A 57671-nucleotide genomic window follows, 5' to 3' on the forward strand; every position below is an offset into this window, starting at 1 on the left:
TTTCACCGCCCATTTCGGCCAGTGAAGCATCATTCGGATCCTGAATACGAACATTCGTCACTTCATTACGGAATACTGCAGCACCAAGAGATAAACGATTATCAGCAAAATTCCATTTGGTTCCTAACTCATAGGCGCGGGTCTTTTCTGGTTTGAGTTGATCCGCATTACTCGGTGAGCGGCGTCCGTTAGGATCAATTGAGCCTGCTTCACGTCCTTGCCCCAAGAATGAGTTACCAGGTGTACTTGATGTTGAGTAATTAGCATAGATACTACCGTTTTCTACTGGCTTGAAGACAATGCCCAGTTGGTAGTTCCATAAATTATCAATACGAGACACGCTTGCCGCTGAAGCGCCCGTATAAGTTGAGTCATAATGATCAAAACGAATACCACCATTCAGTAACCACTGTGGAGATAATTGCATAGTATCAAACACATAGGCAGAGGCTGTTTTTGTTCTGTACTTAGCAGGTTCTGGCAGGGTGTAGTCAAATAACCACGGGTCATTAGGTGATGGATTGCTTAGGCTGGTACAGAGAAAAGCATCAATCGCATCTTGGCCACAATTAACATACGCATTGTTAAAGGTAACGGCTGTGCGTTTTACTTCAGATTTTTCATGAGATAGCTCTATACCGGTGGTATAGCTATGCTCAATGAAACTGGTGTCAAACTTCCCACTCAGTTCAGTCGCATTTTGTACAGTTTCTGTTTTGCTGTAGTTAGCATTACCCCGACGCCAGACTAAACCATTAGCCACATTACCTTTACTGTCGTCAGGCAGTGTCCAGAGATAATCTTGTTTGGATTTTGCAAAACGGAATGTATTTTTAATGGTCGTGTCTGAATTTAAATCATGCTCGACAATACCTGTGAGCTGATCGGTGGTTTCATCGCGAAAGTCGCGATGTGTCATACCATACCAATTCTTTCGGTCTCCACCGGTTGTTGGATGCAGCGTGACAGATCCTGAAGTAGGTAATGTGCTAGGGACATTATATGGAACACCACCATCAGGAATGTCATTGGTTTCCAGGTGGTACCAAGCCAATGTCACTCTTGTTGGTGTATCTAGGCCCAATGTGACAGAAGGTGCAATGCCCCAACGTTTATTTTCTGGTCCATCCCGACCTGGGATATCTTCTTTTAAACCCATCGCATTCAAGCGGACAGCTACACCATTATCAAAAAACTGGTTCACATCAATAGTACTGCGGAAATGATTATCCGTACCTAAACCGATTTCTGCACGCTTGAAGTTTTCTGCCTTTGGCAGCTTGGTCGAAATATTGATACTCCCACCTGCTCCTGCACGGCCATTAAATGCCGAATCAGCGCCTTTTATCACTTCTACTTGTTCTACATTAAACATCTCACGCGAACCCGCGGCGATATCACGCAAGCCATCAACCGAAATACTGTTTTGACTATCAATACCACGAATAAAGGGTCTGTCACCTAATGGATTGCCCCCTTCGCCAGCGCCAAAAGTAATACCTGGCACTGTTCTTAATGCTTCCTCAAGTGTGGTCACCCCTTTCTCACTGATAACAGCTTTTGGAATAACATTGACCGTTTTAGGCGTATCCAATAACGGCGCAGTGAATTTATTGGAGGAAGAATATTCAGTATTGAATTGGTCTGTTTTCTCACCCAGGACGTTAATACTATCTAGCTCAACTCCATTATCAGTAACACTGTTATCAGCCATAACGACAGGTGTCAGAGGTAGTGATAATAAAAAAGCAGTGATGGTCGGATGAACAGATTTATTCAATCTAGGACGTCGTGAAGGATATTTGTTTTTCATAATGCTCGTCTTTAGTTAAAGATAAACCAAACGCGTTGTCAGGCCAGAAGAGACAAAACTCTACCTTTAACTAAATCCAAATGCAATAGATTATCAATTACATTTAAGAAATTATCTTGTTTATAGTAAATAAACCACAGCTTGATTAAACAATGAGATTGATTTGAACTGCTTGCCAGATGAGTAGAAATTTAATGTTTTTTGAGTCAGCAGCACATTTTAGCTGCTCGATAGGTCATCAGTCCGAAAGACAGACAGTGCTTATGCTTTAACTGCCTGTCTTTCCAACTTTCATTCTAGTTAAGAAGCAGCGATCATCATTTTTTCGATCAAGACCGAACCACAACGGGTATTACCACGTATATCCACATCGCTTCCCACATCGACAATCCCCATAAACATGTCTTGCAAGTTACTGGCGATGGTAAATTCATCAACCGGGTACTGAATTTCACCATTCTCAACCCAGAAGCCTGCGGCACCCTGCGAATAGTCGCCATTTACGATGTTAACGCCCATGCCCATGGTTTCAGTGACGATAATGCCTTTATCCATTTTTTTTATCAGTGCGGCTAAATCAGCATCAGTGCTGCTATCAATAGTCAGATTATGGACACCGCCAGCGTTGCCTGTGGTTTGCAGGCCCAAACGTCTAGCGGCATAACTATCCAATACATAACCCTGCAACACACCATCAAGAATAATGTCACGATTTTGTGTGGCAACACCTTCTCCATCAAAGCTGGCACTGCCTAAGGCTTTGAGAATATGGGGTTGTTCATGTACATGAATAAATTCTGGGAAGATTTGCTCACCTTTTTTGTCCAGCAAAAAAGACGCTTTACGGTATAGCGCACCGCCACGGATGGCCGAAATCAGCTGGCCAAACAAAGAAGGGGCCATCTGCGCATTAAAGATCACTGGATAGCTTCCAGTTTTTACTTCACCCACACCAAGTCGTGACAGAGTGCGTTCCGCGGCTTTTAGACCGATGGACTCAGCACTGGCAAGATCATTGGCATCGCGTTTGATGTCATACCAGTAGTCGCGCTGCATACCGCGCCGGTCCTCAGCAATAAGCGTTGCAGACAAGCTATGACGACTGCTTTGTGTCGCACCGAGAAAGCCATGACTATTTGCATATACTCGTTGCCCGCTGTGACTGGAAACAGTAGCACCTTCAGAATTTGAAATCCGGCTATCACTATCAAGGCCAGCCTGTTCACACAATGTCGCTAAGTCAATGGCTTTATCCACATCAATCGACCAAGGATGATAAAGCGATAACTCCGGAAACTCTGTGGCCATTAAATTTGCATCCGCAAGTCCTGCCGCATCATCAGCCTGGGTATGCTTGGCAATATTACAAGCCGCTTTGACGGCTTCTGCAATGGCTGCCTCACTCAAGTCAGAGGTACTTGATGAAGCTTTGCTGTGTCTGAAATACACGGTGATGCCTAAACCAGTATCGTTATTGTGTTCAAGGGTTTCGACTTCACGTTGACGAACAGTGACCGATAACCCTTCACTGTGGCTGATGCCCACTTCAGCAGAACTTGCCCCCTGTTTTTTGGCTTCAGCTAATGCCAATTCAGCGGCACGTTCTAATTCAGCAGTGTTTGTCATTTGACTCATTAGTGTTCAAATCCTCGACTTATTTTGTCTTTTGCTAATGGCATAAGATGCCTTATCGGTCTATGTTTTGTGATGGCTATTGGAGCAAACCGGACAGCTTGGATCAGGCTTGAGTTTTATCTCTCGCCAACTCATAGACAGACCATCCAGCAATAGTAGCCGTCCGGTCAATGGTGTCCCAATTTTTGCCAGTAACTTTAGTGTTTCAGCAGCCTGCGTGCCACCAATCATAGCGAGCATGGGTGCAAACACACCACTTTCTGAGCAGGTTTCCTGTAATTCGCCTTTGTCTTCATACAAGCAGCGATAGCATGGTGAATCAGCCTGACGTGGGTCATAGACTGTCACTTGTCCGTCAAAACGAATAGCTGCACCTGATACAAGGGGAATCTTATTTTCCCTGCTGACTTCATTTAAGAAAAAGCGTGTCTCAAAATTATCGGTACAATCTACGATCACATCTACATCACTCGATGCCGCCAGCATAGCCGGTTTATCCAGTCGTTTATCGATCATATCGATCCGGATATCCGGATTTAGTGCATGTAATTGTTCTGCCGCCGACTCGACCTTCTTTCGGCCAATATTTTGATGAGTATGAACAATCTGCCGTTGTAAATTGGCTAATTCCACCACATCATCATCCACCAGGGTTAAATGACCAACTCCGGATGCAGCCAAATACATAGAAACAGGCGCACCCAAGCCACCTAAACCAATGATCATCACATGGCTATCAAGCAGACGCTGCTGACCTTCAATGTCCATCTGGGACAATAAAATATGTCGGCTGTAGCGTAATAATTGTTCGTCATTCATCACTGATTAAACTCAATAAACTAGTGCGGCATTATAACGTGAGTTGCCCCATCACCGCCCGGTCGTTTCCGCCAAAATCCTGGTGTGCTGAGATATGAGAAAAGCCAGCCTCTGAAAAAAGGTGTTGCACAGCCTGAGACTGATCATAACCATGCTCCACCAGCAACCAGCCATTTGGCCGCAAACAATCAGCTGCCTGTTTGGTAATAAGTCGTATATCGTCCAGTCCATCCGGGCCTGAAATGAGCGCAGAAAGTGGTTCAAAACGCACATCACCCTGCTGTAAATGCGGATCATCTGCTTCGATATAGGGCGGGTTTGAAATCACCATATCAAATTGATTTTCCTGACAGGCAGTCAGCCAGGAAGCCTGGATAAAATGCACATTATTTAACTTGTGCTTGCGCGCATTTGCTTGAGCTAATTGCACTGCAGGCAGATGAAAGTCTGTTGCAATCATGGTGATATCCGGCCGCTCAGCAGCGATTGATAAGGCAATTGCTCCGCTGCCAGTTCCCAGATCAATAATTTGCATGCCGGCTTCTACTTTCGCCAAAGCCAGTGCAACTAACAATTCAGTATCCGGCCTTGGAATCAAGGTCGAATCATTCACGGCTAGATCGAGCGACCAAAATCCCCTTGAGCCAGTAATATGTGCAATCGGCTCACCTGTTTGTCGTCGCTCAATAAACTGCTTGAAGTCTTGCCATTGTTGTTCTGTAAGATCTGTTTCTGCGTCGAGTAACAGCCGGGTGGGCGAACAATTTAAAAGATGGCATAACAGATACTGCACATCAACATCTGGACTGCTTGAATGGATTAAACAAGTACGGCCGTAGGCCTGTGCTTCACGTATAGAGGGCAACATTAAATAAACACAAACACCAAAGCTAATATTGCAATGACACCAATGCCGATACTGATATTACGTTGCATCGTCAGTTGTGCATGCAACTGAGTCCACTGTTCTTGATGGCTGTTATCAAACTCTTGCTTCATTGTGGTCACTTGATTACGGATAAGCGGTAGGATTTTTTCATTCACTAAACGCTCAAGACTTTTCGCAACCAGTGGATTTAAATCATGATTAAGCTGCCTTAACACTGACTCACGTACGATATTTTGCTGTTTATCCAGCCACTTCCCAGTATGCTGCTCCAGAGCGCGATCAATGCTCGAACTTAAGTCCATCTCTCTCAGCGCTTGCTGTAAAACCGGTTCAGCCGTTATCGTCACCAACTCATTCAATTGCACAGACAATGATTGTTTCAGATCGGAGAACTGTTGTTCTGTCAGTTCTTTTACCAACTGAGTTACGTCATCGCGGCCAAAATGAGTCGAAGCTTCGACCGGAGTAGATGATATCTGCTGGAAACGCTGCTCAATCTCATTGAACAGCTCTTCCTTAAACGAGACCAGAATACTATCTAGATCTACCTGCTCTGGCTCAGGGGCAGTAATTGACATATCAGGTAATTCAATAGCGCTGAGCTCAATATCATCTAATATGGCTGCCACTTGGTCTGCCTCAGGTGGTTTACTCAGAACGGCAGAAGCACCAGCATCAAAGGCCTTTTTCTGATCAGCTTCAGTTTCATTGCCGGTACAAATAACAACTGGAATTCGTCCCCATTTTGGGTGTTGCTTTAGCTGAGCAGTAGCGGTGAGTCCGTCCATTGCTGCCATCATGACATCCATAAAAATGAGGTCAGGCAGTTTGTCCGTAGTTTGCAGCCATTGCATGGCTTCTTCAGCACTACCCAGTTCAACACTGTTAAAACTGTGGTCACGCAATAACTTACTCAACGTCATTCTGGCAACGCGAGAATCATCCACCACCAATGCCGTAAATTTAGACATGTTTATCCTCTGCTGATATTAACCGGCGCGAAACGCATCCATTTTAATCGACTCCACTTTTTTTCCTATCATAATGACTTCACCCCGATAACGTTGTTGCATATCGCTGGCAAATTCAAAAAAGTAATAACGCTGTAACTGTATTCGTCCTTGACCGTTACGTTTAAAACGGATTTTACGCCAGAAAACCGTATCATTTAAAAATGCGACACCTGTATTCGCACAATACGATTTTGCGGCAATCGTCGCCCGTTCAGCCACGCCACGACTGTCCCACCAGAACCAGGCGAGGCTGCCGAGAATAATCAGCAGTAAACCGCTATCGTTCATCCCAGATCACCCCATAATGTTTGGGCAACAGCTAAAGCTGCCACCGCGGCTGTTTCTGTACGAAGAATACGCGGCCCAAACTGTACGGCCTGATATCCGATGGCTTTTGCCATCTCAATTTCAGCATCTGATAAGCCACCCTCTGGCCCGATTAACATGGTCAGGGACGTCGGCTTGGTCAATTCAGAAAACCCTTTTTGTGCTAATGGATCCAGCACTAAGTTCAGCTCATCGTTGTAATCAGAAAGCGCTGTTGAATAAGTTTGAACGGCAGTTAGCTCAGGCAGGAAACTACGCCCGGACTGCTCGCAGGCACTGACCATGACACCTGTCCAGTGATTAAACCGCTTATCAGCACGGTCGCCACTTAACTGCACATTACAACGTTCGGTAATCACCGGAACAATCTTTGTAACACCAAGCTCCACCGCTTTTTGAATGGCAAAATCCATACGTTCACCACGAGAAATGCCTTGTAACAGAGTAATGTCCAGTGGTGACTCTTTCTGCGTCGTTATAGGCTCGCCAAGGCGAACGCGCGATTGTCGCTTTTCAACAAGCGTCAATTCAGCTTCATATTCCATACCCTGACCATTAAACAAGCGGATATTTGCTCCCAGTTTAAGACGCAGTACCTGAATGGCATGGCGATGCACATCATCAGGCAAGACAAATTCTGATTCAGAAGATGGCAATGTTTCAGTATAAAATCGGGGCATTCGCATGGTGTTGAAGTCAAAAAGCTACTAAAGTGACTAGCAGTTTACAGATTGTCACCGATAGATTGAATCAAATTCCTTTTTTCGCTGTTATACTCAAGATATGAATATAGACCGGCAACAAATTCAGCAACTTGTCAGGGACGTGGCCTCCACGACTCTTTTGCCCTATACCAATAATGTCAGCCGTGACTATAAAAAAGATGGCAGCATCGTCACTGCCGCCGATAGCGCAGTACAAAGTTCATTAACCAAACAACTTGCTGAGTTGTATCCAGATATCGCTTTGCTAGGCGAAGAAATGTCTGCTGAACAGCAGCAACAGCTATTTGATTCCGGCAAACCTATCTGGTGTCTTGATCCTGTCGATGGTACCAGCAACTTTGCTTCAGGCTTGCCTTTTTACTCTATTTCACTGGCCTTGATTGAGCAGGGTGAAGTGACCTTTGCCATGGTATTAGATCCATCCCGTAATGAGAGTTTTACGGCTATTCGGGGTCAGGGTGCTTGGCTAAATGATGAACCTCTTCGTCTGACCTCTCCCAATCTTAGCCTCGACAATACTATTGCCTTTGTTGACTTTAAGCGTTTGCCACCAGACTTAGCCTCTAAAATCGTCGCGGATCGTCCTTTTGCCTCACAGCGGAATCTGGGTTCTATTGCGCTCGAGCTATGCTGGTTAGCGGCTGGTCGTGGGCATATTTATCTGCACGGTAGTCAGCAGATTTGGGACTATGCCGCCGGCGACTTAATTTTAGAAGAAGCAGGTGGTTTTGCTTCTACTCTGTATGGCGACCCGTCATTCCATTACACATTACAGCCACGTTCTTCATGTGCTGCCATTGATGAGCAATTATTTCAGGTTTGGCAAAGCTATTTACTGGATGCGGTGAATGGTTAGAAAAGTACTGGAATTTATCACGCCAGACTGGACCATGCCCGACCATATTCAGGCATACACAACAACCAGAAAGGGCGGCATCAGCCCCTCCCCATACGATAGTCTTAATCTTGCCAATCACGTTAATGATACGGCTGAGAATGTGGAAAAAAATCGTAAAACACTTGCCACAGCCTTAAAATTGCCAACTTCACCACTATGGCTGCAACAGACGCACAGCACTGAGGTGGTCAACAGTCAGGATTGGTACGAAGGTATCGAAGCAGATGCTATTTACTGCAATCAAATTAATCATGTCTGTGCGATTATGACGGCTGACTGTCTGCCGTTATTATTAAGCAATGAATCTGGTACTGAAGTCGCCGCTATACATGCTGGCTGGCGAGGTCTGGCCGATGGCATTATAGAAAAAACCATAGCGCAATTTGATGATGCCGCAGAACATATTTATGCCTGGTTGGGGCCAGCTATTGGGCCGGAAAAGTTTGAAGTTGGCCGAGATGTTTATGAGACATTTCTCAGTCACGATCCGATGGCTGAAGTGGCTTTTCAAGCAACCGATGACAGCCACTTCTTAGCCGATATCTATCAGCTCGCCCGCCTGAGATTGAGACAGCATGGTATTTCACGTCTGTCCGGTGGTCATTATTGCACGATGACCGATGCATCCCGCTTTTTCTCTTATCGACGTGATGGAGAGACTGGTCGTATGGTTTCGCTTATCTGGATCAGCAATAAATAAGGTATCATTACCGGCTTAATTCAGCCTTGTTGGATCATTATGGAATTACTCATCTGGATCATTGTTTTTAGTCTGGTAGGCGGACTATTAAGCGTTATTGTAGCCTCATCCTTTTTATTATTGCCTGAAAAACATCGCACGCTGGCCGTACCACATTTGGTTAGCTTCGCAATAGGCGCGATGCTGGGCGCGTCTTTTTTGGGTTTAATTCCACATGCCATTGAACACGAGTACGCCATCGATGCGCATGCTATCGGTTTAACATTGCTTATTGGCTTACTCACTTTCTTTGCTCTGGAGAAAATGGTGTTATGGCGGCACTGTCATAGCCATCATGGTCATGAACATATCCCGGAATTAGACAGACCTGATCACCATGGTGGCCACCACCATAACCACAAACATAAATCTGCTGGTCCATTAATTCTGATTGGCGATACGATTCATAACTTTGTGGATGGTATTTTGATTACTGCTGCCTTTTTAACTGATGTTCATCTTGGTATTGTCACTGCATTAGCTATTGCAGCCCATGAAATTCCACAAGAATTAGGTGACTTTGTCATCTTATTACACAGTGGTTTTAGCCGAAAAAAAGCACTCTATTACAATATTTTGTCGAGTCTAGGCACATTAGCTGGTGCGCTAATTGGTTATTTCGCCCTATCCGGCATGCAGCATTTCTTGCCTTATGTCTTGTTAGTTGCAGCATCCAGCTTCATTTACGTGGCTGTTGCTGATTTAATTCCTGGCCTGCACGAGAAAGTCAAACCTATTGAATCTTTTCAACAAATCAGTTTGATTGCCTTGGGCGTCGTATTTATCTATATCGCTCACAGCACGCTGCATTAAATCATGGCGGGAAGGAACCCTAATAAAAAGATTTTAATTGTCGGTCCATCGTGGGTGGGTGACATGGTGATGGCGCAATCACTTTTCATTGCGTTGAAAAAAAACAATCCAGCAGTCACCATCGATGTCCTCGCTATGGATTGGACACGCCCCCTGCTGCAGCGCATGCCAGAAGTTAATGAGGCCATCAGCATGCCGATATCACATGGCATTTTTGGCTGGAAAATGCGTAAACAATTAGGCATCTCGCTACGCGATAAACACTATGACCAAGCGATTGTCCTGCCTAATTCGTGGAAGTCGGCATTAATTCCCTGGTTTGCAAAAATACCGCTCAGAACTGGATGGCTTGGTGAATATCGTTACGGCTTACTAAATGATGCCCGCAAACTCGACAAGCAAGCTTTACCTATGATGGTCGAGCGTTTTGTTGCTCTGGCTCATCCGGCATCACAATCCCGAACTAAACCGCCTTATGAAGCACCATTAATGATTGCTGAGCCGGCCAATGAAGCAATTAATCCTAAACGTCCGTCGAGCGAGCAAAAACGACTTATTCTCTGCCCTGGTGCAGAGTTTGGGCCAGCCAAACAATGGCCAACCTCTCATTACGCCGCGTTAGCTGATTTTTTCCTGACATCTGGATGGCAAGTATTGATTCTTGGTTCCAAAGCAGATGTCAGCACTGCTGAAGAAATCGTCAATCTTTGCCAGAATTCCTCGGACAATTTAATCAGCCTTGCTGGTCAGACACAATTAGAAGAAGCCATCGATTTATTAGGTACAGCCGATCAAGTAGTATCCAATGATTCAGGCTTAATGCATATTGCTGCGGCGTTACAGGTGCCATTAGTCGCTGTTTACGGCCCAACCTCACCGGCGTTTACACCACCTTTAGCCAGCAATGCTCATATCATACAAATTGATATGGACTGTAGCCCGTGCTTCAAACGTAGCTGCCCTCTGGGCCATCATAATTGTATGAAACAACTTTCTGTTGAAAGTGTTATCAGCCAAATAAAAGCAACAAGATGAAACCGTTAAACTCGCTTTTTTTAGATTTATCCCTTAGCAATACTCGCCTATTTACGGCGTTTTTTAGTCTATTATTTTCCATACTGGCATTCACTAATGATCAATTAATCAATAGTGATGGCGTTTTGTATATGAACATGGCAAAGGCCTATATAGATGGAGGACTTACTGCTACAGCCTCAATGTATGACTGGCCGTTTTTTTCCATTTTGATTGCAGAGTTTCATCAGTTTACAGGCCTCAAACTCGAATTTAGCGGACAGATTATCAACAGCCTTCTTTTTGTTGTTTTTACTGACGCACTGGTTCTTATTGCTAACAAATTATTAACGAACCTAAGATATGTTTTTATTGCAGCCCTGCTAATTCTGTGCTTTTCCACTTTAAATGACTATCGCAGCTATATTATTAGAGATATTGGTTATTGGGCATTTATCTCTATTTCCATCTACCGAACCCTTATCTTTTTAGAAAAACCTAGCTGGATAAATGGGATTTACTGGCAATTATCCAGCTTATTAGCCCTGTTATTCCGTGTTGAAGCTATTGTTATTATTCTGGCAACGCCTCTCTTCATCGTGTTCCAACTAGGATTTAGAGACGGATTAAAATCAGCTATTAAACTCTGTTCATTGTTTCTTCTTGGTGGCGTATTGGCTGCAGTCGTATTTACTCAACAACAAGGCTTAATGAACGCCTTCGGTAAACTGTTAAGCGTGACGCAGTTTCTTGACTACTCAGCTATCACAAATGAATTCCATAACAAGACAACTGTTCTAGGTAATGAATTATTGAACCAGTATTCAGAAAGATACAGCGGAATGATTTTGGCTTCAGGCCTGGTTTATATGTTATTGGCAAAAATCATTACCGGCTTATCGCCCCTTAATCTTATTTTATTTACATTTGCTAAACTCCAGCATAAGAAAGGATCATCTAACGATAATACTCGTCATTTCTTGCTTTTCTTTATTGGCATCAATCTCATTATTTTACTTGCGTTCCTATTCAAACATTACTTCATGAGTACTCGTTATGCTGTCATGTTAATAACTGCTCTGATGCTACTCATGCTACCTGCAATGTGTCGGCTGATTGATGATTACTGGCAAGCAAAAAATAAAATCGCAGTCATATTAATTCCGTTCTTGCTTGTCGCCAGCCTTATAGATACTTTCACTAGTAGTGTAAAAAAAGGCTATATAAAAGAAACAGCAATATGGGCGAGCCAACATTTGCCAGAAAATAGTCAAGTTCTTACCAACGATATTTTTATTGATTTTTATTTCAATGAAAATAAACCTAAGACGCCGCTAAAACTGAATCGAGAACTTGAGGTTTCACCTGATTTTGATTACTTGATCGTAGTAGAAAAAAAATCTCATCAAGATGATGAAAAGACATACAGTCACTGGGCTCTTAAACCTGTACATCAAAATCAAAACACCAGAGGTGACAGAGCTATCATCTACAAACTTATTACTCCACCAGAAATGGAAGAATAATTGCTAGTGAAACGAAATGTGTTACTACTGTGCCATGGATATGAAGCACCTTTTTTAAGTGTGGCTAATCAATATGCTGCCTTATTCAAGAATACCGATTTCCGGGTTATTACTGTGTTTATTAAAGGGCAACACAATTCCGAAGTCGTTGAGCAGTCTGGCGCTGATGAAGTGATTTTCTTAAATGCAACGTCTAAGCAAATGAGAGGGCTTAAACGACAGCTAATCAAAAAAGTCCGTCAGCTTCATCAACAATATCAATTTGAGTTTGTAATCGCTCACCGTTATAAATCCATCTATATCGCCAGCCATATTAAACATTTATTTGTTATCGGGGTGGCGCATATAGACGGCGTTTTTAGCCCTTTCATGAGAAAATTATTTGCTTTTTTACACCAAAAAAACTTATTGCTTTTAGGCGTATCAAAAGCCATTCGAGATGATATAAGAAAAAGTCTTTTTTTATTTGATGATAAAAAAGTACAACATCTTTATAACTCCCTAGACTTTGATTCGATTAGAGAAAAACAACTACCTCGAGATGAAGCTCGACGGGCCTTATCCCTTCCTGATGATCACTATTTATTTGTGAATGTCGGTCGTTTACATGAAGATAAAGATCAAACAACATTAATTAAAGCCTTTGCTCATGTTCACATGGAGTTGCCAAATACAAAGCTTGTACTGGCGGGAAAAGGGCGGCTGGAACAACGACTCAAATCATTAGTGAATGAACTGAATCTGACTGAAAAAGTTATTTTTCTTGGTATGGTTCCTGAGTTCTATAAATATTTGCACGCTTTTGATACTTTTGTACTTAGTTCAATTCGAGAAGGTTTACCGGTTTCTTTACTTGAAGCCTTCGCAGCGGAACAAATTTGTATTGCGTCTGAGTGTAATGGAAACGCTGAAGCAATTTCTGAGGCTGGCTACTCTTTTCCCGTGGGTGATGATAAAAAGCTGGCAGAACACTTGAAGACAACTTTTCATCTCAATAACGCTGAACGAACTAATATAATTCTCAAAGTGAATAAAAAAATTAGCGAGCACTTTACAGAATCTGCAGTCCGTCAATTTTTCTGGTCAATGCCTGAACTTAAAAAGCATTTGAAGAAATAAGTATTTAATAGTGTGATAATTTATGTCTGTGATTATGGTGAGAGAAGCAATCAGAGCGCTAGAATGTCAGGATTAAAACAAGCACAAACATTATCGGACTCAGATTATTTTGAACAGTTATGGCAACTGGATACAGAATGGTTCGAGCCCCCAAACCATAGACGTGGTGGCTGGAGTGGCGTAGTTAAGTATGTACTGGAAACAACAGATGGCGCTATTAATGTGTTTATCAAACGCCAGGAAAACCATCGCACTAAAACATGGCGTCATCCATTAAAAGGCATTCATACCTTTCAAAAAGAATATAACAATATCCTCAGACTCACGGCGAATCATATCCCGACACTTGAACCTGTCTATTTTTCATGTGATGCGTCAAGGGCGATTTTGGTAACAAAAGAACTTATTGGTTACCAATCTCTCGAAAACATTTCTCCCCTAAACTTATCAAATGCATCACGAAAACAGTTACTTAAAGCAATAGCTCATGTATTAGTGAATATGCATCAAGCGCATTTCCAACATAATTCACTTTACCCCAAACATATTTTTGCTAAGCCAGTCGCCAATGGCTGGGATATAAAAATAATCGATTTGGAGAAAATGAAACGCACTCTATTGGTCAGACAATCAATGCTGAGAGATCTGGGCACGCTGGAACGTCATGCTAATCAAGACTGGTCGATGAAAGACCGCGTTTTCTTTTTACAGCAATACTTCAATGAGCAACCATTATCTAAAAAGACTAGACAACTTTTGCATAAGATTGCTAAGCCCAAAAAAGCAAAACGTCATTAGTCGTGTTGACCGACTGCATGCGATATACTTACACGCTGTTTAACTCAAAGACATATATCACATCATGATCGTTTTAGGTTTGTCTGGCGCGGTAAATCACGACGCCTCTGCTGCTTTATATATCGATGGAAAGCTTGTAGCTGCTGCTGAAGAGGAGCGTTTTCTGCGTGACAAGCACGCCAAAGGAAAAATGCCTTATGAAGCCACTAAATTCTGTTTAGAACAGGCTGGTATTCGTCCCGATCAGATTGATATTGTGGCTTTCCCTTACGCTGAGATTGGCCTGAAATCACCAGCACGCTGGCATTATGCAAAACGTCACTGGTATGCCCCTGACCGCGCGCTGACTGCATTGTTTAGTGGCAACCGCCGATACTGGCGTAATCACCGCAATGTGATGAAGTTATTAGATGATCTGGGTATCGGTGCGAAGCGCGTTAAATTTGTCCCTGTTGAACATCATTTAGCGCATGCCAGTAGTGCCTACCATTTGAGTGGTTTTAAAGAAAAAACAGCCATTATCGGTATTGATGGTAAAGGCGAATATGCCACTACCTTTTTTGGTTATGGTGAAAATGGCAAGATTCATAAGATAAAAGAATTCTATGATCCGGACTCGCTTGGCGGTGTCTATGGTGCATTAACAGAATATCTTGGCTTTGAAATGCTGGATGGCGAATTCAAAGTAATGGGTATGGCCCCTTACGGTAATCCGAAACGTTTCGACTTTTCACGTTTAATTGACTACAAAGACGGTGACTTCAAGGTTAATACGAAACTGGTCAATGTCGTAGGCACTCGCCGTTTCAAAAAGAATGGCAAAGGTTACTTTTTCAGCCCCGAGTTAATCGAATGGCTTGGCCCAATGCGTGAAGGTGATGAAAAAGATGAACCATATATCGATTACGCGGCAAGCATCCAGGATCTCTTAGAAAAAACAGCCTTAAAACTGATTGATTTTTATCTGGGTGACATTATTAAAGAGACTGGAAAAATAGCTTATGCCGGTGGTGTTGCTCTTAATGTGAAACTCAATCAACGTATTATCGCTATGCCCGGTGTAAAAGAACTGTTTGTGCAACCAGCGGCAAGTGATGCGGGTACAGCTATTGGTGCTGCCAGCTATGCATCACAATTAGCGGGTGTACCCGTAGAAAAAATGGAGCATGTCTACTTAGGCCCAGCCTATACAACAGAACAATGTATTGAGGCATGCGAACAATACGAGCAGCCAGTTAAATGGCAAAAAATGAGTAATGTCACGGCTGAAACGGCTAAAATACTGGCGGATGGTAATCCGGTTTCCTGGTTCCAGGGACATATGGAGTTTGGACCTCGCGCTCTAGGTAATCGAAGTATTCTGGGTTCACCCAGTCATTCAGGCGTAGCTGACAGAATTAATGCTCAAATTAAATATCGTGAACGTTGGCGTCCCTTCTGTCCTAGTATGCTGGATACAATTGCGCCAGAAATATTACAGACAGATCACCCTAGCCCATATATGACATTTACATTTGATGTGGCTGAAAGCTGGAAATCACGTATTCCTGAAGTGGTGCATGAGGATGGTACGGCTCGAGCTCAAATCGTCACTGAAGCAACCAACCCTCGTTACTACTCACTGCTGCAGGAAATGGAAAAACTCACGGGCAACGGTGTGGTTTTAAACACCTCGTTGAATCGTCGTGGTGAGCCGATGGTATGTAGCCCCACTGATGCATTAAATATGTTTTTCGGTTCTGATCTACAGTATTTAGTGATGGAAGATATACTCATCACTAAGTAAGACCTCAGATTGCTTTAGCTATAACTGACGAATCAGGGTGTTTTTTTGATAAAAGCACCCTAAACTTTTCCCATTTCCGTTCAATCTTCTTTTTGCCGAAAAATCGAATATAGCTACTTATCGGAATGATATCTGAGTTGCCGATATTATCGATAATCAAACACCTCAATCCATCATTTTTTTGCTGCAAAACCATATTTTTCGGTTTGAGTGTCATGGTAATAATGTTCTGTTCTAACAAGTCTTGTTTCAATCTAATCAGAGATTGGCTAATGGGTTCGACTAATGCAGGTGTCGACGCCAGATTATCCAGATAAAACTCTAATGTTTTTGAAACCTGACCATCCTCGTCACGAATCAAATCAAACACCGCACCAGGACCCATATTGGTGTCTTCATTACCATAAAATCGTGGCAAACTTAGCCAGTCGATATTTCGCTGCTGTAAAAAACGATAATAAGCCTGTTCACGGCGAGTTTCTTCTTCACCACGTAAAACGACGACTTTAACGCATTTTGATTCATCATCAGGATGCACATGCACTTCTCTGTGCAGTCCCTTACCAACTAATGTTGTACTGGATAACTCAAGCATCACTGTATCCATTAGGGTTTTGACTCTGCCAACGCCATGCATCGCTGACCATATCATCAAGTGATTTCTCAGCAGTCCAGCCAAGTAATGATTTTGCTAACGCAGGATCAGCATAATTGATGGCAACATCACCCGCCCGGCGTTCAACAATTTGATACTTCACTTGTTTATTTGAGGCTTGCTCAAAAGCTGCAATCACTTCAAGTACGCTGTAACCTTGACCAGTACCAAGATTGACCGCTTTACAACATGACGCTGTTGCTTCAGATTCCAGCCAGTTAAGTGCTTCAAGATGCCCCCGAGCTAAATCCATCACATGAATGTAATCACGTACGCCTGTACCATCGATTGTGTCATAGTCACCTCCAAACACAGACAAGCACTCTCGTTTACCAATCGCAGTTTGTGTCACATAGGGCATTAAATTGTTAGGAATGGCACTGGGGTCTTCACCGATTAAGCCCGACTCATGCGCCCCTGCCGGATTAAAGTAGCGTAGCAATACAACACTTAATGTGTCTGGCGAGGCTTTCACCATATCTGCCAGAATCTCTTCTATCATCAACTTGGTGCGCCCATACGGATTAGTCGCTGATGTTGGAAATGTTTCATTGACAGGCATGGAAGCTGGATCACCATAGACCGTGGCTGAAGAACTAAACACAAAATTTTTCACGGAGAACTGTTGCATGGCCTCCAGTAAAACGAAGGTGGCATCAAGATTATTCTGGTAATACATCAAAGGAAATGCGCATGACTCGCCAACCGCTTTCAGGCCTGCCAGATGGATAACGGCATCAATGGCATGAGTATTAAAAATACCTTGCAATGCGGTTTTATCTCGGCAATCAGCCTTATAAAAGGCCAGTTTTTTACCGGTAATCTGACTGACGCGATCCAGTGCAATGGCTGAACTATTGCTAAGATTATCGACAACAACGACATCAAAACCAGCTTCTAATAACACCACACAGATATGTGAGCCAATGTAGCCCGCACCACCGGTAACTAATACCGTTTTTGTCATTATTTTTTCCTTTTCTGTTTTGCCCGTGAGGTAATCACTGCAGCAGCCTGCCGCGGCATACTATATAAATCTTCGATCGCGGCATAATGAAGAGCTTGCTTCGACCAATACTGTAACTTGTCTTTATCTAACATTTCCGCCAGATCTAAAGCCGTTTTTTCTGCATTCTCGGCACCCTTAATAACCCGTCCCGCATCTGCCTTAGTCACATGTTTGGTATAACCACACACATCAGATACTAAGCTTGGTAATCCTGCCACCATAGCTTCCAGAATCACCGTACCTGTATTTTCTTTTCTTGCTGGATGAATTAACAGATCAGCCGCCAGCAAAAAACGGGGAATATCAGAACGCCCCCCAAGAAATGTCACTTGCTGGGCAATAGAGGCTTGCTGTGCCTGGCGTTGTAAATAACGATTATCACCGTCACCTATGATCATGAGCTTGGTTTTATTCTTGAGCTTATCGGGTAATCTGGCTAATGCAGCAATTGCCCGATCAACGCCTTTAGTTTTGAAGCCGGTACCCACCATCAATACCAACCATTCATCTTGAGCAATATTAAACTCAGCGCGGACTTGCTGACGAATGTGTTCAGCATTGGCAGGACGTTGTCTATCACGATCAATACCTGGCGGTAAGCTGATTAAACGATTTTTAGGCGTCTGATAATGTTGTTCGAACAAGGCCTGTTGCACATCAGAAATCATCATCGACACGGTATTCGACTGCCTGCCAAAAACGGCTTCTTCACAAGCTTTATAAAATTTTACACGTCCGGAAAACTGTAAAAGCGCATACAGAGGATGTGACTTAATACGATCGATATAACAAGGGTCTGCCGCGTAATAAACATCCAGCCCCGGCATTTTATTAAAGCCAATGACCAGGTCGTAATTCTGCTGATGTAATTGTGGCAAAAGCTGATCAATATAGGATTGTAACTTGGCGTGGTTGCTCCAGCCCTTGGTTTCAATAATGTGCACATTAAACTGCTCCGGCACATCCCCTTGCCATTCCATCACATATACGTCGACTGTATCATCCGCTTGCAGGCAGCATTGCATGATATTCATAAAATCACGGGCAAGTCCGCCAAAAGGGAAAAACTTATACAAACAGACCGCGTATTTCATAAACGTGTATTTTGTCCCTGCAGCATGACTCTGAAAAAGGCTTCCAATTCAGGATTCTTCCAGTTTTTCAGGAAGCGTTTTTTATCTTGCAAGTGTGCCATGATCGCTTGTTTTTTATTGCTATATTCTCGCATAGCATCTAAATCAATAAGCCTGATTTTACCTTGCTTATCTAATAACAAGTTCTGCGCTTTCATATCACCATGGCCAACTTGCATCGTTTTCAGATCTGAAAAAATAGTTTGAATCTGACTCACTTCTGACTCAGTTGGCATGCGTTGCTGGTAAACATCTAACAACTCCTCGGCCTCATGGTATTCGCTAATAAAATAAGCTGTTTGCCTCAATGGACCAATGCGTTTTTCAATAAAGGCGAGAGGTTCGGTTGTCGGGATACCAGAAAAAATCAGTAAATTAGCATTGCACCATGATGCCGCGGCCCGACTTGGTCGCCAGCAGCGACTGAGTGCATGACCCAGATTCTTAATATTATAACGTTTGATAACGACCTCACGACCTGCCAGCTTTGTACGTACAACTGTCGCCGTATTGCCTGCTTTTAATACCTGAGCACCAGCAAATAATGCCTCAATATCACGGACGGACTGAAGTTGACTCTGTTGCCAAAAATCCCGTTTCGCTGCGACCTGCCAATGAATATTCTTTTGATAATACGTCATCGTACATGGACGAAAACATTTCTTAAGAAATTGTGTTTTACGTTGCTGCCATGTTTTTTCTAGCAGCAAAGCAAACTGTTGCTGCTCATCGGCCGAATAATGCCAATCACGACCTTCATAATAGGCTTTAAGCAAAGGCATCAAATGACTACGCTGTTGTAATGAAAACTGAGCAAATAGTCTGGCCAAGTTTGTCAGGCTAGTATCTTTATCAAGTGCTTTGCCGTCACTTGACTGTTTCACAGAGCCCAGGTCGATAAGCACAATCTCATCACCGCTAAGTAATAAATTATCGAGATGAATATCATCCTGATAAATGCCGCTCAGGTGCAGAGTAAGCATTAACTCTGATAGCAATGCCAAACGCTCAGTAACCGCCGAATCAAGGTGAAACGTCTGACTGTTTTCAATAAAGTCATACACCAGTGCTGAACCATGTGGCTCAGACACCGAGAGCAATAATTTGGGTGTTTTTACTGTCACAGGCTTGACCACATCAATACCTTGTAACTCTCGCTCAAAGTCTTTTTGGGCTTTTGCCTGATTGGCAAATAATTTAATCACGACATTTTTGCCGAAGCTATCTATGGCTTTCATGACCAAGCGTCGCTCTGGCAAGTCACGCAGAATTTGCACACACTGATAGCTGTTTTGTTCTAATTGCAGCTCAAACGGTAATTGCGGTCGGCTATCAGTGCTGATAATGGCATTAATATCTGACATATTATTCAGCATATAATTTATCTGCCCGCAGTTTAACCTGCTGCCATAGGTCAGCATATTGAGACAGTGCCTGGCGCAAAGGTAGCTGGGTATAGGCCTTGATAAAGCGGAACAAATCTCGCTGGGTCAGCAGCACTTCATAGGCAGAAAAATATAAGCTGCCTAAATCTTTTATTTGCCAGCGTAATGGCACTTTTTTCCGGACTTGAGCACGGTGAAGATCAATTAAATATATCGGCATTGAGGGCTGATAAACATTGGTCTCAGCAAACGACTTATCCAGCAAAAAATGACAAAGATAAAAATCCCGATGATTCATACCATTTTTATGCATGGTCCCAGCGATATGGGCTAGTTTCTGGATTAAATCGTATTTGCTTTTGAATGATGGTGGTGTCTGTCGCCACTGCTGCCCCAAATATTCTAGACTCATGGTATCGGTCAAATCATCAGTAATCACAAAAGAATGACGTTTCGCTGGATTCCATCCTTTTTCACCATAGCCGGCTAAGGTCATGGTATCCAGATGGTGAGACTGTAAAAACTGCACCGCCTGCCATTCATTTCGGGCACTGATAATCGGTAAGCGTAGAGACAACAGGTTTTTGAAAATTTCTTCCCAACCTACACCTTGATGATATTTCAGAAAGTAGCTGTGCTGCTCGACCTCGAAACGTAATGTTCGCCGCCCTTCTTTGTCACGAAAGATTTCACCTGGCATGGTCTGCAACCAAGGAAAAATAGCTTTATTCCGCCAAGCGAGGGCTAAGTCTTCACGTAAATACAGTGTGTGTGTTTTCATTCAGTTTTATGATGTGATTCAGTCAAACTCAGTCTTGCCTCAAAACCGCCAGTCAGTCTGAATTTTGTTAAACTGTCGATGTCGAAAAGTGAGATGTTATCATCACTACACCAGTTTAAGGGGAAGCCGTGTCATTTAAAGCCACTATCGTACGTCATCAGGCGATGATCGAAAGTCTGTTTGCACTTGAACCACAAGTCACAGCACTTGCTGCCCGAATTTCAGATTGTGTAAAACAAGGCAATAAAATTCTATTCTTTGGCAACGGCGGCAGTGCCTCTGATGCGCAACATCTGGCAGCAGAATTTGTGGTGCGTTATCACAAAGACCGTCGTCCCTATGGTGCCATCGCTTTAACAACAGACACCTCTATTCTGACGGCTCACAGCAATGATTATCAGTTTGATACTGTCTTTGATCGCCAGATTCTCGCTTTGGGCCGCTCAGGTGATATTGCTATTGGATTATCGACATCCGGTAATAGTGGCAACGTTATTAATGGCATCAAGACGGCTAAGGAAATGGGCATCTGGACCTGCGCTTTCACCGGTGAAGGTGGTGGTCAGCTAGCTGAGATTGCTGATGAGTGTGTGGCCGTTCCTGTCAAAGAAACCGCTCGGGTACAGGAAGGACATATTCTGATTGGTCACTGGTTGTGTGAAACCCTCGACGAGACAGACTAAATTTATTCATGACTCAAACTACTCTTCACACCGATATCGTCATTATCGGCGCAGGCATTGCTGGCTTATGGCTACATCATCGTCTCAATGATATGGGTATTCATGCATTACTCATAGAAAATGGACAAATTGGCCAGGGACAAACGCTTAGCTCTCAAGGCATTATCCATGGCGGCAGTAAATATGCGCTGAATGGTGTGTTATCCAAAGCCGCACAAGTGATTAGCACCATGCCTGCCCGCTGGAAAAACGCCTTAAATGGTGAAGGTGATATTGATCTTCGCAACGTCAAAAAGCTGGCTGACCACCAATTACTTTGGTCTAAAGACAAACTGTCATCAAAAATGGTGTCATTTTTTGCCAGCAAAGCCTTAAGCAGCCGCATGCAGCGTGTAGATAAACAAGAGGCACCAGCATTATTTCAGGATGCAGGCTTTAAAGGCACGCTGTATCAGCTTGATGAGCCTGTATTAGATATTCCAAGTCTGCTGACAAAAATCACTGAAAAATGGCATTCGCGTATGTTGTCTGTACCTAACAATAGCCAATACCATTGGCAACGTTCAGGACAACAGCTGGAGTCGGTTCAGATTGGCGATATCACTATCCATGCCCAACAATTTGTGCTGACAGCAGGAGAAGGTAATGAAGCCTTACTGCAATCACTGTCGATTAAACAGCCCAGCATGCAGCGTAGACCGCTACAAATGGTTTTATGCAAGAGCCAAAACCCCAATCAACCTCTGCCGACCATCTATGCCCATAGCCTGGGTAGTGGTTCCAAACCTATTGCGACAATTTCCAGCCATAAAACACAGCAAGGCGATACTGTCTGGTATATCGGCGGCAATATCGCTGAAGAAGGCGTTGCTAAGTCGCAAGACAACTTGATCACTGAAGCCAAGCAACTGCTTAAAAATATTTTGCCATGGTTTGAATTGCCAGCTCTGGATTGGGCGACACATGCGGTGAACCGAGCGGAACCCAAGCAATCCAGTCTGACCCGACCGGATAATGCTTTTATTGATTCACAACAGAATCTTCATATTTGCTGGCCCACCAAATTAGCTCTGGCACCGGATTTAGCCGATCAGGTACTTAGAGCAATTAATGTCGGCTTCATAGAAAAACAGACTTACGATAATCCTGAATTTCCTCATCCTGAGCTCGCTAAACCGTTATGGGACAGAGTTTTCTGATGGCCTATTTAGAACAAAAAAATCCAATTGCGGAGACGGGTATACAGGTTTCACCACTTGGTCTTGGTACCGTTAAAATCGGTCGCGATAAAGCGGTGAAATACCCTGATGGCTTTCAAATTCCTGAAGATGATCAAGTGATTACATTGCTTGAGCAAGCCTGGGAATCTGGTATTAATCTGATTGATACCGCACCAGCTTATGGTCGCAGTGAGCAACGTCTTGGACAATTATTAAAAAAAGTCCGGCGCGAATGGATTATTGCCACAAAAGCAGGCGAGTATTTTGATGCCGTAAGCGGTGAATCCCATTATGACTTTACGCCAGAATCACTGATTAAAAGCATCGAACACAGCTTAAAAACCCTGCAACGAGATGAACTAGATATTGTGTTGATTCACTCTGATGGCAATGATGAACATATCATTCGTCATCTTGGTGCATTGGAAGTCTTAGCAGACTTAAAACAACGTGGTTGGATTCGTGCCAGTGGTATGTCCACCAAAACCGTGACAGGTGGCATGTTGGCGTTGGAACAGTCTGATATCGCCATGGTGATGCATAATCTGCAATATCAGGAAGAACAAGCCGTGATTGAACAGGCGGCCAAACTTAATAAAGGCATTTTCATAAAAAAAGCACTGGGTAGCGGCCATCTGGCAAAACAAGCTGGTACTGACACGGTTCAGGACAATTTCGACTTTATCTTTAATGAGCCTGCAGTGAGTAGTGTCATTATCGGCACAATTAACCCAACTCATCTACATGACAATATCAATAAAGCGGTTAAAGCTTTAGCTCAATAAATTCGTGTTAAAAGTTAGTTTCGCTGATTAATTTTATTCACAATCGCCGTCGTTGAGCAGTTTTCCACCAGTCCCATAACCTTCACTTCACCGCCATAAGCTTCAACGATTTCCCAGCCGACCACGCCTTTTTTATCATAATCACCACCTTTCACAAGGATATCAGGCTGGATCAGTCGTAATAACTCCTCTGGCGTGTCACCTGGAAAACAGGTCACCCAGTCCACATCAGCCAATCCAGCCAAAACAGTTAAGCGTCTGTCTGCGGTATTAATTGGACGACCTTCACCTTTTAATTTTGTAACCGACTCATCGGTATTAATGGCAACAATCAGACGATCACCCAGAGCTCTGGCTTGTTGCAGATAAGTCACATGTCCAGCATGCAAAATATCAAAACAGCCGTTGGTAAACACCACTTTCTCACCACGTTTTTTAGCTTGTTCTACTGCCATTTTTAACTGCTCAACAGTGACCGCACCACCAATACAGTGATCGGTGTTGTTGATACCCTGATGACGTTCATATTCCTGACGCAGTTCAGGCTCACTGACTGTAGAGGTGCCTAATTTAGTCACCACAATACTGGCAGCCACATTGGCTAAAGTGACTGCTTGTTCCAGGCTGACACCAGCTGCTAATGCCGTCGCTAATGTTGAAATAACGGTATCACCAGCGCCTGTCACATCAGCTACTTCTTTGGCGATAGCAGGTAAGTGAAATTCAGGCTTATCCGCTTGCACTAGCGTCATCCCATGTTCACTACGAGTAATAAGAATCGCTTTAATATTCAGCGATTTAATCAGTGTTTGAGCTTTACTGATAAGATCTTGTTCTGATTCCACGGCGCCAACAACCGCTTCGAATTCACTCATATTCGGGGTAATCAAATCAGCGCCACGATATTTAGTGAAATCTTCACCTTTCGGGTCGACTAAAATCAGGCTTTGTTTATCCCTGGCTTTTTCAATCCAGTATTGTGGGTGAGCTAAGGTGCCTTTGTTATAGTCTGACAGGACAATCACTTTCGCGTTGTCTGTGACGTGCTCAGCTAAGTGCTCCATATCCTGGGCGACTTGCTCTGTGAAGCGCTTTTCAAAGTCGAGACGAATAAGTTGTTGATGACTGCTGATGACTCGTGATTTGATAATTGTGCAGGTATTGGCGGCTTGGTGAAACAGACAATTCACACCCACAGCATGAAGCTTTTGTTTGAGGACATTGGCAGCTCCATCAGCACCGGTGATGCCGGTAATATTGCATTGTGCGCCCAGTGAAGCAATATTCATCGCAACGTTGGCTGCACCACCTGGTACATCTTCCAAGCGATCCACATTCACTACTGGCACGGGTGCTTCAGGTGAAATTCGGCTTGCTTTGCCATAGTAAAAACGATCAAGCATCAAGTCACCAATAACAGCAATGCGGGCTTGATGGAATTCAGGAAAATCAAATTTCATAATGCGGTTTTATCACGCCAGAAAAGAAGTCAGAGGCGTTATTGTGCTTGTAAAACGGCAGCGAGTCTATTCCAGACTTGGTCTGGTTGCATCTCTGCCATACACACTGGCATGCCTGATTTTGCTTCAGGCAAAGGACAACGTCGTTTATAACAAGGTGAACACGACATTCCCGTGATCAAATGCTGTTGATTCTGACCCGCCGTACCAATCAGATGAGTATCTGTTGAACCATATAAGGTAATGGCGGGTTTATCCATCATCGCGGCCATATGCGCAAGCCCTGTATCACTGCACAGAGCAGCTTTGGCACCTTGCATAATAGCCACAATATTATCCAGCGGTAACCTAGGTAAGGTATAGGCATGGTCACTCACAGCTGCAATCTGCAAGGCACGTTGATACTCCTCATCATTGCCGGAGGGAATCACCACAGAATATCCAGCCTCGACCGCTTTTAAGGTGAGCGCCTGCCAATGCTGAATTGGCCATAACTTGGTTAACCAACTCGCGTTATGAACCAGCATCACATAATTTTTTGGTAACTCAAAAGCCAATTGCGGCAGCTGACAATGTGCTAAATCCACACCATATTCTGCTTCAGAGTCAGGCAATGGGTAATCAAGCGCTTTTGCCATAATCTGGCGCATACGCTCAACCGCATGTTGGTTTGGATTCACATTGATTTTATGACGATAGGCCAGATAAGCCGGTTTTTCGCGACAACTGTATTTATCCAGGCCAGACACTGGCCCTTTTCTTAGCAGGCTGACCAAAGCACTTTTCAGGTTATTTTGCATATCAATGACAACGTCATAGTCATCAAGATTTAATGCTTTATAAAAGTGACCGATCTCACCATTGAAAAAATGACCAAACCAGTTTTGCCGCCAGCGTCGATGTGAGGTCGTAATCACACGTTTCACACGTGGATGCCATTGAGGCACAGCCGCAAAAGCACTATCCACTACCCAGTCAAATTCAATATCAGGAAAGATCTTAGCGGCATCAGTGAGCGCCGGCAGAGCATGCATCAGGTCGCCCATTGAAGTCAGTTTAATTATCAGAACTCGCATCAGCTGTTTAATTAAAATCCAGCATTAAGGGATGCTCACGGTGATACTTGAGAATAGTTAAAAATGCATCCGGGTTTTTAATTTGGGTCAGCTCACCTTCACGTGGAAAGAGTTGATCCTGTAATCGGGATAGCCAGAAACGCAGTGCCGCTGCACGACAAACCATATTCCAGTTCGCTTGCTCAGATTCTGTTAAAGCACGCTTTTTGAGGTAGTGGGTCATAAGAGACTGATAACGGTCCATTTCAGGTAAACCATCTTCACCAACACACCAGTCATTGACGACAACAGCCAGGTCATAAAGTAAATATTCATCACTGGCAAAGTAAAAGTCGATAATACCGCTGAGTTTGTTACCTTCAAATAACGCATTATCACGGAACAAGTCTGAATGCGTCACACCTTCAGGTAGTCCTAACGTCGCATAACCTTGCTGATATGCGAGTTCATTTTTCAATATGCTCGCTCTTTCATCATCCAACTGAGGTAATAGCTGCTGCGCTATTTGTTGACGCCAGTCAGGACCGCGCTCAGAAGGCCGTCTTGATTGAAACGACTGCCCAACTATATGCATATCAGCCAGCACAGCTCCGATTTGCGCACATTGTTCTGTGGTAGCGGTGGTGTTAACCCCTTTGCCAGGTAATCGTACGACCAAGGCCGCTGGCTTGCCACATAGCTTCTTTAGGTACTGGCCTTGGCTATCTGCTTCAGGATGCGCAGAAGGGATGTCATTCATGTAGAAAAACGTCATCACATCAAGAAAATAAGCTAACTCGCCAAAAGTGTGATGCTCAAATAAAGTGAGCACGTACTCACCTTTACTTGTGCTGACAAAATAATTGGTATTTTCGATGCCATCACTAATGCCCTGATAGGACACCAATTCTCCGACCGAATAATCACTTAGAAACGCGACTAAATCGTCGCGCTCGACTTCAGTATAAACTGACATTAAAAGAACTCAGATAAATAAACGACTTACCACTCCAACAGAATCCAGTTTGGTACGACTTCAGACTGCAGATCAAAGCTTTTTGTCTCCAGAGAACCATCACCATCAGAGTCCATCAAGTAATAAGGTTTGCCAACAGATGGCGTGACTTTAATCATATAAAGCTGACCGTTCATCCGGTACTCTTCAACCATACGATCATCTTCTTGAATAATATTGATATCGGGCTCCATGCTTTCACCACTGTGTAATGGCTCAGGAATCACCGGTGGTTTTTCCATCACTGATTTTTCATCATCAGCCCAAACTTGGGTTGTCATTACCAGGGTAACTGCGCATACAATAGCGAATTTGTTAAACATGTGGATGCTCCGTGTCATTTGGCACTAAAGATAGCATTTCCGCTGCTTGGAGAAAAGCAGTCTGTTCCCTATTATCCAATTGGTCGTTATAACTTATGAGTCAATCTGCCCCTTTCGTTCTGGTCGACGGTTCTTCTTACCTGTATCGCGCATTTCATGCCATGTTCAAAGCCGATCTTCGTAACTCCGCTGGAGAACCAACTGGCGCAGTCAGAGGTGTGACTGCCATGTTACGTCGCTTATTGGCTGATTACCCTAATAGTCCGATTGCTGTCATTTTTGATGCGAAAGGTAAAACCTTCCGTGATGAGTTATTCGCTGAATATAAAGCGCAGCGCCCTCCTATGCCGGATGACCTACGTTCTCAAATACAACCAGTGCACGACATTATTAAAGCCATGGGTTTACCACTGCTGGTCATTGATGGTGTCGAAGCGGACGACGTAATAGGAACCTTTGCGCGTCAGGCGACTGAAAAAGGTCTCGATGTCGTTATCAGCACTGGTGATAAAGATATGGCGCAGTTGGTTAACCAGCATGTCACGCTGGTCAACACCATGACAGAAACTGTGTTGGATATCGAGGGAGTGAAAGAAAAGTTTGGTTTACCGCCTGAACTGATTATCGATTTTCTCGCTTTGATGGGCGATAAGGTGGATAACATTCCTGGTGTACCCGGTGTTGGTGAAAAGACCGCCTTAAGTCTGTTACAAAACTTGGGCAGCTTGAAAGATATTTACGCCAATCTGGAAGCCGTGCGTGAACTTGATTTTCGTGGCGCCAAAAAGATGCCGGAGAAACTGGCTGAAAACAAAGAGATGGCTGATCTGAGTTACCAGTTAGCGACCATTAAATGCGATGTTGAGCTGGATATCCACCTTGAAGAGATTAAAAACCAACCGCAGGATACCGACGCACTGCTTAAGTTGTTTAAGGAACTCGAATTCCGCAGTTGGATAAGCGAATTACAATCTTCAGATACCCCATCAACAGCGAATAATGATTCAGCTACAGAAACTGATAACACCACGACAGAACAACATTACGACACTATCCTGGATCAGCAACAGTGGCAGGTCTGGTTAGAAAAACTCCAAAAAGCGGAGCTGTTTGCCTTTGATACCGAAACCACCAGCCTCGACTATCTTGAAGCCAGAATTGTCGGTGTATCGTTTGCAGTAAAAGCCGGTGAAGCTGCCTATTTACCGTTAAAACATGACTATCCAGGCGCACCAGTTCAGCTGGACTTTGACAGTGTCATGCAGGATCTCAAACCATTGCTTGAAAGCCCCAAGCATCTCAAGGTCGGCCAAAACCTGAAATATGATCGCCATGTATTACTCAATCATGGCATCGATCTGCAAGGGATCGCTCATGACACCATGCTCGAATCCTATGTGCTTGATAGCACGGCAACCCGACATGATATGGACTCATTAGCTCAAAAATATCTGGGCCGAGATACGATTCATTTTGAAGATATTGCCGGCAAAGGTAAAAAACAACTGACATTCAATGAGATAGGTATAGAACAAGCCTCGCCTTATGCCGCAGAAGATGCTGATATCACTTTGCAGCTGCACCAGACTTTATGGCCAAAAATTGAAAATATCCCTTCTCTAGCTAAAGTGTATCGAGAATTGGAAATGCCGCTATTACCGGTACTAAATACGCTGGAACGTAATGGCGTCAATATCGATATCTGGATGCTGCAGCAGCAAAGCGACAATATGGCCCGACAAATTGCGGATCTCGAAGAGCAGGCTTATGCCGTTGCCGGTCAAAAATTTAATCTAGGTTCACCAAAACAATTGCAGGAAATTCTGTATGAGAAACAGCAATTACCGGTGAAAAAGAAAACACCGAAAGGCCAGCCATCAACGGCTGAAGAAGTCTTACAGGAATTAGCGGATGAAGGTTATGAACTGCCTCAAATCATTATGCAGTACCGTGGACTGAGTAAACTTAAATCCACTTATACCGATAAACTGCCACTTCAGGTCAATAAGACCAGTGGGCGAGTACACACTTCGTATCATCAGGCTGTGACAGCTACAGGACGTTTGTCCTCCTCTGATCCTAATCTACAGAATATTCCTATCCGCAGTGAAAATGGCCGTCGTATTCGTGAAGCCTTTGTTGCGTCGGATGGTTACGTCTTATTAGCAGCCGATTACTCACAAATTGAACTGCGCATCATGGCTCATCTGTCCGGCGATAAAAGCTTACTGAATGCCTTTGCCAATGGTGAAGACATTCACCGCCATACCGCCTCAGAGATATTTGGTGTGGCATTAGAAGACGTCACTAGTGATCAACGTCGCAGCGCCAAAGCCATTAACTTTGGCCTGATTTATGGCATGTCTGCACATGGACTGTCCCGACAACTGGGGATCGAACGTCATCAGGCAGCAGACTATATGAATGTGTATTTCGAACGTTATCCAGGCGTTCGTCAGTATATGGACAACACCCGTCAGCAAGCGAAAGAACAAGGCTATGTCGAGACCATCTTCGGTCGCCGGCTCTACCTACCAGAAATCAATTCCAGCAACGGTATGCGCCGTCAGTATGCCGAACGTACCGCGATTAATGCGCCTATGCAAGGCAGTGCAGCTGACATCATCAAACGCGCCATGATTGATATCCATACCTGGTTAGCTGATGCCGATAATGGCATCAAAATGATCATGCAAGTACACGATGAGTTGGTATTTGAAGTGCCGAAAGAGCAGCTGGATATGGCAAAAAACACCATTGAAGACTTTATGGTGAAAGCGGCTGAGTTAAATGTTCCACTGGAAGTGGGTATTGGGGTTGGTGATAATTGGGAGCAAGCACATTAAAGCTTTGCGTATTTCGGACTAAAGCCCGAGTTCATTTATTTTGCTTGCCCAAAATAAACGAACCAAACAAAAAGGCAGCCAACTGCTTGCCCTTCGGGTTCCCTGCGCTTCTCATCGTGACTGGGCACTAGCGAACTCGCTAACGCTCAAACATGCGCAAGTGCTATTCCAGTCACGCTTGCGATGCTCGGCTTCGCAAAGGGCGTTGAGAATTTATTAACTTACAGCTACCGCTCTATTCTTCCGCGTATGTGCTGACGAGTAGCACAGGTTTATCTGGATTAGGGTTGGCCAGTGTCTGAGCGAAGCGAGTTTTGGCCAACGCCCAGATAAAACGAGCAACTCAGTGGAGCCGTAGGCCAGCACAGTTGCGCGCCCTTGGGTTGTTAGGGATTTGGGCGAACAAATCCCTAACTCGCCATTATGGCGAAATTAAAAGGAGCTTGGGCTTCGACTTCAAGACAATAACAAGACTGATAAAAATTTAGGAATCTGAGCGTTTTTTCGCTCGCGGATGAGCCGAATCATACACCTTAGCAAGATGCTGAAAATCCACATGAGTATAAATCTGGGTTGTACTAATATCAGCATGGCCCAGCAATTCCTGCACCGCACGTAAATCACCACTGGCTTCAAGCATATGTGAAGCAAATGCATGTCGAAGTCTGTGAGGGTGAACCCGATCGGAAATTCCCTGTTTTTTACCCCAGTAACTCAGTCTTTTTTGGATAGAGCGCACACCCAAACGTCGACCTTGTTGCGTGATAAAAACCGCTGGCTGGTCAAAAAAGCCGAGTTGATCGCGTTTATCCAGCCAATCTTGTAATGCAGATAATGCTTTGCCACCAAAAGGACAGACCCGATCTTTATTACCTTTACCGGTCACATGCACCAGATGATCGCCAAAATCGATATCACGTAAGTCGAGTGCAGCCAATTCTGCCAGTCGTAAGCCCGATGAATAAAACAATTCCATCATGGCACGATCTCTTGCAGCAACAAAGGTATCCGGACGAGTGTTATCCAGTAAGGCATTCATCTGATCAACATCCAGTGTCGATGGCAATCTTTTTTCAGTTTTTGGTGCTTGAACTGCTTTTGCCGGATTACTATCAGCCACACCAAATTTGATAAGAAATTGATAAAAGGAACGTGTGGAGGACAACATGCGTTGGATAGTGCGCCCGGACAGTCCCTTGCGATGTAAAAAAGCAATAAACTGTCTGATATGACTGGATTTAAGCACCGTCCAGTCTGGGATATTTTGTTGCTCTAAGAATTCTGCAAGCTGAAGTAAATCGCGGCGATAATTGTTGACCGTATGTTCTGACAACCGCCGCTGTTGTGACAAAGTGTCAAGAAAGTCATCAACGGGATGAATTATCTCACTGCGCATGCTGCTCGTGAGTATATTGTCTGATCACACGCATCACCACTTCACCTAAAAAGCTTAAATAATCGGTAGCCATATCCGCGTGAAAACGGTTAGCATCAACACTACCAATAGCTAATAATCCGGCACATGGCTGATGTCCTAAAGGCAGGCAGGCAACAGAGTTAATCTCTTCCGCGCGAGCATCAAACAATAAACTCTTTTGCGCTTTGGTCAGTCGACCGCAAACAGGTTCTTGCTTGGTAAATAAGTTGTCAAAAATGCGTAGTTTTTTATCATCCGCATGAAGCTGAGACACATTAGCCTCAACTTGAGGCAATTCAAGTTTGTGCTCACCCTGATAAAACAGTCTTAATGCCACATCATCAGCAGCAAATTCATGTTTCAGTTCTGTCTGTATTAAATTGATTAGATCAGCCAGATCCACAGCATCCATGGCTCTTAAACATAAATTATGTACGCGCTTTTCTAATGCTGCATTACTGTGGGCATTATCAATTAGCGCGTGTAATTGCTCATTAAGCTGTTGATTTTTTTCTTGTAAGCGTTGAGTTTGTCTTTGGGCAAGCGAAATGGTGCCTTCCGGAGAACTATTGAGGTTCAGGAACTCTAGTAGCTGAGGCTGTTCCAGAAACAGATCCGGGTGTTCTTCTAAATAATGTTCAATCTGTTCCAGTGTTAAATCTGTTGTAGTGTCGACCACGCAATTTCTCCGTCAAATACATGCTCTGCAGGGCCGGTCATCCATACAGAGGCATTTTCATCTGGCCAGCTAATCTGTAACTGCCCTCCAGGTAAAGAAACAGTCACATCTCTGGCTAATAAACCTCGGCGAATACCTGTTACGACTGCGGCACACGCCCCTGTACCACAGGCTGTCGTTTCACCTGAACCTCGTTCAAAAACACGTAACCGAATCGTTTCTGAATTCACTAATTGCATGAAGCCAACATTCACACGTTCCGGAAAACGTTCATGTGACTCCATAACAGGACCTATTTTTTCTACGGCGGCAGTGTCGACATCGGCAACCAGCATCACCGCATGAGGATTGCCCATTGAAACACTGGCAATTTCGACTTTATCATGACCTGGCACATCAATTAGATACGTTATTGCTTCAGACTCCGCAATAAAAGGCACTTTTTCTGGTGCAAACGCGGGTTTGCCCATATCAACGCGGACATTACCATCAGCTTGTATTGTCGGGTAAATAACACCAGACGCCGTTTCCACAGCAATCGTCTCTTTTTTTGTTAAACCATGATCACGGACATAACGAGCAAAACAGCGTGCACCATTCCCACATTGTGAGACTTCACCGCCATCAGCATTAAAAATTCGATAACGAAAATCCACATCCGGTGATGAGGCTTTTTCAACCAGCAAAAGTTGATCACAACCGATACCAAAATGCCTATCCGCCATAAAACGGATTTGCTCAGTGCTCAGTTGTACATTTTGCTGTATGGCATCAATCACAATGAAGTCATTGCCTAAGCCATGCATTTTGCTGAATTTCAACATCATTTATGCCTGTATAACATGCTCACCAGCGAACAGATCATTGATCGTTTCACGTTCTCTGACGAGATGAATTTTATCGCCATCAACCATCACTTCAGCCGCTCTTGAACGCGAGTTGTAGTTCGAACTCATGGCAAAACCATAAGCCCCTGCTGAGCGAATAGCCAATAAATCGCCTTGTTCAATAGCAAGGTCACGGTCTTTGCCTAAAAAATCACCCGTTTCACAGATAGGACCTACTATGTCATAGCTGACCACTTCTGTATCAGAATGTTGTTTTACTGCTTGAATATTTTGCCATGACTGATAAAGCGCAGGGCGTAACAAATCATTCATTGCAGCATCCACAATCGCAAAACACTTCGCTTCTGTTGGCTTAATGAACTCTACTTTTGTTAATAAAATACCTGCATTGCCGGCAATCGCGCGTCCGGGCTCCAAAAGAATTTCAAGGTCACGGTCTTTTAATAACGGTGCCAGCGCTTGTGCATATTCTGCTGGGGTTGGCGGTGTTTCATCACGGTAGTGAATCCCCAAGCCACCACCGATATCGAGATGTTTAATCTGAATACCGTCTTCAGCAAGTTCATCTATCAAGGCCAGTACACGCTCTAAAGCATCCACAAAAGGAGAAACAGAGGTTAGTTGAGAACCGATATGGCAATCTACTGCGACCACATCCAAATGCGGCATGGATTGAGTAGAGCGATACACCTCACGTGCATCTTCAATAGCGATACCAAACTTATTCTCTTTTAGTCCTGTCGAGATATATGGGTGTGTTTGCGCATCCACATCTGGATTTACGCGAATGGAAACTGGCGCTTTTTTACCTAATCTGCCGGCAACAGTATTAATACGATCTAATTCTGGGATCGACTCCACATTGAAACAGCGTATGCCGTGTTGCAGGGCATATTCAATTTCCTGTTCGGTTTTGCCTACACCAGAAAAAACGGTTTTAGCCGGATCGCCACCAGCGGCGATAACTCTAGCTAATTCGCCCATGGAAACGATATCAAAGCCCGAGCCTTGTTTTGCCAGCACATTTAACACAGCAAGGTTAGAGTTTGCTTTTACCGCATAACAAACAAGGTGTGGGTAAGCAGAAAAAGCATCATCAAATGCTTTCCAGTGGTTTTCTATAGCTGAGCGCGAATATACATAAACAGGCGTACCGTATTGCTCTGCAATTTTATCAACCGGCACGGTTTCTGCGTGTAAAGTGCCCGCCTGATAATCAAAATAATTCATTGTTACCTTACCCTGCCGCGATTAAATTAGTCTGGCCTTCCGGCAAGTAAAGATCACCTTTTTGTCCACAGCCAGTGACGGCCATCAGTACACAAACCAGCAATGCCAGTCTGGTCCAGCAAGAAATTGCTCGCATTTTATTTCCTCAAAAAATTTATTCGGCAGTATATAACGTCGCAGACTTATTCGTCTTGAATCTGAAAACTAGAATTTCTTGTTTAAGTTACATACTATTAGGGTTCCTAGATCAGCTTATGTTAAGGAATCACAAATAGTCATGGCAAATATGGCAGCCCCCATGAGACTCAGTGGCCTCGCTCGACGACTGGTTAATGAAGGTCTTTTAACTGAAGAGCAAGCACTACATGCCCAGTCCGCAGCCAAAGAAGCCAAACAGCCTTTCGTTACGTATCTGGTTAATCACAAAATTCTCGCCAGTGCCGATATTGCGGCGATAGCGTCTCAGGAATTTGGTGTACCGCTATTCGACATCGACTCGATGAATCTCGATCTTGCGGCAACATCATTAATTCAAGAAAAATTAATTCGTCAGCATAATGCTTTGCCATTATTCCAGCGCGGCAAACGTTTATACGTCGCTGTTTCAGATCCCACTAACTTACAAGCTCTGGACGAATTCCAGTTCAATACGGCCATGAATACCTTCCCGGTTCTGGTCGATGAACAAAAGCTCTCTAATATTATCGAAAAGGCACTGGATAAAACCAACGAAAAACTAGATAACTTTGATGACGAAGAGCTCGACGATATCGATCTTGGTCCAGACGAAGATGATAACAAAAACGATCAGCTCAACGACAAAAACATTGATGACACACCGGTCGTTCGTTTTATAAATGGTATTTTAACCAATGCTATTAAGTCGGGCGCATCCGATATTCACTTTGAGCCTTATGAACAAAAATACCGGGTCCGGGTTCGCATTGATGGCATGCTTCACGAAATGAAAACGGCCCCTGTAGCTCTTGGTGGCCGCATCGCAGCACGGTTAAAAGTGTTATCACGCTTAAATATCGCAGAACGTCGCGTGCCACAGGATGGCCGGATGCGACTAAAAATGTCGAAGAATAGAGCCATTGATTTTCGTGTGAACACTTGCCCAACCTTGTTTGGTGAAAAAATCGTTTTACGTATCTTGGATCCAACCAGTGCTCAATTGGGGATTGATGCGTTGGGTTATGAAGAAAATCAAAAGAAAACGTTTCTGGAAGTCATGCATAAACCCTACGGCATGGTATTGGTTACAGGTCCGACCGGTAGTGGTAAAACCGTCTCGCTTTATACTGCATTAAATATCCTCAATACTGGTGATCGAAATATCTCTACAGCAGAAGATCCGGCTGAAATCAGTTTACCCGGCATAAACCAGGTCAATGTTCACCCAGCTATAGGTCTGACGTTCTCCGAAGCCCTACGTGCATTTTTACGTCAGGATCCGGATGTCATCATGGTCGGTGAGATTCGTGATCTGGAAACCGCTGAAATTGCCATCAAAGCTGCACAAACCGGACATATGGTGTTTTCTACCTTACATACCAATGACGCACCACAATCATTAACACGTTTGATGAATATGGGTGTGCCGGCATTTAATATTGCTTCTGCCGTCTCCCTTATCATTGCGCAACGTCTTGCCAGAAGACTCTGCTCAAAATGTAAAGCACCTGATACCCTGCCAAACGAAGCATTGTTGACGGAAGGTTTCACACAGGCACAAATTGATGCAGGCGTCACAGTTTATAAAGCGGTGGGATGTGATAGTTGTACGGAAGGATATAAAGGTCGCGTCGGTATTTATCAGGTGATGCCGGTATCCAATGCAATGGGGCGCATCATCATGGAAGGTGGTAATGCGATCCAATTAGCAGATCAGGCGGAAAAAGAAGGTATTGATGATCTTCGTAAGTCCGGGCTCAAAAAAGTCGCGGCAGGCTTAACCAGTCTCGAAGAAGTCAACCGAGTAATCAAGGAGTAAGATGTGGCTCAAGCACAAACGGCTAAGGCAAAAAAAGTCAAAGTACCCGATATCTTTCTCTGGCAGGGAACAGATAAACAGGGCCGGAAAGTCAAAGGCCAAATCAGTGCAGAGAACCTGAATCAGGCCAAAGTCGATTTACGACGCCAAGGGATAACGCCGTTAAAAGTCCGCAAAAAACCCAAAGACCTGTTTGCCCCAAGAAAACCAAAAATCAAACCTTCTGATATCGCAGTCTTCAGCCGCATGCTTGCGACTATGATGTCTTCTGGCGTGCCATTAATGCAGTCAATGCAGATTATTGGTGAGGGCCATGAAAATAGTAGTATGCAAGAAATGATTCTGGCGATTAAAGCTGATGTTGAGTCAGGTACCAGTCTTGCTGAATCCCTATCTAAATTTCCTCATCATTTTGATGATTTATACGTTAATCTGATTAATGCTGGTGAGCAGTCAGGTGCCTTAGAAATCTTATTACATGAAATTGCCGCCTATCAGGAAAAAACAGAGGCCTTAAAAGCCAAAATTAAAAAAGCCCTTGTTTACCCAACAGCAATTATCGTCGTCGCTTTTATTGTGACGGCAATTCTGATGATTTTTGTTATTCCTCAATTTGAATCTTTATTCAAAGGCTTTGGTGCAGATTTGCCCGGCTTGACAAAATTAGTCATTCGAATATCTGAGGTGTTTCAGGAAAAATGGTGGCTAATCTTTGGCATTGTTATTGGTGCCGTATACGGAGCTATGGAAGCGCGTAAGCGTTCACGTAAAGTCCAGCATTTCCTAGACAGGATGTTGCTTAAAATTCCGGTGGTTGGTGAAATCATGAGAAAAGCCGCAATTGCTCGGTTTGCCAGAACATTTTCAACAATGTTTAAAGCCGGTGTCCCCATGGTAGAAGCGATGACATCCGTTGCTGGGGCAACGGGTAACGTCGTTTTTGGTGAAGCTACCCTGATTATGCGCGATGACGTTGCTACCGGCACACAGCTCAATAAAGCCATGATTGATGTCGAATTATTCCCCAATATGGTTGTACAGATGGTGGCTATTGGTGAAGAATCTGGTTCACTTGATGCCATGCTGGCAAAAGTTGCCGAGTTTTTTGAAAGTGAAGTAGATGATGCTGTCGATAATATGACGGCATTATTGGAGCCCCTCATCATGGTTTTCCTTGGTGGTATCGTCGGCACACTGGTTATTGCTATGTATTTGCCAATTTTCAAACTTGGCGCAGCAATTTAAATATGTCACTCATCGATTACCTGGCGGCATCGCCAGTCGCTTGGATAATTGTTGCTGGCCTTCTCGGCCTACTGCTTGGTAGCTTTTTAAATGTAGTGATTTATCGTCTTCCTATTATGATGCAACGCGAATGGGCGGAACAATGTGCAGAACTTACTGGTGAAGCCAGTCAATCACAAACCACTTTTTCACTGTCAAAACCTCGCTCAGCCTGCCCTCATTGTGGTCATGCCATCACCGCCCTGGAAAATATTCCGGTCATAAGTTACCTGTTTCTTGGTGGTAAATGTAAAAACTGCCGTACACCGATTTCAATTCGTTATCCACTTATCGAAGCGATATCTGCATGTATGTCAGCCATTATCGCCTGGCAATTTGGCTTTGACTGGAGCGCTATCGGTGCACTTATACTTAGCTGGGCATTGATAGCATTAACTTTTATTGATGTTGATCACCAATTATTACCAGACAAAATCACTCTTCCACTTATCTGGCTCGGCTTAGCTTTCAACTTAGCAGGTACCTACACCGATTTGCATAGTAGTGTCATTGGAGCTATTGCCGGCTATTTATCGTTGTGGAGCATTTATCACCTCTTTAAACTGGTCACAGGTAAAGAAGGGATGGGTTATGGTGATTTCAAGCTTCTCGCAGCATTAGGAGCCTGGATGGGCTGGCAAGCGTTACCCATGATTGTTTTATTATCATCTTTTGTCGGGGCAGCTATTGGTGTCACTCTCGTTCTACTGAAAAACCATCAACGAGAGATTCCTATCCCGTTTGGTCCTTATCTTGCAATTGCAGGCTGGATAGCACTTGTATGGGGAGATACCATTAACGGTGCTTACCTTCATTGGTCTGGACTTGTTTAATGGTATTTAAGGTCGGACTCACTGGTGGTATCGCTAGTGGCAAATCAACTGTGACCTCATTGTTTTATGATAAATATCAAATTGACATTATCGACGCTGATCGCATTGCACATGCCCTTTTAAGCCAAGGTTCACCATGCTATACAAAGGTCGTAAATATTTTTGGTGAGTTGGCTTTGTTAAAGAACGGTGATATTAACCGACGCTATCTTCGCGAACGCATATTTCATGAGCCAAATGCCAAACAGCAACTTGAAGCAATATTACATCCTGTAATCCATCAACAATTATTAAGTAAAGCAGAGAGCGCTTCATCACCTTACTGTATTTTATCTGTACCGCTATTGATTGAAGTGGGTATGCATAAAGAAGTAGATCGTGTCTGTGTTATTGATGTCAGTGAACATACACAGCTGGAAAGGTTAACAAGCCGTGATAAAGTCTCTACAGAAACAGCGCTTGCAATGATTAATAGCCAATGTGATCGACAAGTTCGCTTGCAATACGCAGATGATATTATCAATAATAACCATTCTGTAGATTCTTTAGCACATCAAGTTGCTCAATTGCATGAACTCTACTTAAACTTTGCTGACAAATGACATTAAGTTGCTTGCCAGCAAAGACTCATGGACAATAAACCTATCCACTCATCGTATAAAAAAATAGACCCGTGTCAGATTCGATAATTTTTGAACAACCACTCAATGAACGAATTCGAACCTTCCTGAGGTTAGAGTTTCTATTTAAACGTGTTGATTCTGCATTGATGGGCCAATCCGAAATGCATCACCGCGATGCTTTGGATGGAATATTAAGCATGCTCAGTGTATTTGAGCGTAGCGATATGAAACAAGAATTAATGAAAGAAATCGAGCGCTTGATTGCCAATTTATCAGCACTCGAAAATACTCCGGGTGTCGATAGAGATGCATTAGATTCATTACTTTCAGATCTCGATCAAAGTTTGGATGCTTTGCATATTCAGAAATCAGGCTTAGGTCAGCAATTACGTGATAATGAATTTTTATATAGCATCCGCCAGCGTTCAAGCATACCAGGCGGTACCTGCGAATTTGATTTACCGTCTTACCACTTCTGGTTACAACATGCTGTAGCTGAAACACGCACTGAGCAACTTCAACTCTGGTTAAATGAATTTATCTCTGTCAGAAATGCTGTTGAACTTAGCCTTCGACTTATCCGAGGCAGTGTTGGTTTTAAAGATGAAGTAGCGGAAGCGGGCTTCTATCAACGCAGTCTGGATTCAAATCAGCCTTATCAACTTATTCGTGTTGAAATTCCACGTGACAAAGCTTTTTTTCCTGAAGTCAGTGGTGGAAAACATCGATTCACTGTCCGCTTTATGTTATTTGATATCCAGCAACGACCACAGCAATCGTTCGAAACCATTCCTTTTAAACTCAGCTGTTGTGCAATGTAATTATGGTAACTACTGTTAACTGCCCGCAATGTGGTACCTTAGTCCCCTGGAAAGAAGATCAAATCTGGAAACCTTTTTGCAGTGAGCGTTGTAAGCTGATTGATCTCGGTGAATGGGCATCTGAAGGACACCGGATTCCAGGCCCCCCAGCTCACACATCTTTAGATGATAACGACGACTCCGATTATCACTAAGGCTAAGCATCACCGGCTGTGAGAATACCTTTTTCATAAGAAAAGTTAAGCATTCGATTCAGTGGGATCAACGCTTTTTGACGAATATCCTCATCCACTTCAATCGTATTATTCATCTCGACCAAAGTCTTATGTAAATTGACCAGGGTATTCATTGCCATCCACGGGCAATGAGCACAGCTTTTACAGGTCGCACTCTTGCCGCCTGTCGGTGCTGGTATTAAACGTTTATCAGGAACAGCCTGGCTCATTTTATAAAACAAGCCGTAATCTGTTGCGATGATTAACGTATCCGCTTTAGATGCTTTACCTGCCGCAATAATTTGTTTTGTTGAGCCAACAAAGTCTGCCTTGGCAATCACCGCCTCAGGTGATTCCGGATGAACTAAAACCTCAGCATCAGGATATTTCGCCATAAGTTGTTCAAGTTCGTACAGCTTAAACTCATCATGAACAACACAATGCCCTTGCCATAAAAGCATATCGGCATCGGTTTTATTCTTAATATATTGACCCAAATGACGATCTGGTCCCCAGATAATCTTTTTGCCTTCCGCTTTTAATGCTTCAATAATTTGTATGGCATTACTTGATGTCACAATCCAATCAGCGCGCGCTTTTACTTCAACACTGGTGTTAGCATAAACCACAACAACACGCTCAGGGTGCTGATCACAAAACGCACTAAAAGCTTCAATCGGACAACCAAGATCAAGTGAGCATTCTGCTTCCAGTGTCGGCATGAGAACCGTCTTTTCAGGGCTCAGAATCTTTGCTGTTTCGCCCATAAAGCGGACACCACAAACCACTAAGGTGTCAGCGGGATGCTTAGCACCAAAATTTGCCATATCCAAAGAGTCAGAAACATATCCACCTGTTTGTTCTGCCAAAGCCTGCAATTCATCATCAACATAATAATGAGCAATCATTACGGCATTCTTTTCTTCCAACAGACGTTTTATTTTCTCAATATAGTCGGCTTTTTCTTCTTCAGACAGCCAGGGTGTTGGCGCCACATTATCGATTATTGAGTCAATCTTTGATTGAAGTGATTGTGGAATGGCTTCTGCTAAACTCATAATTCTAAAATGCCTGTGTGGTATTCAATTGCTGTTGTATTGATTCAACGATGGCCTTATTGGCTGCCGGAAATTCATACTGATGTAAGGCAGAAATATCTACCCATTTAGTAATTTGACCTTCCTGACCTATTGGTGTTCCCTCAAAAGCATTGCTCCACCAAACATCCAATAAAACAGACTTATCACCATAATCATGAGTAATACTGATAAGCGGTTCTGCTGAATGTACATCGATAGCCAGCTCTTCTTTAATTTCTCTTTTTAAGGCTTGCAAGGCGCTTTCTCCTGCCTCAACCTTACCTCCAGGAAACTCCCATAAATTACCTTGATGCTGTTCAGGCTTACGCAAGGCAATAAATACCTGCTGTTTCTGAACAATAACACCAACAGCGACATGTATTTGACTCATTTAATCCTGACCGCTTAGAGTGAAAAGTGCCCCGCAATAAGGACAAGCTACTTCACCTTTGGTTTCGATATCTAAATATACTCGGGGATGTGCATTCCACACAGGCATATCCGGCATTGGACAGCTCAAAGGCAGATCTTTAGGGTGAACCCAATAATGTTTTTCAGCACACGATTTATCATTACTTTGCTCACCCATAAGATCTCCTTAACGACTATTCAGCCTGAGGATTCTTTCTCAATCTGATATTCAGCTCTTTCAATAATGCATCATCAATCGGACTTGGCGCATCCGTCAACAAACAGCTTGCTGATTGCGTTTTTGGAAACGCCATTACATCACGTATTGATGCAGCTCCGGTCATCAACATCACCAAACGATCCAGACCAAATGCCAGACCACCATGCGGAGGACATCCGTACTTTAAGGCGTTTAATAAAAAGCCAAATTTATCCTGCGCTTCTTCTTCATTAATGCCCAGTAATTCAAATACTTTTTGCTGGACATCTGTCTTATGAATACGCATTGAACCACCACCAAGTTCAGTACCATTCAATACCATGTCATAAGCACGTGACAGACATTTCTCCGGATCAGAGTCCAATAATTCCAAATCAGACTCACGTGGAGCTGTAAACGGATGATGGAGTGCATGCCAGCGTTCTGATTTTTCATCCCATTCAAACATGGGGAAGGCAACCACCCATAGAGGTTTCCAGCCGCGTTCAACCATATTTAAATCATGACCCAGTTTCACACGTAATGCGCCCAAGGATTCATTCACTATTGACGCTTTATCGGCACCAAAGAAGACTAAATCACCTGTTTCCGCAGAAACACGCTGCATGATGGCAGTAACAACTTCATCAGGTAAAAACTTCAGAATAGGTGACTGTAAACCTTCACGTCCGCCATCAATATCATTTACCTTGATATACGCTAAACCCTTCGCGCCATAGATGCTGACATATTTGGTGTAGTCATCAATTTCTTTACGACTCAGATTATTGCCACCCGGCACTTTTAGTGCTGCTACACGGCCACGTGGATCGTTGGCAGGTGAAGAGAAAACTTTAAAGTCGACCTCTCCCATTAAATCACTGACATCAACTAATTCCAGCGGAATTCGCAAATCAGGTTTATCACTACCAAAGCGATCCATGGCTTCGGCATAAGTCATTCTTGGGAAAGGATTCGGTAAAGCCTCTTCCAATACATTGGCAAAAAGACTACGAATCATTTCTTCCATCATGTTCATAAAGTCTTCTTCTTCAACAAAAGAAGTCTCAATATCAATCTGGGTAAACTCAGGTTGACGGTCAGCACGTAAATCTTCATCACGGAAGCAGCGAACAACCTGATAATAACGGTCCATACCGGACATCATTAATAATTGTTTGAAAAGCTGAGGAGATTGTGGCAACGCGAAAAACTCACCCTGATGCGTACGGCTTGGTACCAGGTAATCACGAGCCCCTTCTGGTGTTGCTTTTGTCAGAATAGGCGTTTCGATGTCTAAAAAGCCATTTGCATCCAGAAAATTACGTAGCTGACGTGTTATCTGTGAACGGAAACGCAAACGCTGCTGCATTTCTGGTCGACGTAAATCAATATAACGATAACGCAGACGGATATCTTCATTGACGTCTAATAATTCATTTAATGGGAAAGGCGGTGTTTCCGAGGCATTAAGAATTTCAAGTTTCTTAGCAATGATCTCAATCTTACCGCTACGCAAATCGGCATTATCACTACCAGCAGGCCTAAGCTGAACAAGCCCTTCAATTTTCAGTACATATTCACTTCTAACACGTTCAGCAACAGAAAAACACTCAGCATCTTCTGGATTACATACAACCTGAACTAATCCCTCACGATCTCGTAGGTCAATAAAAATAACTCCACCGTGATCTCGTCGACGGTGCATCCAGCCAACAATAGAAACTGTCTGACCTTCGAGGGTTTCATTTACCTCGCCGCAATAATGGCTACGCATAATAACTTCCAATCTTTAAATTTTTATAGTTTGCAATTGAGTTCTGAAAAACAGGATTCGAACCCTTAAATGTTAAGCTTATTCAGGCTTTTTCTGCTGAGCCTGTTTTTTTCAATAACTGTTCTTTTTCCCAATCAGGCACAACGACTCCCATTGAGATAATCATTTTTAAACCTTGTTCAACACTCATATCCAGCTCAATCACATCCTCTTTTGGCAACATGAGCACAAAACCAGATGTTGGGTTAGGTGTTGTCGGTATAAAAACACTCATCACTTCAGATCGTGTTTTTTCTTGTACTTCACCTAGCTGATCTGAAGTCATAAAAGCAAGACTCCAAACGCCTTTCCTTGGATATTCCACCAAAAGTACACGGCGAAATGACTGGCCGTCTGTTGCTAATACGGCTTCTAATATTTGCTTAATTCCTGCATAGAGTGTTCTGACCAGAGGAATCCTTGATAGCAAGGACTCCCAGGCATTCACTAACCGGCGACCTAACAGATTGGCAACGATCATACCCGTTGCTAATACCAATACAACCGCTAATAACACTCCTAAGCCAGGGATGTGAAACCCTAATAAATTATTCGGCTGGTAAGCCTTCGGTAGTAATAATAAAGTTTGGTCAAGAAATCCAACGATAGCGCGGATAACAAGGAATGTAATGCCCAATGGCATCCATACTAATAATCCAGCTATCAGATATTTACGCATTTATGTTAGGTTCAAACATGATTAATGGCAGCCACAACCCGTACCACATGCGGCTGCTTTAGTCTTTTTTCCGCTATCGCTCGTTCCAGTATCTGCTAAATTACGTTTGCTGCCTGTTTTAAAATCCGTTTCATACCAGCCATCACCTTTCAAACGAAATCCTGACGCCGAGACCAATTTGCGTAACTGCGCTTCTTCACACGCTGGACAATGAACCAACGGTTCATCACTAATTTTTTGCAATGCTTCAAATTCATGACCACACGCATCACAGCGATATTCATAAAGTGGCATTATTCCTTCCTCATACGATAAAACAAATATTGGAGACCACTTTTATAGTGTCTCGAAAGCCGCATTTCAAGAGTTAAACCCATTAATTATAACTAAAAATGTTTCTTGCCGCCGCGCTCACTTCCAACATCGCTAATTTAATGCGCTAAACTATATTAATGACATCGAAAAATGACTGGCAGGCAATACGCCGACTTCTTCCCTTTATAAAAAAATTTAAAGGCCGCGTCATACTTGCGCTTAGCCTGCTCACTTTAGCAAAGCTGGCCAATGTTGCTGTCCCTCTGACACTCAAACATGCTATCGATGCCTTAGATCCTCAGCAGCAAAATATTATTTATCTGCCCGTCATGATGTTGGTGGCTTACGGACTTCTACGACTGGCTAGCAGCGCGTTCAGTGAAATACGAGATGCGCTATTCGCAAAGGTTATCTTTCGTTCTGTTCGTAGAATCGCCTCACAGATACTTGCTCACTTACACGAACTATCACTTCAATTTCATTTACAGAGACAAACCGGCGGCATATCACGTGATATAGAACGTGGTAGTCGCGGTATCAGTTTCCTGATGAACTTCATGATATTCAATATCTTACCTACATTGGTAGAAATTGGGTTAGTCACGGCAATCTTACTCATTAATTACGACAGTATTTTTGCCATTATCACCACAAGTACGATTCTTATATATATCTTTTATACCCTCATTATTACTGAATGGAGAATGCGTTATCGCAGACGCATGAATGAGATGGACTCTCAAGCAAATAATCAGGCAATAGACAGCCTGATGAATTACGAAACCGTAAAATATTTTAATAATGAACAATTAGAGGTTTCTCAATACGATAAAAAATTAGCATCATGGGAAAAGTCAGCCATTCATAACCAGACGTCACTGTCAGTTTTGAATATTGGTCAGGGCATTATCATTTCAATTGGTTTGACTACACTCATGTTACTTGCAGGACAAGGTGTGGTTGATGGTCAGCTTTCACTCGGCGATCTTGTTCTGATTAACGCTTATCTACTTCAGTTATATATGCCTCTGGGATTTTTAGGATTTGTCTATAGAGAAATTCGTCATTCCTTGGCCGATATGGAACGTATGTTTCATTTACTCGAACAAAAAAAAGAAATTTCTGACACCGACCATGCAAAAGATATTGATATAGACCTTGGAGAAATAAAGTTTGTAAATGTTGGTTTTTCATATCATCCGGACAGAGTCATCCTGAAAAATATCAATTTCACAGCAAAAGCAGGGCAAAAGCTTGCGATTGTCGGACCCAGTGGTTCTGGAAAATCAACCATTATCAGGTTGCTTTATCGGTTTTATGATCCTCAGTTGGGTCGTATAGAAATCGATAATCAGGATATTAAGACTGTTACTCAAAGTAGCCTGCGTCGACATATTGGGATAGTGCCGCAAGACACCGTTTTGTTTAACGATACGATTTATCACAACATTGCTTATGGTAAACCATCTGCAAATAATGAAGCTGTCATTGCAGCAGCAAAACAGGCCAATCTTCATGACTTTATTCAACAGCTACCTGATGGTTATGACACTATCGTCGGCGAACGAGGTTTGAAATTATCAGGTGGAGAAAAGCAACGTATCGCCATTGCCCGCACCCTTCTGAAAAATCCCAAATTATTGTGCTTTGATGAAGCCACTTCAGCCCTGGACAGCCATTCAGAACAACGAATCGGCAGAGAAATCATCAATATTAGTCAGAATAAAACCACATTGGTTATTGCTCACAGACTATCGACTATTATCGACGCAGATCAGATTCTGGTGATGGACAAAGGTGAAATTATAGAACAAGGCACACATCAACAATTGCTAGCCCAAAACGGTATTTATACATCCATGTGGCAACTACAGCAAAGTCATACAGAAATAAACGACGCCGTATAAGTGTGTTATTTGACACATATTCGCTCACTTTTTTGGACTTTATGCCAAAAGTCAGGTTAGTATGTCGCGCGGTTCCAACCGACTTAAATCAATATATACCAAAGAGATAACTATTTTATCCGTTCAGTTTCGGTTCAGTTTGGTTGTGCCAAACTTGCATCGCACTGGGTCATATAACCTATGAAAACAAGAGGATTAATAATGAAATATGGTAAATCACTTATCGCCGCTACTTTAACTGCAGCGACATTGATGTCAACTTCTGTAATGGCTGAAAACCACACAGTTACAGCTCAAGTCACATCATTCAAACCTATGGTTATTCAAATTCAACCAGGTGACACAGTTTCTTTTGAAAACATGAATGGTCACATCACAAACACAAAATTTGTCCAAGCTGACGGTGAACACGAGTATATTCCTGAAGGCGCAACTGGCTGGACTTCACAAATGGGTGAAAACTTCACAACTGATCCTCTAACAGTTGAAGGCGTGTACTTATATAAATGTGACCCTCATTGGGGCGCAGGTATGGGTGGTGTTGTTATCGTTGGTGAACCAACTAACTTAGAAGCTATCCAAGCAACCAAACCTAAAGGTGCTCTGAAACGTTTGGTGAAAAAAGCTGCAAAAGCGGTCAAGTAATATAGATTAAAACCGTTTTGAAATAAAAAGCCCGCTTAATTCTAGGCGGGCTTTTTTGATCATTTACCTCCCGTACTATGATAATATCTACGAGTTTTGTGGATAACCACATCATCTAACAATAACAATTGATGTGGTTCGATGAGAATTTAAGATTATCAGATAGCTGGGAGGACTCCGTCGATGAGTCACAATGTCGATACAGGCAAGAGGCGTTTTCTGACCGCAGCTGCCAGTGTTGTTGGTGGAGCTGGTGCAGTTGCTGTTGCCATACCATTTGTTTCGTCCATGTTACCTAGTGCGAAGGCTCAAGCCGCCGGTGCACCAGTTGAAGTGGATATTAGTAAATTAGAGAAAGGTCAGTTACTGACTGTTGAATGGCAAGGGAAACCTGTCTGGCTCTTCAGACGTAGTGAAGAAACGATAGAAACACTTTTTTCTCTGGACGATAGACTCGTGGATCCCCACAGCGAGATGGCCAGTCAGCAACCTGATTATTGCCAAAACGAAGCACGCTCTATCCGTTCAGAGTTAATGGTTCTTGTTGGTATTTGTACACACTTAGGCTGCTCCCCAACATACCGACCAGAATTAGCACCAGAAGATCTCGGTAAAGATTGGAAGGGTGGCTTTTTCTGCCCATGCCACGGCTCTCGATATGACTTAGCCGGCCGTGTATTCCTAAATATGCCTGCTCCAAAAAACATGCTCGTACCACCCTATTTTTTCGAAGGTGATAACGTCGTGGTAATTGGTAAAAGTTCAGAAGGAGCTGCGTAATGTTTTCTGGATTGATGAATTGGGTTGATGCTCGTTTTCCCGCCTCCAAGATGTGGAGAGAACACCTTTCTGAATATTATGCACCAAAGAATTTTAACTTCTGGTACTTCTTTGGTTCACTCGCCTTATTAGTATTGGTTATACAAATTGTCACAGGCATCTTTTTGACAATGAACTATAAACCGGATGCTGCATTAGCATTTGCTTCTGTTGAGTACATCATGCGTGATGTGCAATGGGGCTGGTTAATTCGATATATGCATTCCACCGGTGCCTCTGCTTTTTTCATTGTGGTTTATCTGCATATGTTCCGGGGATTAATCTACGGTTCATACAAGCAACCACGTGAACTGGTATGGCTGTTTGGTATGTTGATATACCTTGTATTGATGGCAGAAGCCTTTATGGGTTATCTGCTGCCATGGGGACAAATGTCCTACTGGGGTGCTCAAGTTATTATTTCACTGTTCGGCGCTATTCCCGTGATTGGTGAACAACTGGCTTTATGGATTCGGGGCGATTTTGTTGTAGCTGATGCCACTCTGAATCGTTTCTTTGCTTTCCATGTTATTGCTTTACCCATCGTATTACTCGGACTTGTTGTTGCCCATATTATTGCTTTGCATGAAGTTGGCTCTAATAATCCTGATGGTGTTGAAATCAAGAAACTTAAAGATAAACAAGGAAAACCATTAGACGGTATCCCGTTCCACCCATATTACTCTGTGAAAGATATTGTTGGCGTCACCGTTTTCTTATTCATCTTTTCATTGGTGTTGTTCTATATGCCAGAAATGGGGGGCTGGTTCCTTGAACATGCTAACTTCATTCCAGCAGACCCACTGAAAACACCAGAGCATATTGCACCTGTTTGGTATTTCACGCCTTTCTATGCAATTTTAAGGGCCGTGCCAAGTATTAATGCATCTGCGTTCCCTGGTGTTGTGGCAATGGGCCTATCCATTGTGTTCTTATTCTTGCTGCCTTGGTTAGATAGAAGCCCGGTAAAATCCATTCGTTACCGCGGCCCTTACTTCAAAATCGCATTAACATTGTTTATTATCAGCTTCTTAATTTTAGGCTTTTTAGGCACCCAGCCTGCCACAGAGCTGTATACGCTGATTGCTCAAATTTCGTCAGTTATCTATTTTGCATTTTTCATCTTTATGCCGTTCTACACGAAATTTGACAAAGATAAACCTGTACCAGAAAGGGTAACAAGCTAATGAAACATTTAATTTTTACTGTTTTCCTCAGCCTGTTTTCGGTACAGGCTATGGCTGCCGGAGGTGGTGTCCATTTGGATCACACTGACATTGATATTACCGATCAAGCATCTTTACAACGTGGTGCAAAAACATTTGTTAACTATTGTCTGAGTTGTCATCAGGCTGCATACATGCGTTATAACCGTATGGCAAAAGATCTGGGGTTAACCGATGATCAGGTTAAAAATAATCTGATGTTTGCTTCTGACAAAATTGGTGACACGATGACTATTGCAATGCGTCCGGAAGATGCAAAAAAATGGTTTGGTGTGACACCTCCTGACTTATCCGTTATAGCTCGTTCCAGAGGTACAGACTGGTTATATACTTATCTGAGAACATTCTATCTCGATTCATCTCGTCCAGTGGGTACTAATAATCTTGCTTTTAAAGATGTTGGTATGCCTCATGTACTTTGGGAACAACAAGGTTACCAAACAAAAGATGCAGAGACTGGCGAATTAGTTGCACCTGAAAACCCACCTTTATCAACGCATGAATATAACCAAGTTGTACATGATCTGGTTAACTTTCTTGCTTATATCGGTGAGCCATCAAAACTACAAAGAATGGCCCTTGCAAAATGGGTTCTTCTCTATTTGATACTGTTTTTCTTAATTGCTTATCCACTTAAAAAAGCGTTTTGGAAAGACATACATTGATCATTATTTGGTATAAAGAAGACATGATAGGATTTGATAAAAAATGAACAGTACTCGCCGTTCTAAAATGACGGTTTTCTCAGATCCTATTTGTCCCTTTAGTCACCAGGTTCGCATTATTCTTCAGGAAAAAGATATTGATGCGAATATTGAAACCTTAGTTGATGGCGCTTGGCCGGAAGAGGTTGCGATTGCTAATCCATATGGTATTGGTCCCACCTTATTTGATCGTGATTTAGTTTTATTCAATGCGAGTGTTATTGCGGAATATCTGGATGAACGTTTCCCTCACCCGCCACTGATGCCTGTCGACCCGGTAGCAAAAGCAAAAACACGGCTTATGCTCTACAGAATAGACAGAGACTGGTACTCACACTGGAATGTTATTTCAGGACGAGAGAAGGGTAACGTCAGTAAAGCACGCAAAACGATTCAGGAAGATCTGACTGTACTTGCACCATTATTTGAAGACTCAGCATTTTTTATGAGTGATGAGTTTTCGGTGCTGGATTGTACACTGGCCCCGTTGTTATGGCGCCTTCCGGCATTAAAAATAAAATTACCTGCAAGTGCCAGTGCTGTAGAAAAATATGCACAGAAAATCTTCCGTAGAGAGAGCTTCCAACAGAGTTTAACGCCAGCAGAAAAGGCCATGCGATAAATTATGACTTCACAAAAGCCATATCTTATTCGAGCTATACATGAATGGTTATTAGATAATGCTTCTACACCTTATCTACTCGTCAATACTGACCATGAAGGTGTACAAGTGCCGACTGACTTTGTTCGCGACAGTCGTATCGTCCTGAATATTGCACCCGATGCGGTGCGTGACTTAAATATCAGTAATGATTGGCTTAGTTTCTCGGCAAGATTTGCTGGCAAGCCTATGGATATTTTTATTCCTATTATTGCTGTTCAGGCTATTTACAGTAAAGAAAACAATGAAGGCATGTTCTTTCCGGAAGAAGATATGCCAACACCGCCGCCGCCCCCGGAAAAAACTGAACCCACGACGCAAAACGACACTAAAAAGTCAGGAAGTCGCCCCAGTTTAAAAGTCGTCAAGTAAACTATAATTGATATTTTTCCATGCGATATCGCATGGCCATTCTTGTCAGGCCTAATTCACGGGCGGCACGGGACACATTACCAGCCGTTCTCTCCAGTGCTTTTTCCAGTAGATATTTTTCGACTTGTTCCAGCGTCATATGTCCTAATACTTCGACAGGATCCTGCTGTAGCGATTTTATGACAGTAGTCTGCATAATCAATTCAGATACATCAATCAAGCCATCAACAGACATCATCACTGCGCGTTCAATGACATGTTGTAACTCTCGGATATTTCCTGGCCAATCATAGTTTTGCAAAGCATTAACAGCCGTTTCAGTAAAGACTGGCGGTTTTAAACCATAACGTCTGGCAACCAGCTCAACAAAATATACTGCTAACGGTGCGATATCTATTTTCCGCTCACGCAATGGTGGCATCTGGAGTTGAATAACATTTAAACGGAAGTAAAGATCAGAGCGAAACTCTCCATCAGCAACCATTTGCGGCAAATCACGATTGGTTGCAGCAATAAAATGTGCATTAACCGCTCTTTCCTGCGTTGCGCCAATTCGTCGTATCTGACGGCGTTCCAGCACATTTAGTAATTTCGATTGCAATTCAAGGGGCAGCTCACCAACTTCATCTAAAAAAAGTGTCCCTTCTTCGGCCACTTCAATCAGCCCCGCTTTTGCCTGGTGTGCATTTGTAAATGCACCGCGCTCGTAACCAAACAGTTCAGCTTCTATCAAATCCTTAGGTAAACCTGCACAGTCAACATGGACAAAAGGCTTATCCCGCCATCTGCCTGCTTGGTGATAATAACGAGCAAGTACATCCTTGCCTGTTCCTGTTTCACCATTGATTAGAATAACTGGATACTTCGTATGAGCCCTATCAACCAACTGAATCACACGCTCCATTTGTTGTTTAATAGCTTGCATGGCATTACTTTGACCAATCATAACAACAGGTTCAGAGCCATGCGTCTCACGCACATGTGAGTAGTCAAGCTGTTGACTTAGTTTTTGTGTTTGCATCACTTTATTTACTGTGAGCACCAATTCATCTAAATCTACAGGTTTCTTCAAATAATCTGTCGCACCTAACTTCATGGCTCGAACAGCATCTTCTAATTCACCATAAGCTGTCATCATAACTACTGGTATGACGTGCCAGGTTTGATGCTCTCTTAAAGACTGTAAGAAATCCAGACCACTACCATCTGGTAATCGAACATCTAACAGAATGATATCTGGTAAGTTCTTTTCCAACAGTATGTATGCATCTGCAACTGTTTCAGCAATTGTTGGTGTATGTCCTTCGCGCTGCAGGCGCTTTAGAACAGATTTAGCAAAAAGCGTTTCATCTTCAATTAGCAAAACATTCAGTATCAATTTCAATTTACCTTAGAAAGTTTTTGGCAGTCTCACCATCACGCACGTTCCTTGATTGCCATTAGCGTGATAAATGAGCTCGCCCTGGTGCTGTTTCACAACTTTTAGTGTAAAGGGTATGCCTAAACCAAAACTAAGTCGTTTAGTATCGTCCTTGCCGACAGCATCTTCATCTAAAGGATCAAAGTTCATTCCTTTGCCCTGATCACAAATACTCAATTCAATATGGTCTGAACGTTCTTTATATTCCAGTACCAGCAGTGATGAAGCTGGTGATGCTTCAATTGCATTCTGCACAAGATTGAATATGGCTTGCTCCATTAAATTGATATCAATAAAAACCGGTGTTGGTTCTAGCTCCCAACCTTTCCGTTCAATGTATATAGCTTTATCCTTGAGTTGTAAATCCATCATCGCCAAGGAATTGTCTGCCACTTGTGTCAGGGGCTTCTGAATGAAATGAGCTCTTATTGGATGCAGATAAGTTAATAATGAAGTCACCCAGCGTTCAAGGCGGTCTACAGCAATAATAATATCTTTTAAGGCTTCCTGAATTTCAGGAGCGGGACTTTCATCTAATGTAACTTGTGATGCTGCACGGATACTTGCCAAGGGATTTCTAATATTGTGAGCAACAAGAGGAACTAATTCCCCTAATGCCGCTTGTTTTTTTGCTTCAATCAATCGGTCCCGATTGATGATAAGCTCACTTGCCATCGTGTTAATTGCATCAGACAATCGTATTAACTCGTCTACCCCACCGCCTTTAATTTCATGATTTAATTCACCTTTACTTATTCGTCTAGCGCCTTGCATAACTCTGGCGAGAGGCTTGATGACATTATTATTCACAAAACGCCGTGATAGTAATAATAATGTAAACGCTAATAAGACCGGGATGGGTACAAGTATAATTAACTGTGACATCCACTTTTGTCGATCATGTGTTAATGAGTCCTGCTTATTATTGAGCAGGGTTTCAAAATGGCTGAAGGCATCTTCCAGCGCTTTAAAGGTATATTTCTCCAGTTGTAGATTCAACAGTTCTTTTTGTTGCTCTGATGGTCGGATTACCGTTAATAGTGCATGCGTTTCATCATGAAACCGTTGATAGGCCAGTTCAATATCAATCACTGCCTGAAACTCATTTTCCTGCTCAGCTTCCTGCTTTAAATCTTGGATAAATCCTGTAATCCTGTCTGTATATTGCTCGTATTCTTTGGGAGCATCGGTATCGGCAAGGAAATTAGCATCGAATACTTCTTTCAATTGTCGATATAACTCACCTCGAATATTTTGCATATGATTATTCATCGAGGTAAGCCGTAAAGATTCCTCAGAGCTTTTTTGCCATGCAAAAGCCCATACGATACCCACACTGGCAGTGACCAGAATAATAATGAAGAAACTCAGCTCATGTAATAACAGTGAGCCTTGAATGCTGCGGCGAAAGCGGGAAAATAGTTTCATATAAAAAAACGGGCCTTTTCAGCCCGTTTTATGCTGTCCGAAATCAAGCAATCATCCCTTTTACTCGGGTTTATAGCTTTCAAACGTAATACTTTCATCGACTAATGCAGCCTCTCCCTCATGCCATGTATCGCCATCAGGTACGATGGTTCTGACTTGATAAATTTCACCAGGAATATCTTCTGAAAGTGTGAAAATATAATATTTACTAGCGTATAGCTTATAACGTGCATTTTTAGGATCATTAATATATGGCTGCACGATATATTGTGTGCCTTTCACCTTTTTGCCGTTATAGTCAATATCCACCTGTTTCTTCTCTGCACCTGCGGCCAATGCCCAACGTAATTTACGTTGAAAATAACGCCATTCACCACCGGTCAAACGTTTCATTTCATGTACATCAAACTCGAGGAAAAGTACAAAGACACCATTTCCACGTTGATTTTCCATTGCTTCATAAGGGCGTTTGTATTTATCGGTAAAGAACTCAAAAGATAAGTCACTACGGCCTGTATTACGGATATTGGAGACATGTACTTTTATTGTGTCTTCACGGGAATCTTCAACGAAACTTTCTTTTTTATATTTATAAGTTAACGTGCCCGGTTGCGTAATATTTTTTAAGTGAGCTTTATCAAACAATTCATTATTTACTTCTGAGAATCCAGGCTCAGCAAAGGCATTACTGAAAAGCACCATAAGCCATCCAGTCATCAATACCATTAACAATTTTTCCACATTGAACCTCTCTCTTTTTTACTTTGATTTTATAGTGTTATTCTAAACAGCCATACATTAAAAATAGCTATGAATACATGAAAACATTTCTCTCAGGCATTTCCAGCTACTCCCTTATTATCCTTATTTTTCTACTCTGTACAGCCTGTAATCAGCAGACTGAAAGCAGACTATATGAAAAAGAAAGTCCTTATTCTTTTGAAGATACCTTATTAAACCTAGATATTGCTATATCAGAACAAAATTACCGCATCATTCATCGAAGTCACATTGGCCAGGCCATTCGAGATCGTGGTGATACGGATTTTCCATTAGCGACCATTACTAATTTTTGTAACATCACCTATGCAAAGGAATTGATGGAAATCAATCCTCAACTTATCAACGAAATGCCTTGTAATATCAGTGTACGTCAATCCAAATCAGGTCAGGTTATTGTCAGTACCAAACTGATGGATGAAACATCTGATAACGATAAACAACAGGCATTTGCAAAAAAAATTAATCACAATTTAAAAACAATTATCGGGGCAACCATTGAATAGTCGCCCCGATAAAATCATCAGTTAATTTTAATCATCATCATCCTTACGTACCCGCTTTTTAGGATATGGATTAACATTCTCTAATGACGGGAAATGATATTGCGCCATTATCGCAGCAATCTCGTCTTTATTTTCTGTGAGGAACTGGTTTAATAGTGCATTCCATTTTTTATCTTGGTAGCGTGTTCCCATACTGAAGCTAAACACATAGGCTTCACCCAGCTCATTCAGCGGTTGAACGACCATTGGTACATCTGACTGACTAGCATAATAACCTGCAATTGGTCCCCACAATAACGCAACATCAATATTACCTTTAGCCAGCTCATCACTAATAATACGTCCAGCATTAACTCGGGCATCACCAGGCATCATTTGAAAATACTGAATCTGATCGGCTAAACCTAAGTCTAATAATGCTTTTGTAGTAACACCACGATCAAAGATACCTATACGTAGAGGTTTACCATCTTTTCTGGCAGTCACAATGTCTTTCATTTGATGAAGCTCATAACCTTCACCTTTACGATAGACCATCGATTCAATTGAGCTCCAGTAAGGTTTTGTCGGTTTTAAGAAATCTGTATGCTCAGGAATACTCATTGCGACATCGCAATAAAATAATCCGGTATCCGGATCGACTTTTTTAATAGTGTTACGTGAAAAGCCTATACGTTGCGGGAAAAAATAATATTCAACTGGTAAACCTAATTCTTTACCTAGTAACTCTGCGATCTTATTATCAAAGCCCTCGCCTTCTTTATTTGAGTAAGGCAGGTTATAACCGTCAGCACAGACGCGTACGGCTTTTTGTCCAGGGAGGGGTTTTAAATCGCCGGCAGCATATGCTGTGGTTGCACCCAGAAGGACTCCCATAATAACTAGTGTCCAACGCTGTATTTTGGTCATTCTCTCTTCCTTTTTTTGATTATGAAAAACTTTCGACCATTAAGCTAACATATTTGTTTCAAAAAAAAGACCCAGCATCAAAAGATGCCGGGCCTTTTTATTCAGACTAAGATTACAGAGTAATCTATATCATCTGGGTCTTACAGGCTGAATACACTCAGAACACCACCCAGGTTAGTCCAGCTAGACAGTGATTTGTATGCACCGACTGCGCCAAGACCATCTGTGTCGTTTTCTAAGCTTGGAATCGCCATACCGATACCAGCCCAACCACCTACACCTGACAGCACAGAGATATACTGTTTACCTTCATGTTTGTAGGTGTTGACGTTACCGATAACGCCTGATGGAGTTTTGAATCTCCACAGTTCACGACCTGTTTGCGCATCAACCGCTTTCAGGTAACCTTCCAATGTACCGTAGAATACGACATCAGCAGCTGTTGCTAACGCACCAGACCAAACTGAGAAACGTTCTGGGTTTGACCATACGATCTTACCTTCACGTGAATCCCAAGCGATGAAGTTACCTAAGTGAGTACCACCTGGCGCTGGGAACATGCTTAATGTTGCACCAACGTATGGTTGACCCGCTACGTATTCCACTTCAAATGGTTCATAGTCCATACAAACGTGGTTGGTTGGCACATAATGTAAACCAGTACGTGGAGAGTACGCTGATGGTTGTTGATCTTTAGAACCTAACGCCGCAGGACAAATGCCTGTTGTGTTCACGTCTTCACCGTTACGTGCAGTGGAGTATTTCGCTACACGATCATGACGACCTGTTTTCAGGTTCACACCGTTTGACCAGTTAACGGCTGGATCAAATTTTTCAGCCACTAACAGTTCACCAGTAACACGGTCCATGGTGTAACCAAAACCGTTACGGTCAAAGTGGACGGCTGTTTTGTGCATTTTGCCTTTCACTTTTTGATCAACCAAGACGACTTCGTTCACACCGTCATAGTCCCACTCATCGTATGGTGTCATTTGGTAAACCCATTTCGCCATACCGGTGTCTAAGTCACGACCCCATAGAGACATTGACCATTTGTTATCACCAGGACGTTGAACAGGGTTCCAGGTAGATGGGTTACCATTACCATAGTAGAACATGTTCAGATCTGGGTCATATGAATACCAGCCCCAAGTGGTACCACCACCAATTTTCCATTGGTCACCTTGCCATGTTTTCAAAGAAGAATCTTTGCCAACTGGTTTCAGCATTGACATAGTTTTGTTAGGGTCAACTAACATTTCTTCATCAGGACCCGTGCTGTACGCTTTGTATTTCACGTTACCGTCTAAGTCATAAGCTTGAATGTAACCACGTACACCAAACTCACCACCTGAGATACCCACTAAAACTTTGTCTTTAAATACGTGAGCTGCAGCAGTGCTGGTTGCACCAAGTTTTGGATCATCACGTTTGTCAGACCATACAACGCTACCATCAGCTGCGTTCAGAGCGACTAATGTTGTGTCTGCCTGGTTCAGGAAGATTTTTCCGTCGCCATAGCTTAAACCACGATTAACCGTGTCACAGCACATAACTGGCACTGTTTCATCGTAGTTTTGTTTTG

General features: G+C 43.0%; 58 protein-coding genes (2 of these 58 cut by a window edge). 26 read left to right on the top strand and 32 right to left on the bottom strand.

Going from position 1 to position 57671, the window contains the following annotated elements:
- The 7 genes from BM232_RS05535 to BM232_RS05565 all read right to left on the bottom strand — a co-directional run.
- Nucleotides 1-1813: the 5' portion of a TonB-dependent receptor gene (locus BM232_RS05535; protein WP_091712215.1), read on the bottom strand. It extends 467 nt beyond the left edge of the window; only the first 1813 of its 2280 coding nucleotides appear in the window; its start codon is at nucleotides 1811-1813; its stop codon lies beyond the left edge, outside the window.
- Between the two features lie 300 nt (nucleotides 1814-2113).
- A complete protein-coding gene (pmbA, locus tag BM232_RS05540; RefSeq protein ID WP_091712216.1) occupies nucleotides 2114-3448 on the bottom strand; it encodes a metalloprotease PmbA in 1335 nt (444 codons plus the stop codon).
- Nucleotides 3449-3508: 60 nt separating this feature from the next.
- Entirely contained in the window at nucleotides 3509-4267 is a 759-nt protein-coding gene (locus BM232_RS05545; RefSeq protein ID WP_091712217.1) for a HesA/MoeB/ThiF family protein, read from the bottom strand.
- Between the two features lie 31 nt (nucleotides 4268-4298).
- Nucleotides 4299-5135 (bottom strand): peptide chain release factor N(5)-glutamine methyltransferase, encoded by an 837-nt coding sequence (gene prmC, locus BM232_RS05550; RefSeq protein WP_091712218.1) that lies wholly within the window; start codon nucleotides 5133-5135, stop codon nucleotides 4299-4301.
- Nucleotides 5135-6127: a response regulator gene (locus tag BM232_RS05555; RefSeq protein WP_091712219.1), complete on the bottom strand. Its 993-nt coding sequence runs from the start codon at nucleotides 6125-6127 to the stop codon at nucleotides 5135-5137. Before BM232_RS05555 ends, prmC begins: the two co-directional genes overlap by 1 nt.
- An 18-nt stretch (nucleotides 6128-6145) precedes the next feature.
- A complete protein-coding gene (locus tag BM232_RS05560) occupies nucleotides 6146-6457 on the bottom strand; it encodes a DUF3301 domain-containing protein (RefSeq protein ID WP_091712220.1) in 312 nt (103 codons plus the stop codon).
- Complete coding sequence (locus tag BM232_RS05565) at nucleotides 6454-7182, bottom strand: 16S rRNA (uracil(1498)-N(3))-methyltransferase (protein WP_091712221.1); 729 nt, start codon at nucleotides 7180-7182, stop codon at nucleotides 6454-6456. The genes BM232_RS05560 and BM232_RS05565 overlap by 4 nt, the downstream gene beginning before the upstream one ends.
- A 97-nt stretch (nucleotides 7183-7279) precedes the next feature.
- Between BM232_RS05565 and BM232_RS05570 the strand changes: the two genes are divergently transcribed.
- The 8 genes from BM232_RS05570 (at nucleotide 7280) to BM232_RS05605 (ending at nucleotide 15914) form a co-directional block, all read left to right on the top strand.
- Complete coding sequence (locus BM232_RS05570; RefSeq protein WP_091712222.1) at nucleotides 7280-8077, top strand: inositol monophosphatase family protein; 798 nt, start codon at nucleotides 7280-7282, stop codon at nucleotides 8075-8077.
- A complete protein-coding gene (gene pgeF / locus BM232_RS05575) occupies nucleotides 8070-8819 on the top strand; it encodes a peptidoglycan editing factor PgeF (protein ID WP_177207260.1) in 750 nt (249 codons plus the stop codon). The genes BM232_RS05570 and pgeF overlap by 8 nt, the downstream gene beginning before the upstream one ends.
- A gap of 39 nt (nucleotides 8820-8858) precedes the next feature.
- Nucleotides 8859-9671 (top strand): ZIP family metal transporter, encoded by an 813-nt coding sequence (locus tag BM232_RS05580; protein ID WP_091712223.1) that lies wholly within the window; start codon nucleotides 8859-8861, stop codon nucleotides 9669-9671.
- Between the two features lie 3 nt (nucleotides 9672-9674).
- Complete coding sequence (waaF, locus tag BM232_RS05585; protein WP_091712224.1) at nucleotides 9675-10706, top strand: lipopolysaccharide heptosyltransferase II; 1032 nt, start codon at nucleotides 9675-9677, stop codon at nucleotides 10704-10706.
- A complete protein-coding gene (locus BM232_RS05590; RefSeq protein WP_091712225.1) occupies nucleotides 10703-12211 on the top strand; it encodes a hypothetical protein in 1509 nt (502 codons plus the stop codon). The genes waaF and BM232_RS05590 overlap by 4 nt, the downstream gene beginning before the upstream one ends.
- Nucleotides 12212-12271: 60 nt before the next feature.
- Nucleotides 12272-13330, top strand: coding sequence for a glycosyltransferase (locus BM232_RS05595; protein WP_143092263.1), 1059 nt, complete (start codon nucleotides 12272-12274; stop codon nucleotides 13328-13330).
- A 63-nt stretch (nucleotides 13331-13393) separates the two neighbouring features.
- Nucleotides 13394-14128, top strand: coding sequence for a lipopolysaccharide kinase InaA family protein (locus BM232_RS05600; RefSeq protein WP_091712227.1), 735 nt, complete (start codon nucleotides 13394-13396; stop codon nucleotides 14126-14128).
- Nucleotides 14129-14192: 64 nt separating this feature from the next.
- Nucleotides 14193-15914 carry a carbamoyltransferase family protein gene (locus BM232_RS05605; protein WP_091712228.1) on the top strand — a complete coding sequence of 574 codons (1722 nt, stop codon included), beginning with the start codon at nucleotides 14193-14195 and terminating at the stop codon, nucleotides 15912-15914.
- Between the two features lie 4 nt (nucleotides 15915-15918).
- On the opposite strand, the gene BM232_RS05610 is transcribed toward BM232_RS05605, so the two are convergent.
- Genes BM232_RS05610 through rfaP form a run of 5 tightly spaced genes read right to left on the bottom strand, consistent with a single transcriptional unit; the run spans nucleotide 15919 to nucleotide 20877 of the window.
- Nucleotides 15919-16521, bottom strand: coding sequence for a YrbL family protein (locus BM232_RS05610; RefSeq protein WP_177207261.1), 603 nt, complete (start codon nucleotides 16519-16521; stop codon nucleotides 15919-15921).
- Nucleotides 16502-17536, bottom strand: a complete 1035-nt coding sequence (galE, locus tag BM232_RS05615; RefSeq protein ID WP_091712230.1) for a UDP-glucose 4-epimerase GalE — start codon at nucleotides 17534-17536, stop codon at nucleotides 16502-16504. Before galE ends, BM232_RS05610 begins: the two co-directional genes overlap by 20 nt.
- Complete coding sequence (locus BM232_RS05620; RefSeq protein ID WP_091712231.1) at nucleotides 17536-18672, bottom strand: glycosyltransferase family 4 protein; 1137 nt, start codon at nucleotides 18670-18672, stop codon at nucleotides 17536-17538. The genes galE and BM232_RS05620 overlap by 1 nt, the downstream gene beginning before the upstream one ends.
- Nucleotides 18669-20075: a protein kinase domain-containing protein gene (locus tag BM232_RS05625; RefSeq protein ID WP_177207262.1), complete on the bottom strand. Its 1407-nt coding sequence runs from the start codon at nucleotides 20073-20075 to the stop codon at nucleotides 18669-18671. The genes BM232_RS05620 and BM232_RS05625 overlap by 4 nt, the downstream gene beginning before the upstream one ends.
- 1 nt (nucleotide 20076) lies before the next feature.
- The gene (gene rfaP, locus BM232_RS05630) at nucleotides 20077-20877 is read right to left on the bottom strand and encodes a lipopolysaccharide core heptose(I) kinase RfaP (RefSeq protein WP_091712233.1); all 801 of its coding nucleotides are present in this window, start codon (nucleotides 20875-20877) and stop codon (nucleotides 20077-20079) included.
- 128 nt (nucleotides 20878-21005) lie between these two features.
- On the opposite strand from rfaP, the gene BM232_RS05635 reads away from it, so the two are divergent.
- Genes BM232_RS05635 through BM232_RS05645 form a run of 3 tightly spaced genes read left to right on the top strand, consistent with a single transcriptional unit; the run spans nucleotide 21006 to nucleotide 23565 of the window.
- A complete protein-coding gene (locus BM232_RS05635; protein WP_091712234.1) occupies nucleotides 21006-21560 on the top strand; it encodes a D-sedoheptulose-7-phosphate isomerase in 555 nt (184 codons plus the stop codon).
- A gap of 8 nt (nucleotides 21561-21568) precedes the next feature.
- Nucleotides 21569-22759 (top strand): FAD-dependent oxidoreductase, encoded by a 1191-nt coding sequence (locus tag BM232_RS05640; RefSeq protein WP_091712235.1) that lies wholly within the window; start codon nucleotides 21569-21571, stop codon nucleotides 22757-22759.
- On the top strand, nucleotides 22759-23565 hold the full coding sequence (locus BM232_RS05645) for an aldo/keto reductase (RefSeq protein WP_091712236.1): 807 nt from the start codon (nucleotides 22759-22761) through the stop codon (nucleotides 23563-23565). Before BM232_RS05640 ends, BM232_RS05645 begins: the two co-directional genes overlap by 1 nt.
- Before the next feature lie 14 nt (nucleotides 23566-23579).
- Here the strand turns inward: BM232_RS05645 and hldE are convergent, their stop codons facing one another.
- Genes hldE through BM232_RS05665 form a run of 4 tightly spaced genes read right to left on the bottom strand, consistent with a single transcriptional unit; the run spans nucleotide 23580 to nucleotide 27418 of the window.
- Entirely contained in the window at nucleotides 23580-25025 is a 1446-nt protein-coding gene (hldE, locus tag BM232_RS05650; RefSeq protein WP_091712237.1) for a bifunctional D-glycero-beta-D-manno-heptose-7-phosphate kinase/D-glycero-beta-D-manno-heptose 1-phosphate adenylyltransferase HldE, read from the bottom strand.
- A 38-nt stretch (nucleotides 25026-25063) separates the two neighbouring features.
- Nucleotides 25064-26101, bottom strand: a complete 1038-nt coding sequence (gene waaC / locus BM232_RS05655; protein ID WP_091712238.1) for a lipopolysaccharide heptosyltransferase I — start codon at nucleotides 26099-26101, stop codon at nucleotides 25064-25066.
- A gap of 7 nt (nucleotides 26102-26108) precedes the next feature.
- Nucleotides 26109-27056, bottom strand: a complete 948-nt coding sequence (locus tag BM232_RS05660; RefSeq protein ID WP_091712239.1) for a homoserine kinase — start codon at nucleotides 27054-27056, stop codon at nucleotides 26109-26111.
- A 26-nt stretch (nucleotides 27057-27082) separates the two neighbouring features.
- Nucleotides 27083-27418, bottom strand: a complete 336-nt coding sequence (locus tag BM232_RS05665; protein WP_091712240.1) for a DUF2782 domain-containing protein — start codon at nucleotides 27416-27418, stop codon at nucleotides 27083-27085.
- A 95-nt stretch (nucleotides 27419-27513) separates the two neighbouring features.
- Between BM232_RS05665 and polA the strand changes: the two genes are divergently transcribed.
- Entirely contained in the window at nucleotides 27514-30264 is a 2751-nt protein-coding gene (gene polA / locus BM232_RS05670) for a DNA polymerase I (protein WP_091712241.1), read from the top strand.
- A gap of 484 nt (nucleotides 30265-30748) precedes the next feature.
- Here polA and xerC read toward each other — a convergent pair whose 3' ends face one another.
- Genes xerC through lptM form a run of 5 tightly spaced genes read right to left on the bottom strand, consistent with a single transcriptional unit; the run spans nucleotide 30749 to nucleotide 34574 of the window.
- Nucleotides 30749-31660 (bottom strand): tyrosine recombinase XerC, encoded by a 912-nt coding sequence (xerC, locus tag BM232_RS05675; protein WP_091712242.1) that lies wholly within the window; start codon nucleotides 31658-31660, stop codon nucleotides 30749-30751.
- A complete protein-coding gene (locus BM232_RS05680) occupies nucleotides 31650-32360 on the bottom strand; it encodes a DUF484 family protein (RefSeq protein ID WP_091712243.1) in 711 nt (236 codons plus the stop codon). The genes xerC and BM232_RS05680 overlap by 11 nt, the downstream gene beginning before the upstream one ends.
- Nucleotides 32336-33184, bottom strand: coding sequence for a diaminopimelate epimerase (gene dapF, locus BM232_RS05685; RefSeq protein WP_177207266.1), 849 nt, complete (start codon nucleotides 33182-33184; stop codon nucleotides 32336-32338). The genes BM232_RS05680 and dapF overlap by 25 nt, the downstream gene beginning before the upstream one ends.
- Before the next feature lie 3 nt (nucleotides 33185-33187).
- Entirely contained in the window at nucleotides 33188-34438 is a 1251-nt protein-coding gene (gene lysA / locus BM232_RS05690; RefSeq protein ID WP_091712245.1) for a diaminopimelate decarboxylase, read from the bottom strand.
- Between the two features lie 7 nt (nucleotides 34439-34445).
- Nucleotides 34446-34574 (bottom strand): LPS translocon maturation chaperone LptM, encoded by a 129-nt coding sequence (lptM, locus tag BM232_RS05695; protein WP_007144516.1) that lies wholly within the window; start codon nucleotides 34572-34574, stop codon nucleotides 34446-34448.
- A 141-nt stretch (nucleotides 34575-34715) separates the two neighbouring features.
- On the opposite strand from lptM, the gene pilB reads away from it, so the two are divergent.
- From pilB to yacG, 6 genes are all read left to right on the top strand, one after another.
- The gene (gene pilB, locus BM232_RS05700) at nucleotides 34716-36434 is read left to right on the top strand and encodes a type IV-A pilus assembly ATPase PilB (protein ID WP_091712246.1); all 1719 of its coding nucleotides are present in this window, start codon (nucleotides 34716-34718) and stop codon (nucleotides 36432-36434) included.
- Nucleotides 36435-36437: 3 nt separating this feature from the next.
- Nucleotides 36438-37679 (top strand): type II secretion system F family protein, encoded by a 1242-nt coding sequence (locus BM232_RS05705; protein WP_091712247.1) that lies wholly within the window; start codon nucleotides 36438-36440, stop codon nucleotides 37677-37679.
- Nucleotides 37680-37681: 2 nt separating this feature from the next.
- The gene (locus BM232_RS05710) at nucleotides 37682-38551 is read left to right on the top strand and encodes a prepilin peptidase (protein WP_091712248.1); all 870 of its coding nucleotides are present in this window, start codon (nucleotides 37682-37684) and stop codon (nucleotides 38549-38551) included.
- Entirely contained in the window at nucleotides 38551-39153 is a 603-nt protein-coding gene (gene coaE, locus BM232_RS05715) for a dephospho-CoA kinase (protein ID WP_091712249.1), read from the top strand. Before BM232_RS05710 ends, coaE begins: the two co-directional genes overlap by 1 nt.
- A gap of 71 nt (nucleotides 39154-39224) precedes the next feature.
- Nucleotides 39225-39995, top strand: coding sequence for a cell division protein ZapD (gene zapD / locus BM232_RS05720; protein WP_091712250.1), 771 nt, complete (start codon nucleotides 39225-39227; stop codon nucleotides 39993-39995).
- A gap of 2 nt (nucleotides 39996-39997) precedes the next feature.
- Nucleotides 39998-40189 carry a DNA gyrase inhibitor YacG gene (gene yacG / locus BM232_RS05725; protein WP_091712251.1) on the top strand — a complete coding sequence of 64 codons (192 nt, stop codon included), beginning with the start codon at nucleotides 39998-40000 and terminating at the stop codon, nucleotides 40187-40189.
- A gap of 2 nt (nucleotides 40190-40191) precedes the next feature.
- Here the strand turns inward: yacG and nadA are convergent, their stop codons facing one another.
- The 6 genes from nadA to BM232_RS05755 all read right to left on the bottom strand — a co-directional run bounded on the left by nadA (nucleotide 40192) and on the right by BM232_RS05755 (nucleotide 44688).
- Nucleotides 40192-41268, bottom strand: coding sequence for a quinolinate synthase NadA (gene nadA / locus BM232_RS05730; protein WP_091712252.1), 1077 nt, complete (start codon nucleotides 41266-41268; stop codon nucleotides 40192-40194).
- Nucleotides 41269-41272: 4 nt separating this feature from the next.
- Nucleotides 41273-41680: an 8-oxo-dGTP diphosphatase MutT gene (gene mutT / locus BM232_RS05735; RefSeq protein ID WP_091712253.1), complete on the bottom strand. Its 408-nt coding sequence runs from the start codon at nucleotides 41678-41680 to the stop codon at nucleotides 41273-41275.
- A complete protein-coding gene (locus tag BM232_RS05740; protein WP_091712254.1) occupies nucleotides 41681-41878 on the bottom strand; it encodes a zinc-finger domain-containing protein in 198 nt (65 codons plus the stop codon).
- A gap of 16 nt (nucleotides 41879-41894) precedes the next feature.
- Nucleotides 41895-43676: an aspartate--tRNA ligase gene (gene aspS / locus BM232_RS05745; RefSeq protein WP_091712255.1), complete on the bottom strand. Its 1782-nt coding sequence runs from the start codon at nucleotides 43674-43676 to the stop codon at nucleotides 41895-41897.
- 82 nt (nucleotides 43677-43758) lie between these two features.
- A complete protein-coding gene (locus tag BM232_RS05750; RefSeq protein WP_091712256.1) occupies nucleotides 43759-44394 on the bottom strand; it encodes a DUF502 domain-containing protein in 636 nt (211 codons plus the stop codon).
- Nucleotides 44395-44415: 21 nt separating this feature from the next.
- The gene (locus BM232_RS05755) at nucleotides 44416-44688 is read right to left on the bottom strand and encodes an FmdB family zinc ribbon protein (RefSeq protein ID WP_091712257.1); all 273 of its coding nucleotides are present in this window, start codon (nucleotides 44686-44688) and stop codon (nucleotides 44416-44418) included.
- 158 nt (nucleotides 44689-44846) lie between these two features.
- Here BM232_RS05755 and BM232_RS05760 point away from each other — a divergent pair, with 158 nt between their 5' ends.
- From BM232_RS05760 to BM232_RS05790, 7 genes are all read left to right on the top strand, one after another.
- Nucleotides 44847-46616 carry an ABCB family ABC transporter ATP-binding protein/permease gene (locus BM232_RS05760; protein ID WP_091712258.1) on the top strand — a complete coding sequence of 590 codons (1770 nt, stop codon included), beginning with the start codon at nucleotides 44847-44849 and terminating at the stop codon, nucleotides 46614-46616.
- Nucleotides 46617-46817: 201 nt separating this feature from the next.
- Nucleotides 46818-47261: a plastocyanin/azurin family copper-binding protein gene (locus tag BM232_RS05765; RefSeq protein WP_091712259.1), complete on the top strand. Its 444-nt coding sequence runs from the start codon at nucleotides 46818-46820 to the stop codon at nucleotides 47259-47261.
- A 183-nt stretch (nucleotides 47262-47444) separates the two neighbouring features.
- Nucleotides 47445-48041 carry a ubiquinol-cytochrome c reductase iron-sulfur subunit gene (petA, locus tag BM232_RS05770; RefSeq protein ID WP_091712260.1) on the top strand — a complete coding sequence of 199 codons (597 nt, stop codon included), beginning with the start codon at nucleotides 47445-47447 and terminating at the stop codon, nucleotides 48039-48041.
- A complete protein-coding gene (locus BM232_RS05775) occupies nucleotides 48041-49267 on the top strand; it encodes a cytochrome b (protein ID WP_091712261.1) in 1227 nt (408 codons plus the stop codon). Before petA ends, BM232_RS05775 begins: the two co-directional genes overlap by 1 nt.
- Complete coding sequence (locus BM232_RS05780) at nucleotides 49267-49971, top strand: cytochrome c1 (RefSeq protein WP_091712262.1); 705 nt, start codon at nucleotides 49267-49269, stop codon at nucleotides 49969-49971. The genes BM232_RS05775 and BM232_RS05780 overlap by 1 nt, the downstream gene beginning before the upstream one ends.
- A 43-nt stretch (nucleotides 49972-50014) precedes the next feature.
- Nucleotides 50015-50632, top strand: a complete 618-nt coding sequence (locus tag BM232_RS05785) for a glutathione S-transferase N-terminal domain-containing protein (RefSeq protein ID WP_091712263.1) — start codon at nucleotides 50015-50017, stop codon at nucleotides 50630-50632.
- Nucleotides 50633-50635: 3 nt separating this feature from the next.
- Entirely contained in the window at nucleotides 50636-51043 is a 408-nt protein-coding gene (locus BM232_RS05790) for a ClpXP protease specificity-enhancing factor (RefSeq protein WP_091712265.1), read from the top strand.
- A 1-nt stretch (nucleotide 51044) separates the two neighbouring features.
- Here the strand turns inward: BM232_RS05790 and BM232_RS05795 are convergent, their stop codons facing one another.
- From BM232_RS05795 to BM232_RS05805, 3 genes are read right to left on the bottom strand one after another with little or no spacing between them, the layout of a single operon-like run.
- Complete coding sequence (locus tag BM232_RS05795) at nucleotides 51045-52421, bottom strand: sigma-54-dependent transcriptional regulator (RefSeq protein WP_091712266.1); 1377 nt, start codon at nucleotides 52419-52421, stop codon at nucleotides 51045-51047.
- Nucleotides 52422-52433: 12 nt separating this feature from the next.
- The gene (locus BM232_RS05800; protein ID WP_091712268.1) at nucleotides 52434-53891 is read right to left on the bottom strand and encodes a sensor histidine kinase; all 1458 of its coding nucleotides are present in this window, start codon (nucleotides 53889-53891) and stop codon (nucleotides 52434-52436) included.
- A gap of 60 nt (nucleotides 53892-53951) precedes the next feature.
- Entirely contained in the window at nucleotides 53952-54632 is a 681-nt protein-coding gene (locus BM232_RS05805; RefSeq protein ID WP_245752822.1) for a hypothetical protein, read from the bottom strand.
- Nucleotides 54633-54709: 77 nt separating this feature from the next.
- Between BM232_RS05805 and BM232_RS05810 the strand changes: the two genes are divergently transcribed.
- A complete protein-coding gene (locus BM232_RS05810; RefSeq protein WP_091712270.1) occupies nucleotides 54710-55177 on the top strand; it encodes a DUF302 domain-containing protein in 468 nt (155 codons plus the stop codon).
- A gap of 27 nt (nucleotides 55178-55204) precedes the next feature.
- On the opposite strand, the gene BM232_RS05815 is transcribed toward BM232_RS05810, so the two are convergent.
- Nucleotides 55205-56086 carry a quinoprotein dehydrogenase-associated putative ABC transporter substrate-binding protein gene (locus tag BM232_RS05815; RefSeq protein ID WP_091712272.1) on the bottom strand — a complete coding sequence of 294 codons (882 nt, stop codon included), beginning with the start codon at nucleotides 56084-56086 and terminating at the stop codon, nucleotides 55205-55207.
- 140 nt (nucleotides 56087-56226) lie between these two features.
- Nucleotides 56227-57671, bottom strand: partial view of a methanol/ethanol family PQQ-dependent dehydrogenase gene (locus BM232_RS05820; RefSeq protein WP_091712274.1) — the 3' portion only. The gene runs 334 nt beyond the window's last position; only the last 1445 of its 1779 coding nucleotides appear in the window; the start codon falls outside the window, past its right edge — the gene reads right to left on this strand; it ends in the stop codon at nucleotides 56227-56229.

It is taken from the genome of Methylophaga sulfidovorans, assembly GCF_900114205.1.
Classification (GTDB): Bacteria; Pseudomonadota; Gammaproteobacteria; order Nitrosococcales; family Methylophagaceae; genus Methylophaga; species Methylophaga sulfidovorans.

What these genes read in the sequence shown, in the direction of transcription:
- nadA (WP_091712252.1), bottom strand. Translation starts at nt 41,268, where the DNA reads ATGAGTTTAGCAGAAGCCATTCCACAATCACTTCAATCAAAGATTGAC.
- hldE (WP_091712237.1), bottom strand. Translation starts at nt 25,025, where the DNA reads ATGAAATTTGATTTTCCTGAATTCCATCAAGCCCGCATTGCTGTTATT.
- pgeF (WP_177207260.1), top strand. Translation starts at nt 8,070, where the DNA reads ATGGTTAGAAAAGTACTGGAATTTATCACGCCAGACTGGACCATGCCC.
- coaE (WP_091712249.1), top strand. Translation starts at nt 38,551, where the DNA reads ATGGTATTTAAGGTCGGACTCACTGGTGGTATCGCTAGTGGCAAATCA.
- BM232_RS05600 (WP_091712227.1), top strand. Translation starts at nt 13,394, where the DNA reads ATGTCAGGATTAAAACAAGCACAAACATTATCGGACTCAGATTATTTT.
- dapF (WP_177207266.1), bottom strand. Translation starts at nt 33,184, where the DNA reads ATGTTGAAATTCAGCAAAATGCATGGCTTAGGCAATGACTTCATTGTG.
- BM232_RS05545 (WP_091712217.1), bottom strand. Translation starts at nt 4,267, where the DNA reads ATGAATGACGAACAATTATTACGCTACAGCCGACATATTTTATTGTCC.
- BM232_RS05605 (WP_091712228.1), top strand. Translation starts at nt 14,193, where the DNA reads ATGATCGTTTTAGGTTTGTCTGGCGCGGTAAATCACGACGCCTCTGCT.
- BM232_RS05740 (WP_091712254.1), bottom strand. Translation starts at nt 41,878, where the DNA reads ATGGGTGAGCAAAGTAATGATAAATCGTGTGCTGAAAAACATTATTGG.
- BM232_RS05565 (WP_091712221.1), bottom strand. Translation starts at nt 7,182, where the DNA reads ATGCGAATGCCCCGATTTTATACTGAAACATTGCCATCTTCTGAATCA.
- BM232_RS05790 (WP_091712265.1), top strand. Translation starts at nt 50,636, where the DNA reads ATGACTTCACAAAAGCCATATCTTATTCGAGCTATACATGAATGGTTA.
- galE (WP_091712230.1), bottom strand. Translation starts at nt 17,536, where the DNA reads ATGACAAAAACGGTATTAGTTACCGGTGGTGCGGGCTACATTGGCTCA.
- BM232_RS05710 (WP_091712248.1), top strand. Translation starts at nt 37,682, where the DNA reads ATGTCACTCATCGATTACCTGGCGGCATCGCCAGTCGCTTGGATAATT.
- BM232_RS05660 (WP_091712239.1), bottom strand. Translation starts at nt 27,056, where the DNA reads ATGTCAGTTTATACTGAAGTCGAGCGCGACGATTTAGTCGCGTTTCTA.
- BM232_RS05555 (WP_091712219.1), bottom strand. Translation starts at nt 6,127, where the DNA reads ATGTCTAAATTTACGGCATTGGTGGTGGATGATTCTCGCGTTGCCAGA.
- waaC (WP_091712238.1), bottom strand. Translation starts at nt 26,101, where the DNA reads ATGCGAGTTCTGATAATTAAACTGACTTCAATGGGCGACCTGATGCAT.
- BM232_RS05570 (WP_091712222.1), top strand. Translation starts at nt 7,280, where the DNA reads ATGAATATAGACCGGCAACAAATTCAGCAACTTGTCAGGGACGTGGCC.
- BM232_RS05560 (WP_091712220.1), bottom strand. Translation starts at nt 6,457, where the DNA reads ATGAACGATAGCGGTTTACTGCTGATTATTCTCGGCAGCCTCGCCTGG.
- waaF (WP_091712224.1), top strand. Translation starts at nt 9,675, where the DNA reads ATGGCGGGAAGGAACCCTAATAAAAAGATTTTAATTGTCGGTCCATCG.
- pmbA (WP_091712216.1), bottom strand. Translation starts at nt 3,448, where the DNA reads ATGAGTCAAATGACAAACACTGCTGAATTAGAACGTGCCGCTGAATTG.
- pilB (WP_091712246.1), top strand. Translation starts at nt 34,716, where the DNA reads ATGGCAAATATGGCAGCCCCCATGAGACTCAGTGGCCTCGCTCGACGA.
- polA (WP_091712241.1), top strand. Translation starts at nt 27,514, where the DNA reads ATGAGTCAATCTGCCCCTTTCGTTCTGGTCGACGGTTCTTCTTACCTG.
- BM232_RS05625 (WP_177207262.1), bottom strand. Translation starts at nt 20,075, where the DNA reads ATGTCAGATATTAATGCCATTATCAGCACTGATAGCCGACCGCAATTA.
- BM232_RS05610 (WP_177207261.1), bottom strand. Translation starts at nt 16,521, where the DNA reads ATGGATACAGTGATGCTTGAGTTATCCAGTACAACATTAGTTGGTAAG.
- aspS (WP_091712255.1), bottom strand. Translation starts at nt 43,676, where the DNA reads ATGCGTAGCCATTATTGCGGCGAGGTAAATGAAACCCTCGAAGGTCAG.
- BM232_RS05815 (WP_091712272.1), bottom strand. Translation starts at nt 56,086, where the DNA reads ATGACCAAAATACAGCGTTGGACACTAGTTATTATGGGAGTCCTTCTG.
- BM232_RS05580 (WP_091712223.1), top strand. Translation starts at nt 8,859, where the DNA reads ATGGAATTACTCATCTGGATCATTGTTTTTAGTCTGGTAGGCGGACTA.
- BM232_RS05640 (WP_091712235.1), top strand. Translation starts at nt 21,569, where the DNA reads ATGACTCAAACTACTCTTCACACCGATATCGTCATTATCGGCGCAGGC.
- BM232_RS05785 (WP_091712263.1), top strand. Translation starts at nt 50,015, where the DNA reads ATGAACAGTACTCGCCGTTCTAAAATGACGGTTTTCTCAGATCCTATT.
- lptM (WP_007144516.1), bottom strand. Translation starts at nt 34,574, where the DNA reads ATGCGAGCAATTTCTTGCTGGACCAGACTGGCATTGCTGGTTTGTGTA.
- BM232_RS05590 (WP_091712225.1), top strand. Translation starts at nt 10,703, where the DNA reads ATGAAACCGTTAAACTCGCTTTTTTTAGATTTATCCCTTAGCAATACT.
- yacG (WP_091712251.1), top strand. Translation starts at nt 39,998, where the DNA reads ATGGTAACTACTGTTAACTGCCCGCAATGTGGTACCTTAGTCCCCTGG.
- petA (WP_091712260.1), top strand. Translation starts at nt 47,445, where the DNA reads ATGAGTCACAATGTCGATACAGGCAAGAGGCGTTTTCTGACCGCAGCT.
- BM232_RS05810 (WP_091712270.1), top strand. Translation starts at nt 54,710, where the DNA reads ATGAAAACATTTCTCTCAGGCATTTCCAGCTACTCCCTTATTATCCTT.
- mutT (WP_091712253.1), bottom strand. Translation starts at nt 41,680, where the DNA reads ATGAGTCAAATACATGTCGCTGTTGGTGTTATTGTTCAGAAACAGCAG.
- BM232_RS05665 (WP_091712240.1), bottom strand. Translation starts at nt 27,418, where the DNA reads ATGTTTAACAAATTCGCTATTGTATGCGCAGTTACCCTGGTAATGACA.
- BM232_RS05645 (WP_091712236.1), top strand. Translation starts at nt 22,759, where the DNA reads ATGGCCTATTTAGAACAAAAAAATCCAATTGCGGAGACGGGTATACAG.
- BM232_RS05780 (WP_091712262.1), top strand. Translation starts at nt 49,267, where the DNA reads ATGAAACATTTAATTTTTACTGTTTTCCTCAGCCTGTTTTCGGTACAG.
- BM232_RS05760 (WP_091712258.1), top strand. Translation starts at nt 44,847, where the DNA reads ATGACATCGAAAAATGACTGGCAGGCAATACGCCGACTTCTTCCCTTT.
- rfaP (WP_091712233.1), bottom strand. Translation starts at nt 20,877, where the DNA reads ATGAAAACACACACACTGTATTTACGTGAAGACTTAGCCCTCGCTTGG.
- prmC (WP_091712218.1), bottom strand. Translation starts at nt 5,135, where the DNA reads ATGTTGCCCTCTATACGTGAAGCACAGGCCTACGGCCGTACTTGTTTA.
- BM232_RS05750 (WP_091712256.1), bottom strand. Translation starts at nt 44,394, where the DNA reads ATGCGTAAATATCTGATAGCTGGATTATTAGTATGGATGCCATTGGGC.
- lysA (WP_091712245.1), bottom strand. Translation starts at nt 34,438, where the DNA reads ATGAATTATTTTGATTATCAGGCGGGCACTTTACACGCAGAAACCGTG.
- BM232_RS05755 (WP_091712257.1), bottom strand. Translation starts at nt 44,688, where the DNA reads ATGCCACTTTATGAATATCGCTGTGATGCGTGTGGTCATGAATTTGAA.
- xerC (WP_091712242.1), bottom strand. Translation starts at nt 31,660, where the DNA reads ATGCGCAGTGAGATAATTCATCCCGTTGATGACTTTCTTGACACTTTG.
- BM232_RS05765 (WP_091712259.1), top strand. Translation starts at nt 46,818, where the DNA reads ATGAAATATGGTAAATCACTTATCGCCGCTACTTTAACTGCAGCGACA.
- BM232_RS05620 (WP_091712231.1), bottom strand. Translation starts at nt 18,672, where the DNA reads ATGAAATACGCGGTCTGTTTGTATAAGTTTTTCCCTTTTGGCGGACTT.
- BM232_RS05775 (WP_091712261.1), top strand. Translation starts at nt 48,041, where the DNA reads ATGTTTTCTGGATTGATGAATTGGGTTGATGCTCGTTTTCCCGCCTCC.
- BM232_RS05800 (WP_091712268.1), bottom strand. Translation starts at nt 53,891, where the DNA reads ATGAAACTATTTTCCCGCTTTCGCCGCAGCATTCAAGGCTCACTGTTA.